44 protein-coding genes, 1 tRNA gene, 2 rRNA genes and 4 pseudogenes (1 of these 51 running past the window's edge) are annotated in these 57,671 nt (G+C 71.7%); 36 read left to right on the top strand and 15 right to left on the bottom strand.

Annotated features, from left to right (window positions below; translation table 11 throughout):
* The 3 genes from E6R18_RS03850 to E6R18_RS03860 form a co-directional block, all read left to right on the top strand.
* Positions 1 to 104: ribosomal RNA gene (locus E6R18_RS03850) — 23S ribosomal RNA — on the top strand; the annotation flags it as partial.
* Between the two features lie 79 nt (positions 105 to 183).
* Positions 184 to 300: ribosomal RNA gene (rrf, locus tag E6R18_RS03855) — 5S ribosomal RNA — on the top strand.
* A gap of 181 nt (positions 301 to 481) precedes the next feature.
* A tRNA-Thr gene (locus tag E6R18_RS03860) sits at positions 482 to 554 on the top strand.
* Between the two features lie 61 nt (positions 555 to 615).
* Here the strand turns inward: E6R18_RS03860 and E6R18_RS03865 are convergent.
* Positions 616 to 3,231: a SpoIIE family protein phosphatase gene (locus E6R18_RS03865; protein ID WP_136315412.1), complete on the bottom strand. Its 2,616-nt coding sequence runs from the start codon at positions 3,229 to 3,231 to the stop codon at positions 616 to 618.
* A 412-nt stretch (positions 3,232 to 3,643) separates the two neighbouring features.
* Between E6R18_RS03865 and E6R18_RS03870 the strand changes: the two genes are divergently transcribed.
* From E6R18_RS03870 to E6R18_RS03920, 11 genes are all read left to right on the top strand, one after another.
* A complete protein-coding gene (locus E6R18_RS03870; RefSeq protein WP_206308209.1) occupies positions 3,644 to 9,121 on the top strand; it encodes a HAMP domain-containing protein in 5,478 nt (1,825 codons plus the stop codon).
* Between the two features lie 244 nt (positions 9,122 to 9,365).
* The gene (locus E6R18_RS03875; protein WP_136315413.1) at positions 9,366 to 10,043 is read left to right on the top strand and encodes a response regulator; all 678 of its coding nucleotides are present in this window, start codon (positions 9,366 to 9,368) and stop codon (positions 10,041 to 10,043) included.
* Between the two features lie 225 nt (positions 10,044 to 10,268).
* Entirely contained in the window at positions 10,269 to 13,046 is a 2,778-nt protein-coding gene (locus E6R18_RS03880; RefSeq protein WP_136315414.1) for a DNA translocase FtsK, read from the top strand.
* Positions 13,047 to 13,249: 203 nt separating this feature from the next.
* On the top strand, positions 13,250 to 14,050 hold the full coding sequence (locus tag E6R18_RS03885) for a helix-turn-helix domain-containing protein (protein WP_136315415.1): 801 nt from the start codon (positions 13,250 to 13,252) through the stop codon (positions 14,048 to 14,050).
* 134 nt (positions 14,051 to 14,184) lie between these two features.
* Positions 14,185 to 15,663: a 30S ribosomal protein S12 methylthiotransferase RimO gene (rimO, locus tag E6R18_RS03890; protein ID WP_136315416.1), complete on the top strand. Its 1,479-nt coding sequence runs from the start codon at positions 14,185 to 14,187 to the stop codon at positions 15,661 to 15,663.
* Positions 15,660 to 16,412 (top strand): CDP-diacylglycerol--glycerol-3-phosphate 3-phosphatidyltransferase, encoded by a 753-nt coding sequence (pgsA, locus tag E6R18_RS03895; RefSeq protein ID WP_136315417.1) that lies wholly within the window; start codon positions 15,660 to 15,662, stop codon positions 16,410 to 16,412. Before rimO ends, pgsA begins: the two co-directional genes overlap by 4 nt.
* Positions 16,409 to 16,918, top strand: a complete 510-nt coding sequence (locus E6R18_RS03900) for a nicotinamide-nucleotide amidohydrolase family protein (protein ID WP_136315418.1) — start codon at positions 16,409 to 16,411, stop codon at positions 16,916 to 16,918. The genes pgsA and E6R18_RS03900 overlap by 4 nt, the downstream gene beginning before the upstream one ends.
* Before the next feature lie 109 nt (positions 16,919 to 17,027).
* Positions 17,028 to 17,411: a helix-turn-helix transcriptional regulator gene (locus tag E6R18_RS03905; RefSeq protein ID WP_018105285.1), complete on the top strand. Its 384-nt coding sequence runs from the start codon at positions 17,028 to 17,030 to the stop codon at positions 17,409 to 17,411.
* A 323-nt stretch (positions 17,412 to 17,734) separates the two neighbouring features.
* On the top strand, positions 17,735 to 18,208 hold the full coding sequence (locus E6R18_RS03910; RefSeq protein WP_136315419.1) for a DNA starvation/stationary phase protection protein: 474 nt from the start codon (positions 17,735 to 17,737) through the stop codon (positions 18,206 to 18,208).
* A 59-nt stretch (positions 18,209 to 18,267) separates the two neighbouring features.
* The gene (locus E6R18_RS03915; protein ID WP_136315420.1) at positions 18,268 to 18,462 is read left to right on the top strand and encodes a CsbD family protein; all 195 of its coding nucleotides are present in this window, start codon (positions 18,268 to 18,270) and stop codon (positions 18,460 to 18,462) included.
* 298 nt (positions 18,463 to 18,760) lie between these two features.
* A complete protein-coding gene (locus tag E6R18_RS03920) occupies positions 18,761 to 19,024 on the top strand; it encodes a hypothetical protein (RefSeq protein WP_136315421.1) in 264 nt (87 codons plus the stop codon).
* Here E6R18_RS03920 and E6R18_RS03925 read toward each other — a convergent pair.
* Positions 19,017 to 19,847, bottom strand: a complete 831-nt coding sequence (locus E6R18_RS03925) for a DNA-formamidopyrimidine glycosylase family protein (protein WP_136315422.1) — start codon at positions 19,845 to 19,847, stop codon at positions 19,017 to 19,019. The genes E6R18_RS03920 and E6R18_RS03925 overlap by 8 nt on opposite strands.
* A gap of 60 nt (positions 19,848 to 19,907) precedes the next feature.
* Entirely contained in the window at positions 19,908 to 24,581 is a 4,674-nt protein-coding gene (locus tag E6R18_RS03930; protein ID WP_136315423.1) for a DEAD/DEAH box helicase, read from the bottom strand.
* Positions 24,582 to 24,680: 99 nt separating this feature from the next.
* Between E6R18_RS03930 and E6R18_RS34380 the strand changes: the two are divergent.
* The 5 genes and pseudogenes from E6R18_RS34380 to E6R18_RS03950 all read left to right on the top strand — a co-directional run.
* Positions 24,681 to 24,806 (top strand): annotated as a pseudogene (locus tag E6R18_RS34380) (AraC family transcriptional regulator); the annotation flags it as partial.
* A pseudogene (locus E6R18_RS03935) lies at positions 24,804 to 25,073 on the top strand (transposase); the annotation flags it as partial. The pseudogenes E6R18_RS34380 and E6R18_RS03935, both read left to right, overlap by 3 nt.
* A gap of 80 nt (positions 25,074 to 25,153) precedes the next feature.
* Positions 25,154 to 25,381 (top strand): annotated as a pseudogene (locus E6R18_RS03940) (helix-turn-helix domain-containing protein); the annotation flags it as partial.
* 10 nt (positions 25,382 to 25,391) lie between these two features.
* Entirely contained in the window at positions 25,392 to 26,195 is an 804-nt protein-coding gene (locus E6R18_RS03945; protein ID WP_136315425.1) for an AzlC family ABC transporter permease, read from the top strand.
* The gene (locus tag E6R18_RS03950) at positions 26,192 to 26,497 is read left to right on the top strand and encodes an AzlD domain-containing protein (RefSeq protein WP_136315426.1); all 306 of its coding nucleotides are present in this window, start codon (positions 26,192 to 26,194) and stop codon (positions 26,495 to 26,497) included. The genes E6R18_RS03945 and E6R18_RS03950 overlap by 4 nt, the downstream gene beginning before the upstream one ends.
* A gap of 92 nt (positions 26,498 to 26,589) precedes the next feature.
* Here the strand turns inward: E6R18_RS03950 and E6R18_RS03955 are convergent, their stop codons facing one another.
* Complete coding sequence (locus tag E6R18_RS03955) at positions 26,590 to 27,504, bottom strand: hypothetical protein (protein WP_136315427.1); 915 nt, start codon at positions 27,502 to 27,504, stop codon at positions 26,590 to 26,592.
* Positions 27,505 to 27,582: 78 nt separating this feature from the next.
* Between E6R18_RS03955 and E6R18_RS03960 the strand changes: the two genes are divergently transcribed.
* From E6R18_RS03960 to recX, 4 genes are all read left to right on the top strand, one after another.
* Positions 27,583 to 27,777, top strand: a complete 195-nt coding sequence (locus E6R18_RS03960) for a DUF3046 domain-containing protein (protein ID WP_136315428.1) — start codon at positions 27,583 to 27,585, stop codon at positions 27,775 to 27,777.
* A 184-nt stretch (positions 27,778 to 27,961) separates the two neighbouring features.
* Entirely contained in the window at positions 27,962 to 29,152 is a 1,191-nt protein-coding gene (locus E6R18_RS03965) for an AI-2E family transporter (RefSeq protein WP_136315566.1), read from the top strand.
* Positions 29,153 to 29,345: 193 nt separating this feature from the next.
* Entirely contained in the window at positions 29,346 to 30,473 is a 1,128-nt protein-coding gene (gene recA, locus E6R18_RS03970; RefSeq protein WP_136315429.1) for a recombinase RecA, read from the top strand.
* Between the two features lie 3 nt (positions 30,474 to 30,476).
* Positions 30,477 to 31,118 (top strand): recombination regulator RecX, encoded by a 642-nt coding sequence (gene recX / locus E6R18_RS03975; protein ID WP_136315430.1) that lies wholly within the window; start codon positions 30,477 to 30,479, stop codon positions 31,116 to 31,118.
* 178 nt (positions 31,119 to 31,296) lie between these two features.
* Here the strand turns inward: recX and E6R18_RS03980 are convergent, their stop codons facing one another.
* Positions 31,297 to 31,956, bottom strand: a complete 660-nt coding sequence (locus E6R18_RS03980) for a hypothetical protein (protein ID WP_136315431.1) — start codon at positions 31,954 to 31,956, stop codon at positions 31,297 to 31,299.
* Positions 31,957 to 32,215: 259 nt separating this feature from the next.
* Here E6R18_RS03980 and E6R18_RS03985 point away from each other — a divergent pair.
* Positions 32,216 to 33,257: pseudogene (locus E6R18_RS03985) on the top strand (ABC transporter permease); the annotation flags it as partial.
* A 30-nt stretch (positions 33,258 to 33,287) separates the two neighbouring features.
* Here E6R18_RS03985 and E6R18_RS03990 read toward each other — a convergent pair.
* The 7 genes from E6R18_RS03990 to E6R18_RS04020 all read right to left on the bottom strand — a co-directional run bounded on the left by E6R18_RS03990 (position 33,288) and on the right by E6R18_RS04020 (position 39,603).
* On the bottom strand, positions 33,288 to 33,701 hold the full coding sequence (locus E6R18_RS03990) for a rhodanese-like domain-containing protein (protein WP_136315432.1): 414 nt from the start codon (positions 33,699 to 33,701) through the stop codon (positions 33,288 to 33,290).
* Positions 33,698 to 34,213 carry a cysteine dioxygenase gene (locus E6R18_RS03995; protein ID WP_136315433.1) on the bottom strand — a complete coding sequence of 172 codons (516 nt, stop codon included), beginning with the start codon at positions 34,211 to 34,213 and terminating at the stop codon, positions 33,698 to 33,700. Before E6R18_RS03995 ends, E6R18_RS03990 begins: the two co-directional genes overlap by 4 nt.
* A gap of 226 nt (positions 34,214 to 34,439) precedes the next feature.
* A complete protein-coding gene (locus E6R18_RS04000) occupies positions 34,440 to 36,053 on the bottom strand; it encodes an FAD-dependent monooxygenase (RefSeq protein WP_136315434.1) in 1,614 nt (537 codons plus the stop codon).
* Positions 36,054 to 36,256: 203 nt separating this feature from the next.
* Positions 36,257 to 37,168, bottom strand: a complete 912-nt coding sequence (locus E6R18_RS04005; RefSeq protein WP_136315435.1) for an amino acid ABC transporter permease — start codon at positions 37,166 to 37,168, stop codon at positions 36,257 to 36,259.
* Positions 37,165 to 37,830 (bottom strand): amino acid ABC transporter permease, encoded by a 666-nt coding sequence (locus E6R18_RS04010; RefSeq protein ID WP_136315567.1) that lies wholly within the window; start codon positions 37,828 to 37,830, stop codon positions 37,165 to 37,167. The genes E6R18_RS04005 and E6R18_RS04010 overlap by 4 nt, the downstream gene beginning before the upstream one ends.
* A 75-nt stretch (positions 37,831 to 37,905) precedes the next feature.
* The gene (locus E6R18_RS04015) at positions 37,906 to 38,745 is read right to left on the bottom strand and encodes a glutamate ABC transporter substrate-binding protein (RefSeq protein ID WP_136315436.1); all 840 of its coding nucleotides are present in this window, start codon (positions 38,743 to 38,745) and stop codon (positions 37,906 to 37,908) included.
* A gap of 69 nt (positions 38,746 to 38,814) precedes the next feature.
* The gene (locus E6R18_RS04020) at positions 38,815 to 39,603 is read right to left on the bottom strand and encodes an amino acid ABC transporter ATP-binding protein (RefSeq protein WP_136315437.1); all 789 of its coding nucleotides are present in this window, start codon (positions 39,601 to 39,603) and stop codon (positions 38,815 to 38,817) included.
* Positions 39,604 to 39,924: 321 nt separating this feature from the next.
* On the opposite strand from E6R18_RS04020, the gene E6R18_RS04025 reads away from it, so the two are divergent.
* Positions 39,925 to 40,617, top strand: a complete 693-nt coding sequence (locus E6R18_RS04025; protein WP_136315438.1) for a response regulator transcription factor — start codon at positions 39,925 to 39,927, stop codon at positions 40,615 to 40,617.
* Positions 40,618 to 40,632: 15 nt separating this feature from the next.
* On the top strand, positions 40,633 to 42,027 hold the full coding sequence (locus tag E6R18_RS04030; protein WP_136315439.1) for a HAMP domain-containing sensor histidine kinase: 1,395 nt from the start codon (positions 40,633 to 40,635) through the stop codon (positions 42,025 to 42,027).
* A gap of 13 nt (positions 42,028 to 42,040) precedes the next feature.
* Here the strand turns inward: E6R18_RS04030 and E6R18_RS04035 are convergent, their stop codons facing one another.
* Complete coding sequence (locus tag E6R18_RS04035) at positions 42,041 to 43,039, bottom strand: TAXI family TRAP transporter solute-binding subunit (RefSeq protein WP_136315440.1); 999 nt, start codon at positions 43,037 to 43,039, stop codon at positions 42,041 to 42,043.
* A gap of 112 nt (positions 43,040 to 43,151) precedes the next feature.
* On the opposite strand from E6R18_RS04035, the gene miaB reads away from it, so the two are divergent.
* Positions 43,152 to 44,672, top strand: a complete 1,521-nt coding sequence (gene miaB, locus E6R18_RS04040) for a tRNA (N6-isopentenyl adenosine(37)-C2)-methylthiotransferase MiaB (RefSeq protein WP_206308210.1) — start codon at positions 43,152 to 43,154, stop codon at positions 44,670 to 44,672.
* Between the two features lie 56 nt (positions 44,673 to 44,728).
* Entirely contained in the window at positions 44,729 to 45,442 is a 714-nt protein-coding gene (locus tag E6R18_RS04045; RefSeq protein ID WP_136315441.1) for a class III extradiol dioxygenase subunit B-like domain-containing protein, read from the top strand.
* A gap of 73 nt (positions 45,443 to 45,515) precedes the next feature.
* Here the strand turns inward: E6R18_RS04045 and E6R18_RS04050 are convergent, their stop codons facing one another.
* Positions 45,516 to 45,767 carry an antitoxin gene (locus E6R18_RS04050; RefSeq protein WP_136315442.1) on the bottom strand — a complete coding sequence of 84 codons (252 nt, stop codon included), beginning with the start codon at positions 45,765 to 45,767 and terminating at the stop codon, positions 45,516 to 45,518.
* Between the two features lie 145 nt (positions 45,768 to 45,912).
* Between E6R18_RS04050 and miaA the strand changes: the two genes are divergently transcribed.
* The 6 genes from miaA to hflX all read left to right on the top strand — a co-directional run bounded on the left by miaA (position 45,913) and on the right by hflX (position 53,899).
* Positions 45,913 to 46,854, top strand: coding sequence for a tRNA (adenosine(37)-N6)-dimethylallyltransferase MiaA (miaA, locus tag E6R18_RS04055; protein ID WP_136315443.1), 942 nt, complete (start codon positions 45,913 to 45,915; stop codon positions 46,852 to 46,854).
* Positions 46,855 to 46,958: 104 nt separating this feature from the next.
* Positions 46,959 to 47,441: a hypothetical protein gene (locus E6R18_RS04060; RefSeq protein ID WP_136315444.1), complete on the top strand. Its 483-nt coding sequence runs from the start codon at positions 46,959 to 46,961 to the stop codon at positions 47,439 to 47,441.
* Between the two features lie 70 nt (positions 47,442 to 47,511).
* Positions 47,512 to 48,384 (top strand): diaminopimelate epimerase, encoded by an 873-nt coding sequence (dapF, locus tag E6R18_RS04065; RefSeq protein WP_136315445.1) that lies wholly within the window; start codon positions 47,512 to 47,514, stop codon positions 48,382 to 48,384.
* A 141-nt stretch (positions 48,385 to 48,525) separates the two neighbouring features.
* Entirely contained in the window at positions 48,526 to 50,670 is a 2,145-nt protein-coding gene (locus E6R18_RS04070; protein ID WP_136315446.1) for an HD domain-containing protein, read from the top strand.
* A 102-nt stretch (positions 50,671 to 50,772) separates the two neighbouring features.
* Entirely contained in the window at positions 50,773 to 52,236 is a 1,464-nt protein-coding gene (locus tag E6R18_RS04075; RefSeq protein WP_136315447.1) for a M1 family metallopeptidase, read from the top strand.
* Between the two features lie 142 nt (positions 52,237 to 52,378).
* Entirely contained in the window at positions 52,379 to 53,899 is a 1,521-nt protein-coding gene (gene hflX, locus E6R18_RS04080; protein ID WP_136315448.1) for a GTPase HflX, read from the top strand.
* A 107-nt stretch (positions 53,900 to 54,006) separates the two neighbouring features.
* Here the strand turns inward: hflX and E6R18_RS04085 are convergent, their stop codons facing one another.
* Entirely contained in the window at positions 54,007 to 55,233 is a 1,227-nt protein-coding gene (locus E6R18_RS04085; protein WP_240799582.1) for a hypothetical protein, read from the bottom strand.
* 330 nt (positions 55,234 to 55,563) lie between these two features.
* Between E6R18_RS04085 and E6R18_RS04090 the strand changes: the two genes are divergently transcribed.
* Entirely contained in the window at positions 55,564 to 56,943 is a 1,380-nt protein-coding gene (locus E6R18_RS04090; protein WP_136315450.1) for a diaminobutyrate--2-oxoglutarate transaminase family protein, read from the top strand.
* 28 nt (positions 56,944 to 56,971) lie between these two features.
* On the top strand, positions 56,972 to 57,671 hold the start of the coding sequence (locus E6R18_RS04095; protein WP_136315451.1) for an IucA/IucC family protein. Its footprint extends 1,214 nt past the window's final position; 700 of the gene's 1,914 nt are visible here — the first part of the coding sequence; it begins with the start codon at positions 56,972 to 56,974; the stop codon falls past the right edge of the window.

Genomic DNA, 57,671 nt, shown 5'->3' on the forward strand with positions numbered 1-57,671 from the left:
TGATTGGTTAAGGCTCCCAGTAGACGACTGGGTTGATAGGCCAGATGTGGAAGCCCGGTAACGGGTGGAGCTGACTGGTACTAATAGGCCGAGGGCTTGTCCTCAGTTGCTCGCGTCCACTGTGTTGGTTCTGAAATAACGAACGGCCGTGTTTTGATCCGGTGTTGGTTAATTTCATAGTGTTTCGGTGGTCATTGCGTTAGGGAAACGCCCGGTTACATTCCGAACCCGGAAGCTAAGCCTTTCAGCGCCGATGGTACTGCAGGGGGGACCCTGTGGGAGAGTAGGACGCCGCCGAACTCCTTTTAGGAAGAGCCCCGTGCCCTTGTGGCACGGGGCTCTTCTGCGTTTCCGGACCTCCTCGGCGCCTCTTGACCTCCGATAACCCTCGCGCCGGCCAGGTCAGGTGACGGTGTGCCAGGTGGTTTTGCGTACCCCTCGGATGAGGGTATGCTTTAGCTCGTTGCCGCAGGGCAGCAAGGCCCCAATAGCTCAGTCGGTAGAGCGTCTCCATGGTAAGGAGAAGGTCTGCGGTTCGATTCCGCATTGGGGCTCGGACAAACAAAAGGCCCCCGCCGCATGGCGGGGGCCTTTCATTTGTGCGGAGGGGGCGGCCTACGGGGCCGGGTGAGGCTCCGGGACGCGCATCGTCAGGATGGCCATGTCGTCCGACGGCGGGTCGGCGGCAAAGCGCTCGACGGCCCGGAGAATGCGTGCGGACACCGCCCCGGCCGTGAGCCCCGTGCAGTGGGCCAGCACATCCGCCAGGCCGTCGTCGCCGAGCATGCGCGTGCCCTCCCGGCGTTCCGTCACGCCGTCCGTGACGCACAGCAGCACGTCGCCCGGCTCCAGGGTCAGCGTCTGCTCGTACAGCTCCAGGTCCTCCAGGACGCCCAGCAGCGGCTGCGGGTCCGCCGCCGGCTCGACCGAGCCGTCCTGGCGCAGCCGCAGCGGCAACGGGTGACCGGCGCAGACGACCCTCAGGAGCGCACTGCCGTCCTCCTGCGGCCACAGCTCCCCGTAAAGAAGCGTGAGGAAGCGGCTGCGGGTCCCCTCGTCCAGGATGGCCGCGTTGAGCCGCTCCAGGACCGCGGGGCCGCCGAAGCCCTCCCGGGCCAGCAGGCGCAGCGCGTGGCGGGCCAGGCCCGTCACGGCCGCCGCCTCCGGCCCCGTACCGCAGACGTCGCCGATGGCGAAGCCGTAGGCGCCGTCCCGGATCGGGAAGACGTCGTAGAAGTCGCCGCCGACCTCGTTGCCCTCGCCGGCCGCGCGGTAGATGACGTCGACCTCCACGTTGGGGATGGCCGGCAGGCCCGGCGGCAGCAGGCTGCGCTGGAGGGACTGGCTGATCGCCGTGCGCTCCGAGTAGAGGCGGGCGTTGTCCAGGGCCAGGGCGGCCCGGCGGGACAGGTCCTCGGCCAGTTCCAGGATCTCCTGGCGGAAGTGGTCGTCGGACGGCTTGCCGAGCGTGAGCATGCCGATGACCCGGTTGCGGGCGACGAGCGGCAGGACCACCGTCTCCCCGCCCACCGCGGCCGCCGTGGCTAGCGTCGTACGGGTGCCGGAGTTCAGGCCGCCCGGGTCGCCGATGTCGATACTGCGCATCGACGTCCGCAGCGCTGCCTCGTGGGCGGCCTTCGAGGGCGCCGACCACACGCGGGCGCCCGGGGTGGGCACCGGCTCCGGCGGGTCGATCCGGGTGAGCAGGGCCTTGAGGCCGTCGATGAGGTCCTCGTCCTCGTGCAGCACGTAGGAGAGGTCCGGCTCCGACGACTGGTCGGCGATCGTGTAGACGGCGCACCACGTCGCCAGGGTCGGGACCGTCATCTGGGCCATCAGCGCCAGCGTCTGGTCCCGGTCCAGGGTGCCTGCCAGCAGGTCCGACGCCTCCACCAGGAAGGACAGGGAGCCGCGGCGCAGCCGCTCCAGCTCGCCCAGGCGCGCCGACTCGACCGCCAGCGCGATCCGGTCCGCGGCGAACTGGAGACGCAGCGCCTCCTCGTTCGAATACCGGCCGGCGGCCTCGGCGGCGACGCCCAGCGAGCCCGTGAGGCGTCCCTCGACCTTCAGCGGGACCGTGACCACCGAACGCATGCCGGTGTTGCCGAGCAGCGGCACGGCGCCCGGTACGGCGTCCAGGTCCTCGTGGACGGCGGGCATCCGCGCGGAGCCGTACCGTCCGGTGCCGGCCTCGACGGGGACGCGGGCGAAGCGCTGGCGGGCGGAGGGCAGGCCGGTCGTGGCCCGTACCTCCAGCTCGGTCTCGTCGTCCGTCGCCAGCAGCAGGAAGGCGGCGTCGGCATCGAGCATGTCGCGCGCCCGTTCGACGGTGCGCTGGAGCAGGCCGTCGAGGTCGTCGGGGGCGGGGGAGCCGATGAAGACCTCGAAGGGGTCCGTCTTGCGGCTCTCGGAAGCATCCGAGACCGGGGCTCGTACCGGGGACTGGAGGACCGCGCGCTCGTAGTCGCGCACCAGCAGGCAGACCGTCGAAGGCTCGCCCTGCGTATCGCGTACCCGCAGGTGGGAGCCGTAGACCGGAATGGTGCGGCCGTCGGCGCCCCGGATGCCGTAGCTGCCCTCCCAGCGGGAGAGGCGCAGGGCGTCCGCGATGCCCGTGTTGGTGCCCGGGGTCTGCGGCCAGGCCGTGAAGTCGGTGAGCTGCTTGCCGACGACCTGGTCCGCCGTGTACCCGAACAGGTACGCGGCGTCGTCGTTCCACGCGGCGACGGCGCCCGTGCTGTCGATCTGGACCACGGCGACCCTGACGCGTTCGTCGGTGACCGGGAGCAGACCGACGGGCAGCAGCGGGCCGGCGGAGCGGATGCCCACCGGGCGGTCGGGAAGATCGAGCTGGAACCAGACATGTTTGCGGGTGGGGGAGTATTCGACGCCCCACCGGGAAGCCAGCGCCGCGCACAGCAGCAGCCCGCGGCCGTTCTCGCTGTCGGAGCTGCCGAAGTTCAGCCCGGCCGACTGGAGCGGGACCTCCCGTTCCGGATAGTGGTCGGCGATCTCCACCCGGACGCCGTCTTCCGTACGCAGGCACAGCACATCGGCCGCCGTGCCCGCGTGGACCACCGCATTGGTGACGAGCTCGCTGGTCAGGACGACGGCGTCGTCCACGACGTCGGTGTATCCCCAGCCCTGGAGTGTGTCGCGGACAAAGGCACGGGCCGTTGCGACGGAGCGTGCCACCGGGTCGAAGGTGGCAGCCGCACGCGCCGTGATCACAGCACTCCCCATATGGTGTCTCGTCGCTTCCCCGAGTCCTGTGCCCGATTCTCGCCGCTTCGATTCGCCTGCCAGGCTAGACGCTCCCCGCACGCACCGGATACACGAGGGCCGACTTCGGACAGGCACGGGCGGGAACGGACCGGTGACCGACAAGGTCGGGCTTCCCCTGGGAGGGATGGGGGACAACCATGGGAGCTTGCACCCCGACCGGCCCCCGCCTGGTACGTTTCAACGATTTGACGTCCGCATGGTCACCCGTCGACGGTGGGCTGTGGCGGTGAGCCATGGAAGTTCTGGGCAAGCTCTCGGACGAGGTCCTAGCTAGATGGTCAACCCCTGCGGGAGGGACACGGTGGAGTCTGACGTGGCGGCGCGGGGATCAGGCACGCGCAGTAGAGGCGGACAGTCCGTGAAGAAGCAGCGCAATGGAACCGTCGAGGTCGACGCCGCGGCGCTGCACAGGCTGCTGGCCGGTCTGGTCGCCATGCGCGACGGGAACTTCCGCAGGCGGGTCACGGTCTCCGGCGAAGGCGTGATGGCGGAGCTCGCCGCGGTCTTCAACGAGGTCGCCGACCGCAATGTGCACCTCACGGGCGAGCTGGCGCGGGTGCGGCGCGTGGTGGGCCGCGAGGGCAAGCTCACCGAGCGGCTGGAGACGGGTGCCTGCGAGGGTTCCTGGGCGGCCGCCATCGACGCCTCCAACGAGCTGGTGGACGACCTCGCACGGCCGGTCTCCGAGGTCGGCCGGGTGCTGTCGGCGGTGGCCGACGGCGACCTCGAACAGCGGATGGAGCTGCGCTCCCACACGGCGGACGAGACGGTACGGCCGCTGCGCGGCGAATTCCTCAAGGTCGCCCGTACCGTCAACAACCTGGTCGATCAGCTGTCGGCGTTCACCGAGCAGGTGACGCGGGTCGCGGTCGAGGTGGGGACCGAGGGCAAGCTCGGCGGCCAGGCCCAGGTGCGCGGGATGTCCGGGTCGTGGAAGGACCTCACGGACTCCGTCAACACCATGGCGTACCGGCTGACCGCGCAGGTGCGCGACATCGCGCTGGTGACGACGGCGGTCGCCAAGGGCGACCTGTCGCGGAAGGTCACCGTCCATGTCGCCGGCGAGATGCTCCAGCTGAAGAACACCGTCAACACGATGGTCGACCAGCTGTCGTCGTTCTCCTCCGAGGTGACCCGCGTCGCCCGCGAGGTGGGCACCGAGGGCGAACTGGGCGGTCAGGCCACCGTGCCGGGCGTGGCCGGGGTGTGGAAGGACCTCACGGACTCCGTCAACACGATGGCCGGCAACCTCACCTCCCAGGTGCGCGGCATCGCGGAGGTGACGACTGCCGTCGCCAACGGTGACCTGTCGCAGAAGGTGCAGGTGAGCGCGCGCGGCGAGGTCGCCCAGCTCGCCGAGACGATCAACCAGATGACCGAGACGCTGCGCACCTTCGCGGACGAGGTCACCCGCGTGGCCAGCGAGGTCGGCGGCGAGGGCCTGCTCGGCGGGCAGGCGCAGGTGCCCGGCGCGGCCGGCACCTGGAAGGACCTCACCGACTCGGTGAACACGGTCTTCCGCAACCTGACGACGCAGGTGCGGGACATCGCCCAGGTGACCACGGCGGTGGCCAGCGGTGACATGACGCAGAAGGTCACCGTCAATGTGGCCGGCGAGATGCTGGAGCTGAAGAACACCGTCAACACGATGGTGGACCAGCTCCAGTCCTTCGGTTCGGAAGTGACCCGGGTGGCCCGGGAGGTCGGCGTCGAGGGCCGGCTCGGCGGGCAGGCCGAGGTGCCGGGCGCGGCGGGTACGTGGAAGGACCTCACGGACTCCGTGAACACGGCCTTCCGGAACCTGACCGGTCAGGTGCGGGACATCGCGCAGGTGACGACGGCGGTGGCCAACGGCGACCTGTCGCAGAAGGTCACCGTCGATGTCGCGGGCGAGATGCTGGAGCTGAAGAACACCGTCAACACGATGGTGGCGCAGCTCTCCTCGTTCGCCGACCAGGTGACGCGGATGGCTCGGGACGTGGGCACCGAGGGCCGCCTCGGCGGTCAGGCGCGCGTCGACGGCGTCTCCGGTACGTGGAAGGAGCTCACGGACTCCGTCAACTTCATGGCGGGCAACCTGACCTCCCAGGTGCGCCAGATCGCGCAGGTCACGACGGCGGTGGCGCGGGGTGACCTGTCGCAGAAGATCGACGTGGACGCGCGCGGCGAGATCCTGGAGCTGAAGAACACCATCAACACGATGGTCGACCAGCTCTCCGCCTTCGCGGACCAGGTGACCCGGGTGGCCCGCGAGGTGGGCACCGACGGGCGGCTCGGCGGCCAGGCGCAGGTCCCCGGCGTGGCGGGGGTGTGGCGGGATCTGACGGACTCCGTGAACGGCATGGCCGGCAACCTCACGGACCAGGTCCGCAGCATCGCGCAGGTCGCCACGGCGGTGGCGCGGGGCGACCTGTCGCAGAAGATCGACGTGGACGCCCGTGGCGAGATCCTGGAGCTGAAGAACACCCTCAACACGATGGTGGACCAGCTCTCGAACTTCGCCGAGCAGGTGACCCGGGTGGCCCGTGAGGTGGGTACGGAGGGCATGCTCGGCGGTCAGGCCGAGGTGCAGGGGGTGTCCGGTACGTGGAAGGACCTCACGCAGTCCGTCAACGGCATGGCCAACAACCTCACCCTCCAGGTGCGCAACATCGCCGAGGTGACGACGGCGGTCGCCAACGGTGACCTCTCCAAGAAGATCACGGTCGATGCCAAGGGCGAGATCCTCGAACTGGTGACGACGGTCAACACGATGGTCGACCAGCTGCTCAACTTCGCCGACGAGGTGACCAGGGTCGCCCGCGAGGTGGGCACCGAGGGCATCCTCGGCGGCCAGGCCCGGGTGCGCGGTGCGACGGGCATCTGGAAGGACCTCAGCGACAACGTCAACCTGATGGCCAACAACCTCACCAGCCAGGTGCGGAACATCTCCCGCGTCTCGTCGGCCGTCGCCAACGGCGACCTGACGAAGAAGGTCACCGTGGAGGCGCGCGGTGAGGTGGCCGAGCTGGCCGACACCGTCAACACGATGGTGACGACCCTGTCCTCCTTCGCGGACGAGGTGACCCGCGTCGCCCGCGAGGTGGGCACGGAGGGCGAGCTGGGCGGCCAGGCACGCGTCCCGGGCGTCTCGGGTACGTGGAAGGACCTGACCGAGTCGGTGAACTCGATGGCGTCCAATCTGACGGGCCAGGTGCGCCAGATCGCCACCGTCACCACCGCCATCGCCAAGGGCGACCTCACCAAGAAGATCGACATCGACGCGCGCGGTGAGATCCAGGAGCTCAAGAACACCATCAACACGATGGTCGACCAGCTGTCGTCGTTCGCCGAGCAGGTGACCCGGGTCGCCCGCGAGGTGGGCACCGAGGGCCAGCTCGGCGGCCAGGCGCGGGTGCGGGACGTGGACGGCACCTGGCGCGACCTCACCGAGTCGGTGAACGAGATGGCCGGGAACCTGACCCGTCAGGTGCGGGCCATCGCGGCCGTCGCCACGGCGGTGACCCGGGGTGATCTCAACCTCAAGATCGATGTGGACGCGGCGGGCGAGATCCAGGCCCTCCAGGACAACATCAACACCATGATCGCGAACCTGCGCGACACCACCGCCACCAACAAGGAGCAGGACTGGCTCAAGGGCAATCTCGCCCGGATCTCCGGTCTGATGCAGGGGCGGCGCGACCTGGACGACGTGGCCTCGCTGATCATGAGCGAGCTGACCCCGGTCGTGTCCGCGCAGCACGGCGCGTTCTTCCTGGCCACGCCCACCGGCGAGACCGACGCGCTGGGCGGCGAGGGCGAGGGGGCGTACGAGCTGCGCATGCGGGGCAGCTACGGCTACTCGGCGGGCTCCATGCCCACGTCCTTCCGGCCGGGGGAGACGCTCATCGGCACGGCCGCCGAGGAGAAGCGGACGATCCAGGTGGACAACGTGCCGCCGGGCTACCTGAAGATCTCCTCCGGGCTCGGCGAGGCGCCGCCCGCGCATGTGATCGTGCTGCCGGTGCTCTTCGAGGGCAAGGTGCTCGGTGTGATCGAACTGGCCTCGTTCCAGCCGTTCACGCACATTCAGCGGGACTTCCTCAACCAGCTCGCCGAAATGATCGCGACGAGCGTCAACACCATCAGCGTCAACACGACGACCGAGAAGCTGCTGGAGCAGTCCCAGGAGCTGACCGAGCAACTGCGCGACCGCTCGCAGGAATTGGAGAACCGGCAGAAGGCCCTCCAGGCGTCCAACGCCGAACTGGAGGAGAAGGCCGAGCTGCTGGCCCGGCAGAACCGCGACATCGAGGTCAAGAACACCGAGATCGAGGAGGCGCGGCAGGTCCTGGAGGAGCGCGCCGAACAGCTGGCCGTCTCGATGCGCTACAAGTCCGAGTTCCTGGCGAACATGTCGCACGAGCTGCGCACGCCGCTGAACTCGCTGCTCATCCTGGCCAAGTTGCTCGCGGACAACGCCGAGGGCAATCTCTCGCCGAAGCAGGTGGAATTCGCCGAGACGATCCACGGGGCCGGTTCGGACCTGCTCCAGCTGATCAACGACATCCTCGACCTGTCGAAGGTCGAGGCGGGCAAGATGGACGTCAGCCCGACCCGGATCGCCCTGGTGCAGCTGGTCGACTACGTGGAGGCGACGTTCAGGCCGCTCACCGCGGAAAAGGGGCTGGATTTCTCCGTTCGCGTGTCGCCGGAGCTGCCGGCCACGCTGCACACCGACGAGCAGCGGCTGCTCCAGGTGCTGCGCAACCTCCTCTCCAACGCGGTGAAGTTCACCGACAGCGGGGCCGTGGAGCTGGTGATCCGGCATGCGGGACAGGAGGTGCCGGACGCCATTCGCGAGCAGTTGCTGGAGGCCGGTTCGCTGCGGGACGCGGACAGCGACCTGATCGCCTTCTCGGTGACCGACACGGGCATCGGGATCGCGGCGAGCAAGATGCGGGTGATCTTCGAGGCGTTCAAGCAGGCGGACGGGACGACCAGCCGCAAGTACGGCGGTACGGGCCTCGGCCTCTCCATCAGCCGCGAGATCGCGCGGTTGCTGGGCGGGGAGATCCACGCGGCGAGCGAGCCGGGCCGTGGTTCGACGTTCACGCTGTACCTCCCGCTGCACCCGAGCGAACTCCCGCCGCAGGGCTACCCGCAGCTCGGCCCCGGGTCCGCCGAGGGCCAGACCGGCGCGGTGGAGGGCGGCCGGACGCCGGAGGCCGGACAGGTGTACGTGCCGGGCACCCCGGACGTCGCCCAGGCCGTGCCGAGGCCGGGCGCCGGGCAGCAGGAGCCCGGTGGCGCGGCGGGGCTGCTGAGGCGCCGTCGCAAGGCGCTGGGAGGCGGGCAGCAGCAGCCCGCGCTGCCGCCGCGCCCCGCCGCCCCCGCTCCGCAGCCGGCCCAGGCCCCGGGGCAGGAGTCGTGGACGCTCGGCGGGCAGGACGAGCCGGAGGCGCGCAGGACCTTCCGGTTCAGCGGCGAGAAGGTGCTGATCGTCGACGACGACATCCGTAACGTCTTCGCGCTCACCAGCGTGCTGGAGCAGCACGGGCTGACGGTTCTCTACGCCGAGAACGGGCGCGAGGGCATCGAAGTCCTGGAGCAGCACGACGATGTGACGGTCGTACTGATGGACATCATGATGCCGGAGATGGACGGCTACGCGACGACCTCGGCGATCCGCAGGATGCCGCAGTTCTCCGGTCTGCCGATCGTGGCGCTGACCGCGAAGGCGATGAAGGGCGACCGGGAGAAGGCGCTCGAGTCGGGTGCGTCGGACTATGTCACCAAGCCGGTCGACCCCGACCATCTGCTTTCGGTCATGGAGCAATGGATGCGCGGAGAGTGATCGTTGTTGAGCGAATCCATGATGATTTGTTGACTAGCTGTGTCCGAAGGAGTGTGGGGACGCGGATTACGGGGAACCTTCTGGTCTCCCGCCGCGTTTCCGGTGCGTGCACAGTGACATCGCGGTGACAGGGTGTGGTGACCGCCGGGGTGCGGTTACCATGACCGGCACAAGGACGGACGGCGTAAGGGAGTCGTCCCCCGGGGCGGCGCCCGGTGCGATTCCGGGGCGAGGAGGACGGGCCATGGTGCAGAAGGCCAAGATCCTCCTGGTCGATGACCGGCCGGAGAATCTGCTGGCGCTGGAGGCCATCCTCTCTGCGCTCGATCAGACACTGGTACGGGCATCGTCAGGGGAGGAGGCGCTCAAAGCGCTGCTCACGGACGACTTCGCGGTCATTCTGCTGGACGTCCAGATGCCAGGCATGGACGGTTTTGAAACCGCCGCGCACATCAAGCGACGGGAGCGGACCCGGGACATCCCGATCATCTTCCTGACCGCGATCAACCACGGCCCGCACCACACCTTCCGGGGTTACGCGGCCGGCGCGGTGGACTACATCTCGAAGCCGTTCGACCCGTGGGTGCTGCGGGCCAAGGTCTCGGTTTTCGTCGAGCTGTACATGAAGAACTGCCAGCTGAGGGAGCAGGCGGCGCTGCTGCGGCTCCAGCTGGAGGGCAGTGGCAACGCGAGCGCCCCGCAGGAGAAGGAGCCCGCAGGGCTGCTGGCCGAGCTCTCCGCGCGGCTCGCGGCCGTCGAGGAGCAGGCGGAGGCGCTGTCCAAGCAGTTGGACGACGAGTCGGCGGACGCCGGAGCGGTGGCCACGGCCGCCCACCTCGAACGCAAACTGACCGGTCTGCGCCGGGCGCTGGACGCCCTGGAGCCGGGCACCGGCGGCGCTTCGGCGCCCGTTCCCTCGTAACGGCGGTGCGGCGCACCCGTTCCCTCGTAACGGCGGTGCGGCGCACCCGCCTTGCGGGCACGGCCCCTTGGGGCGGGTGAGGGGACAACCGGCCGGCGGCCACGGGCGTTCGACGCCCGTGCGCCGGTGAGGGCGCGTCAGTTCGCGGCCACCGTAGGACGACACGGACGGGTGAACCTGTACGCGCACGTGTTCACCGGCGTGCACACCGGTAACCTCGGCCCCATGGCCTCACGTACGTCCGGCAAGGGTTCCCAGGGCACGGCGGGCACCGCGAAGCGCGTCGGCGGTGGCCCGGGCCCGGCGAAGAAAGCCGCGCCCGCCAAGAAGACCGCAGCCAAGAAGACCGCTCCCGCGAAGAAGGCGCCCGTAAAGAAGGCGGCGGCCAAGAAGGCCGCCCCGCCGCCGGCGCCGTCCCCCACCAACGGGGTGTACCGGCTGGCGCGGGCCGTCTGGCTCGGCGCGGCCCACGGCGTCGGCGCGATGTTCCGCGGCATAGGGCGCGGCGCCAAGGGGCTCGACCCCGCCCACCGCAAGGACGGCGTCGCGCTGCTGCTGCTCGGCCTCGCGCTGATCGTCGCGGCGGGCACCTGGTCGAACCTGCGCGGTCCCGTGGGCGACCTCGTGGAGATGCTCGTGACCGGCGCCTTCGGCCGGCTCGACCTGCTCGTGCCGATACTGCTGGGTGCCATCGCCGTGCGGCTGATCCTCTATCCGGAGAAGCCCGAGGCCAACGGCCGCATCGTCATCGGCCTCTCGGCCCTGGTCATCGGCGTGCTCGGCCAGGTCCACATCGCCTGCGGCTCGCCCGGGCGCGACGAGGGCACCGAGGCCATGCAGGACGCCGGCGGGCTCATCGGCTGGGCCGCGTCCAAGCCGCTGATCTTCGCCATGGGCGAGGTGCTGGCCGTCCCCCTGCTCCTGCTGCTCACCGTCTTCGGCCTGCTGGTCGTCACGGCCACGCCGGTGAACGCCATCCCGCAGCGGCTGCGGCTGCTCGGCGTCAAGCTGGGAATCATCGAGCCGGCCCCCGACCCCGAGGCGCAGGGGGAGGGCGACGACGAACGGTACGACGAGCAGTGGCGCGAGGCACTGCCCGCCCGCTCGCGCCGCTCCCCGGCGCGCCGCACCGAGGCGTCCGAGGAGTACGACCCGGACCTGGCGGAGACCGAGGCGCTCACCAAGCGCCGCAGGCCGCGCAGGGCCTCGGTGCAGCCCGCGATGAACCGGCCCATGGACGCGGTGGACGTGGCGGCCGCCGCTGCCGCCGCGCTCGACGGGGCCGTGCTCAACGGCATGCCGCCCTCGCCGGTCGTCGCCGATCTGACCCAGGGCGTCTCGGTGGACCGCGAGCGTGCGGGCACGCCGGTGCCGGGCGCCAGGGAGGCGGAGCCGGTCAAGAGGCCCGCCGGGAAGCCGGCCGAGTCCGCCCCGGCCGGTGGCGTACCCGATCTGACCAAGCCGGTCCCCGACCGCTCCGCGTCGCAGCCGCTGCCCGCCCGCGCCGAACAGCTCCAGCTCTCCGGCGACATCACCTACGCGCTGCCCTCGCTCGACCTGCTGGAGCGCGGTGGGCCCGGCAAGACGCGCAGCGCCGCCAACGACGCGATCGTCGCCTCGCTGACCAACGTCTTCACCGAGTTCAAGGTCGACGCCGCCGTCACCGGCTTCACCCGGGGGCCGACGGTGACGCGGTACGAGGTGGAGCTCGGCCCGGCCGTGAAGGTCGAGCGGATCACCGCGCTCGCCAAGAACATCGCGTACGCCGTCGCCAGCCCCGACGTCCGCATCATCTCGCCGATCCCGGGGAAGTCCGCGGTCGGCATCGAGATCCCGAACTCGGACCGCGAGATGGTCAACCTCGGCGACGTGCTGCGGCTCGCGGACGCGGCGGAGGACGACCACCCGATGCTGGTCGCGCTCGGCAAGAACGTCGAGGGCGGCTACGAGATGGCCAACCTCGCGAAGATGCCGCACGTCCTGGTGGCCGGTGCGACCGGTTCCGGTAAGTCCTCCTGCATCAACTGCCTGATCACCTCGGTCATGGTGCGGGCGACGCCGGAGGACGTCCGGATGGTCCTGGTCGACCCGAAGCGCGTCGAGCTGACCGCGTACGAGGGCATCCCGCACCTGATCACGCCGATCATCACCAACCCCAAGAAGGCCGCCGAGGCCCTCCAGTGGGTCGTACGGGAGATGGATCTGCGCTACGACGACCTCGCGGCGTTCGGCTACCGGCACATCGACGACTTCAACCACGCGGTGCGCACCGGCAAGCTCAAGACGCCCGAGGGCAGCGAACGGGAGCTCTCGCCGTACCCGTATCTGCTGGTGATCGTGGACGAGCTGGCCGACCTGATGATGGTCGCCCCGCGCGACGTCGAGGACTCGATCGTCCGCATCACCCAGCTGGCCCGCGCCGCCGGTATCCACCTGGTCCTCGCCACACAGCGCCCCTCGGTGGACGTCGTCACCGGTCTGATCAAGGCGAACGTGCCCTCCCGGCTCGCCTTCGCCACCTCCTCGCTCGCCGACAGCCGCGTCATCCTGGACCAGCCCGGCGCGGAGAAGCTCATCGGAAAGGGTGACGGGCTGTTCCTGCCGATGGGGGCGAACAAGCCGACCCGTATGCAGGGCGCCTTCGTCACCGAGGACGAGGTCGCGGCGGTGGTCCAGCACTGCAAGGACCAGATGGCCCCCGTCTTCCGCGACGACGTGGTGGTCGGCACCAAGCAGAAGAAGGAGATCGACGAGGACATCGGCGACGACCTGGACCTGCTGTGCCAGGCCGCCGAGCTGGTCGTCTCCACCCAGTTCGGGTCGACCTCGATGCTCCAGCGCAAGCTGCGCGTCGGCTTCGCCAAGGCCGGCCGGCTGATGGACCTGATGGAGTCGCGCAACATCGTCGGGCCGAGCGAGGGCTCCAAGGCCCGCGACGTCCTCGTGAAACCCGACGAGCTCGACGGGGTGTTGGCACAGATCCGTGGGGAAACCGCCTCGTAAGGGTTTCCCGGGCAACCGTTTCGCCGGGTCACACGTCAAGGTGAGGGGAGGGACAGAGAACGTCCTTCCCCGGGGCGGCCCGGCGAATCCGGCTCTGTTCGAATCTGATGGCGTACAAAGTCCTCCCGCCCGGTTGCCCCTCCCTTTCGTACCCCCCCTAGACTGAACACCCAGCAGGTGGCTCACGCTCGAAAGGCGCCCCCGTGTCCATCGGCAACTCCCCCGAAGACGACCGGCCTTCGATCGGTCGAGTGCTTCAGCAGGCTCGTCTCGCCGCAGGTCTCACGGTCGAAGAGGTCAGCACGTCCACCCGGGTGCGCATCCCCATCGTGCACGCGGTCGAGCAGGACGACTTCTCCCGCTGCGGCGGCGACGTGTACGCCCGCGGCCACATCCGGACGCTGGCGCGTGCGGTCGGCGCCGATCCGGAACCCCTGGTCACGCAGTACGACGCCGAGCACGGCGGCCGTCCCGCGCCCACTCCGGCGGCCCCGCTGTTCGAGGCCGAGCGCATCCGTTCCGAACCCCGCCGGCCCAACTGGACGGCGGCCATGGTCGCGGCGATCGTCGCCGTGATCGGCTTCGTCGGCTTCACCTTCCTCAAGGGCGGTGACGAACCCTCGACCGCCGGCCGTGTCGCCGAGGGTCCGACGTCCGACAAGATCGCCCCGAAGCCCTCCACCAGCAAGCCCGCCGACCCCAAGCCGGCGCCCTCCGACAGCGCAATCGCCGCGGCGCCCCAGGACAAGGTCACGGTCAAGCTCAGCGCCACCCAGGGCAAGAGCTGGATCTCGGCCAAGGACCACAACGGCCGCTCCCTCTTCGACGGAACGCTTCAGCAGGGCCAGTCGAAGACCTTCCAGGACAAGGAGCGCGTCGACCTCGTCCTCGGCAACGCCGGATCGATCGAGCTGTTCGTCAACGGCAAGAAGGTCGAGGACCAGTTCCAGCCCGGACAGGTCGAGCGGCTCTCGTACACCAAGGGCGACCCCGAGGTCGGCTGAGCGGCCACCCCGGAAACACTGCGGCGCGGCGAGCGCCCGGCCACCGTGCCGGGCGCTCGCCGTCTTCGTCACTCCCTGTAACGGCCCAACCCTGCGCGGCGGGGCCAGTGCCGGGACAAAGTAGTCTTGAGTCCATGCCCGAACGCCGTACCGTCGCCCTTGTCACTCTTGGCTGCGCCCGTAACGAGGTGGACTCGGAGGAGCTCGCAGGCCGCTTGGCAGCGGACGGCTGGGAGCTCGTCGAGAACGCCTCCGATGCCGATGTCGCCGTGGTCAACACCTGTGGGTTCGTCGAAGCCGCCAAGAAGGACTCCGTCGATGCCCTGCTCGAAGCCAATGATCTGAAGGACCACGGCCGCACCCAGGCCGTCGTCGCCGTCGGCTGCATGGCCGAGCGCTACGGCAAGGACCTCGCCGAGGCCCTGCCCGAGGCGGACGGAGTCCTCGGTTTCGACGACTACACCGACATCTCCGACCGCCTCCAGACCATCCTCAGCGGCGGCATCCACGCCTCCCACACCCCCCGCGACCGCCGCAAGCTGCTCCCGATCAGCCCGGCCGAACGGCAGGACGCCGCGGTCGCGCTGCCCGGCCACGCGCAGGAGGCCGCCCCGGCCCCCGCCGACCTCCCGGAGGGCGTCGCCCCGGTCTCCGGGCCGCGCGCGCCCCTGCGCCGGCGGCTGGGCACCAGCCCCGTCGCCTCGGTCAAGCTGGCCTCCGGCTGCGACCGCCGGTGCTCCTTCTGCGCCATCCCGTCCTTCCGCGGCTCCTTCATCTCCCGGCGCCCCTCGGACGTGCTGGGCGAGACCCGCTGGCTGGCCGAGCAGGGCGTCAAGGAGGTCATGCTCGTCTCCGAGAACAACACCTCGTACGGCAAGGACCTCGGTGACATCCGTCTCCTGGAGACGCTGCTGCCCGAACTCGCGGACGTCGACGGCATCGAGCGCATCCGGGTCAGCTATCTGCAGCCCGCCGAGATGCGGCCCGGCCTGATCGACGTCCTCACCTCGACGCCCAAGGTCGCGCCCTACTTCGACCTGTCCTTCCAGCACTCCGCGCCCGGCGTGCTGCGGGCGATGCGCCGCTTCGGCGACACCGACCGCTTCCTGGAGCTGCTGGACACCATCCGGAGCAAGGCGCCGCAGGCGGGGGCCCGCTCCAACTTCATCGTGGGCTTCCCCGGCGAGACCGAGGACGACCTCGCGGAGCTGGAACGGTTCCTCACCGGCGCGCGCCTCGACGCGATCGGCGTCTTCGGCTACTCCGACGAGGAGGGCACCGAAGCGGTCGGCTACGAGAACAAGCTGGACGCCGACGTCATCGCGGAGCGCCTCGCGCACATCTCGCAGCTCGCCGAGGAACTGACCTCGCAGCGGGCCGAGGAGCGCATGGGGGAATCGCTCCAGGTGCTGGTCGAGTCCGTGGAACCCACCGAGGAAGAGCCGCGCGCCGTCGGGCGCGCCGCGCACCAGGCGCCCGAAACGGACGGCCAGGTGCTCTTCACCACACGCGAGGGCCTTGTCCCGGGCCGTATGGTCGAGGCAAAGGTGGTGGGCACCGAAGGCGTGGACCTGATCGCCGAGTGCAGTGAGCTTGTGGAGGTAGCCAGATGACCGGAGTCCCGGCATCCGCGGCGGGCGGCTCCGGCTCGACGCCGGTCCGCGGCGGAAAGCTGGGCGCCGCTGCGGTCGATCAGGCCAGTCTGTGGAACATCGCCAACCTTCTGACGATGGCCCGGCTCGTGCTCGTCCCCGGCTTCGTGGTGCTGCTGCTCCACAACGGCGGCTACGACCCGGCCTGGCGCTCCTTCGCCTGGGCCGCCTTCGCCATCGCCATGATCACCGACCTGTTCGACGGGCACCTGGCCCGTACGTACAACCTGGTCACCGATTTCGGGAAGATCGCCGACCCGATAGCGGACAAGGCGATCATGGGTGCGGCGCTGGTCTGCCTGTCGTATCTCGGCGACCTGCCGTGGTGGGTCACGGGTGTGATCCTCTTCCGCGAGATCGGCATCACGCTGATGCGGTTCTGGGTGATCCGGCACGGCGTCATTCCGGCCAGTCGCGGCGGCAAGATGAAGACGCTGGCGCAGGGCACGGCGGTCGGGATGTACGTGCTGGCCCTGACCGGGCCGCTGGCCACCCTGCGCTTCTGGGTGATGGCGGTGGCCGTCGTGCTGACGGTCGTCACCGGTCTCGACTACGTCCGCCAGGCCGTGGTGCTGCGGCGCCAGGGGCTTGCGGCGGAGCGTGCGGCCGAGGGGCCGCAGGGCGCTGCCGAGGGCGCCGAGCCGGTCGCCGGAGCGGCCGGGGCCCGTGGTGCGGCGGAGGCCCGTGGCGCGGCGGAGGCCGAGCGGTGACCGCCGCGGGGCGGGTGCTGCGGCTGCTGGTGGCGCGGGGGGAGACCCTGGCCGTCGCGGAGTCGCTGACCGGCGGCCTGGTCGCGGCCGAACTGACATCCGTGCCCGGTGCCTCACAGGCATTCCGCGGGTCCGTCACGGCTTACGCGACCCCCCTCAAGAGTGAAGTCCTGGGGGTGGACGCGGCCCTTCTCGCGGAGCGCGGGGCGGTGGACGCCGAGGTCGCGCGCCAGATGGCAGCAGGCGCACGCCGGGTTCTGGGCGCAGACTGGGGAGTGGCGACCACCGGAGTCGCCGGCCCCGAGCCGCAGGACGGACAGCCCGTAGGAACCGTCTTCGTCGCGGTCAGCGGCCCGCGGGGCACCGGGAAAGTGGCCGCACTGCGGTTGAACGGCGACCGGGCGGACATCCGTAAAGAGAGCGTACGAAGTGCGCTCGACCTGCTCTCGGGCGAACTCCATGAGAATGCGAGCGCACAGGATACGGAAGAGAACGGGGGGAATTGATGTTTGCAGCCCTGAGTGAACACGACATCGCTCCCCGCACGGCCGCAGCGCTAGGCGGTACGGTGGGGCGTGAAGGATGCGGCTACGCGGTCCGAGGAGGGAGCCACCGATGATTCTGCTCCGTCGCCTGCTGGGTGACGTGCTGCGTCGGCAGCGCCAGCGCCAAGGCCGTACTCTGCGCGAAGTCTCCTCGTCCGCCCGAGTTTCGCTCGGCTATCTCTCCGAGGTGGAGCGGGGGCAGAAGGAGGCATCCTCCGAACTGCTCTCCGCCATTTGCGACGCGCTTGACGTACGGATGTCCGAGCTCATGCGTGAAGTGAGCGATGAGCTGTCCCTGGCTGAACTGGCCGAGTCGGCAGCGGCCAGCGATCCGGTACCAGTACCGGTGCGCCCCATGCTCAACTCCGTCTCCGTTACTTCGGTGGCGGGTGTACCGACGGGGCGGGTGACCATCAAGGCGCCCGCGGAAGCGGTGGACGTCGTCGCCGCCTGATCCGTACGGTTCGGTGTGAAGCCGGAGCCCCGGTTCTCCCCCCTGGTGGGGAGGGCCGGGGCTTCTGTGCGTGGTGGGGAGGGCCGGGACTTCTGTGTGCCCGGGGGGTGTCGGGCGGGCCCGCCCGGTGCGGTCTCCGGGGCCGGCCCGCGCGGACTTTCGCCTGGTGCGTGTCAGCGGGGCGATGGGGGGCAGATGCCTGGATGAGACCGAGGAACAATCCGGTGCGATCCCGTACAGAGACTTTCCTCGAATGACCGTTTTGCTTCGTTTGTGCCATCGTGGTGGTGCTGAACGGAACGGATTCCAGATCGGAGACGTGCATGTCTGTGGTGAAGAGCCCGCTGTCCAAGACCGACCTCAAGACTGTCGGGGATGCGCTCCAGGGGGCGCTGGTGGACCTCGTCGACCTGTCTCTGGTGGCCAAGCAGGTCCACTGGAACGTGGTCGGGCCGCGCTTCAGGTCCGTGCATCTCCAGCTCGACGATGTCGTCGACACCGCCCGCCAGCACTCCGACACGGTCGCCGAACGGGCTTCCGCGCTCGGCGTCAACCCGGATGGGCGAGCCGCCACGATCGCCAAGAGCACGGCCATCCAGTCCGGCTCGTCCGAGGGCTGGATCAAGGACGTGGACGCGGTCAAGACCCTGATCGACGCCCTCGGCGTGGTCATCGGGCGGATGCGGGAGCGGATCGAGGCGACCGAGACCCCCGACCCGGTCAGCCAGGACATTCTGATCTCGCTGACCGCCGACCTCGAAAAGCACGCGTGGATGTTCCAGGCCGAGAACGCCTGACCCGAGCGGATGCCGCGGTGCCTCAGGGCACCGATTCTCTCCAATGGAGGAAGTAACTCATGAACGACGAAGGCGCGAAGGACAAGATCACCGGCAAGGCGAAGGAAGCCATGGGCAAGATGACCGGCGACCGTCGCAAGGAGGCCGAGGGCAAGACGGACCAGGCGAAGGGCAAGGCCAAGGGAGCCGTGGGCGATGCCCGCGACCGGGCGGACGGCGTCAAGGACTCGCTGGCCGACGACGACAAGGACTGACCCGTCCGAACAGAGCCCCCACCGTGCGCGGTGGGGGCTCTGCTTTGAGAGGGCTCTGTGCGGGTCGTCGGTCAGTGGGTGCGGGCCGTTGGTCAATGGGTGTGGGTGTGGGTGTGGGTGTGGGTGTGGGTGTGGTGTGGGTGTGATGCGTGTGCGGACGCGGGCGCGGGGCTTTCGTTCGGGAGCCGCCCGGCGGGACCGCGGTGGTGCGCGCCCGCCCCGCGCGCGCCGGTGGTGCACCGGTGCGCTCTCGCCCTGCGTGAGAATGCCGGACTAGGTTCGGCCGGAGGAGGCAGCCATGGTACGGCGATGGGTGCCGGCGCTCGTTCTCTGCGGTGTGTGGTGGTGGGCCGTGCTGCGGCTGGTCCTGGAGCCGGCGCACGCCGGGGTAGTCGAGGGAGCGGTGGCGGCGGGCGGATGGGGGCTGAGCCTCCTGCCGGTGCACGTGGCCGCGACCGCCAGGCCCATGGGCGTTTTCGACGCCGGAACGGGTCTGCTGCGGCGCGGTAGGGCATGGGCGCGCAGGGCCGGGCGGTCCTGGCGCCGGAGGCTGGTCAGGTAGGGGTCGGGCCGGTCTGGCAGCGGGGACACCAGTAGGCGGGCCGGCCGTCCTGCTCGGCCGCGCGGATCGGCGTCCCGCAGCGCAGGCAGGGGCGGCGCGTCCGGCCGTAGACCCAGAGGTTCTCACTCGGGCGGCGGGCATGGGGTGCCGTGTCCGTGGCGGTACGGGGGCGGGCGCCGACGGTCGTGACACGGCTCGGGCGGTCGCGGTTGGCGTCGAGGAGCTGCCGGGCCGTGGAGACCAGGAGGGCGGCCGTCTGGGCGGGCAGCTCGCCGATGGGGAGCCAGGGAGTGGCGCGGGCCAGGAAGCAGAGCTCGGCCTTGTAGATGTTCCCGATGCCGGCCAGGTTGCGCTGGTCGAGCAGGGCCTCGCCGAGGGGGCGGGCGGGGTCGCTGAGCAGATTGCGCAGCGCCGTGTCGGCGTCCCAGTCCGGGCCCAGCAGGTCGGGGCCGAGATGGCCGACCGCCTGCTCCTCGTCCCGGGTGCGCAGCAGCTCCAGGACCGGGAGGCGGTAGCCGACGGCGGTGTGCGCCTCGTTGCCCAGGACGGCCCGGATCTGGTGGCCCGGGCCGCCGCGCCAGCGCTCGCCGGGGGCGTAGACGCGCCAGGCCCCGTCCATCCGCAGATGGCTGTGCAGGGTGAGGCCGCCCTCGATGCGGGTCAGCAGGTGCTTGCCCCGCGCGGAGCAGTCCAGGACGGCCCGTCCGGTGAGGTCGGCGGTGGCGAATCGGGGGACGCGCAGGTCCGACGTGGTGAGGACGCGGCCGGCGAGCGCGCTGTGCAGCCGTTTCGCGGTCTGCAGGACGGTGTCTCCTTCGGGCATGCCTCCATGATGCGTGGGTGATTGCCCGGTGGGCGCCCCTGAGCCCTCGGCCGACCCGGGTTACGTGGCGCGGAGGCGCAGTCCCCTCGGGGTGGCGAGGAAGCCGGCCGCCTCCAGCGTGCGGCCCAGGGGTGAGGTGAGGGACGAGGCGCCGTTGGTGCGCTCGACGGTCACCGTGCCGAGGGCGCCGGCGCGGGCGGCCGAGGCCAGCGCGCCGGCCGCCGCCCGGAGCGCCGGGTCCTCCGGGTCGGTCGGCCAGGCCAGCAGGGTCTTGCCGCCGCGCTCCATGTACAGCGTCAGCTCGCCGTCGACCAGGACGACGAGCGAGCCCGCCTTGCGGCCCGGTTTGTGCCCGGCCCCGTCCGGCGGCTCCGGCCAGGGCAGGGCCGCGCCATAGGCATTGGCCGGGTCGGCCGCCGCCAGGACGAGGGCGCGGGGGTCGGCGCCGGGCTCCGTACGGTCGCGGGCGGTGGAGACCGCGCGGAGCCGGTCGACCGCGCCGTCCATCGCGAACTGAGCGGCCCCCAGCCCCTCCACGACATAGCCGCGGCGCGCCTGCCCGTTGTCCTCGAAGGCCGACAGCACCCGGTACGCCGCCGAGAAGCCGCCCTCGACGCCCTCCGCCTGGACCGCGCCGCGCGTGACCACCCCGTGCCGGTCCAGCAGGGTGCGGGCGAGGGCGTGGGCCCGGTGCGTGGGGTCGGGCTCGGCGGCTGGCAGCAGGGACCAGCGGCCGGAGACCGTGGGCGGGCCGGTGCGTGAGGTGGGGCGCGCCGCGGCCGTGAGGGTGCCGTAGCGGCCGCGCGGGACGCTGCGGCGGGCGCGGTGCGCGGTCGACCCCGCCGTGCGGCCCGAGCCCAGGAGGGAGCGCAGCGGCGCCAGGGTGTCGTTGGTGAGCCGGCCCGACCAGACGAGGTCCCACACGGCGTCCGCCAGCTGCGGGTCGGTGCAGTCCGGGTGGGTGGTGGCGCGGACCTGGTCGGCGATCTGGCGGAAGAAGAGGCCGTACCCGCCGCCGAGCGCGGTCAGCACGGACTCGTGCAGTGCGCTCAGTTCGAGGGGGCGGGGGGCAGGCAGGAGGAGGGGTGCGCTGTCGGCCAGGTAGAGGGAGAGCCAGCCGTCCTTGCCGGGCAGGGCTCCCGCCCCCGCCCACACCACCTCGCCTGTGGTGGTCAGCTCGTCCAGGAGCGCGGGCGAATAGCCGGTGACGCGGCTGGGAAGGACGAGCCGCTCCAGCGCGGAGGCGGGCACGGGCGCGCCCTGCAATTGCTCGATGGCGCGGGCCAGGCCGTCGATGCCGCGCAGGCTGTTGCCGCCGAGGTGCTGCCACTGGGGCAGGAACCCGGCGAGGGCGGCGGGCGGGACCGGCTCCAGCTCATGCCGGAGCGCGGCCAGCGAGCGGCGCCGCAGCCGCCGCAGCACCGTGGCGTCGCACCACTCCTGGCCGATGCCGGCGGGGTGGAACTCGCCCTGGACGATCCGGCCCGAGGCCGCGAGCCGTTGCAGCGCTCCGTCGGTGACGGCCGTGCCGAGGCCGAACCGGGCGGCGGCCGCGGTGGAGGTGAACGGGCCGTGCGTACGGGCGTAGCGCGCGAGGAGGTCGCCGAGGGGGTCCTTCACCGGTTCGGTGAAAGCCTCCGGGACGCCGACCGGGAGCGCCGTGCCCAGGGCGTCGCGCAGCCGGCCCGCGTCCTCGACCGCCGCCCAGTGGCCCGCGCCGGCGATCCGGACCCGGATGGCCCGGCGGGCCGACTCCAGCTCCCCGGCCCAGGCCGGTTCGGCCCCGCGCTCGGCCAGCTCCTCGTCGGTGAGCGGGCCGAGGACCCGCAGCAGGTCCGCGACGCCCTCGACGTCCTTGACCCGGCGGTCGTCCGCCAGCCACTGGAGCTCCCGCTCCAGCTCCGTCAGGACGTCGGCGTCGAGCAGCTCGCGCAGCTCGGCCCGGCCCAGCAGCTCGGCCAGCAGCCGGGAGTCGAGGGAGAGCGCGGCGGCGCGCCGCTCGGCGAGCGGTGAATCGCCCTCGTACAGGAACTGGGCGACATACCCGAACAGGAGTGAGCGGGCGAACGGCGAGGGCTCCGGTGTGGTGACCTCGACGAGACGGATGCGCCGGGCCTCCAGATCGCCCATCACCTCCGTGAGCCCCGGAACGTCGAAGACGTCCTGGAGGCACTCGCGGACCGCTTCGAGCACGATGGGGAAGGAACCGAACTCGGAGGCGACCTGGAGCAGCTGCGCGGCCCGCTGGCGCTGCTGCCAGAGCGGGGTGCGCTTGCCGGGGCTGCGGCGGGGCAGCAGCAGCGCCCGGGCCGCGCACTCGCGGAACCGTGAGGCGAACAGGGCGGAACCGCCGACCTGGTCGGTGACGATCTGCGCGATCTCGCCCTTGTCGAAGGCGACGTCGGCGGCGCCGACCGGGGGCTGGTCGCTGTCGAAGGCGGCGTTGGCCGGGGCGAGCGGTGCGGCTGTCAGGCCGGAGTCCTGGACCGGGTTCTGCGCTGGGTCGAAGTCGAGGAGGTCGAGGCCCATCATGTCGGCGTCGGGCAGCCTCAGCACGATGCCGTCGTCGGCGTGCATGACCTGCGCGTCCATGCCGTACCGCTCGGCGAGGCGGGCGCTGAGCGCCAGCGCCCACGGGGCGTGCACCTGGGCGCCGAACGGGGAGTGCACGACGACGCGCCAGTCGCCCAGCTCGTCGCGGAAGCGCTCCACCAGGATCGTCCGGTCGTCCGGCACATGGCCGCAGGCCCGGCGCTGCTCGTCCAGATACGCCAGGACGTTGTCCACGGCCCAGGTGTCCAGGCCCGCGGCGAGCAGGCGGTCGCGCGCGTCCTGCGGGGACAGCCCGCCGAGCTCGCGCAGGAAGGCCCCCAGGGCGCGGCCCAGCTCCAGGGGGCGGCCCAGCTGGTCGCCCTTCCAGAAGGGCAGCCGTCCGGGGACGCCGGGCGCGGGCGAGACGAGGACCCGGTCGCGGGTGATGTCCTCGATCCGCCAGGAGGTGGTGCCCAGCGTGAAGACATCGCCGACCCGGGACTCGTAGACCATCTCCTCGTCCAGCTCCCCGACCCGGCCGCCGCCCTTCTTGGGGTCGGCGCCGGCGAGGAAGACCCCGAACAACCCCCGGTCGGGAATGGTCCCGCCGGACGTGACCGCGAGGCGCTGGGCGCCGGGCCGGCCCGTGACCGTACCGGCGACGCGGTCCCAGACGACGCGCGGGCGCAGCTCCGCGAAGGCGTCGGACGGATAGCGGCCCGCGAGCATGTCGAGCACCGCGGTGAACGCCGACTCGGGGAGCGAGGCGAAGGGGGCGGCCCGCCGGACCACCGCGAGCAGGTCGTCCACCTGCCAGCTGTCCAGGGCGACCATCGCGACCAGCTGCTGGGCCAGCACGTCCAGCGGATTGGACGGGACGCGCAGCGCCTCGATGGAGCCCGTGCGCATCCGCTCGGTGACCACGGCCGCCTGCACCAGGTCGCCGCGGTACTTCGGGAAGACGACACCGGTGGAGACCGCGCCCACCTGGTGGCCGGCGCGGCCGACCCGTTGCAGCCCGGAGGCGACCGAAGGCGGCGACTCGACCTGGATCACCAGGTCGACCGCGCCCATGTCGATGCCCAGCTCCAGACTGGACGTGGCGACCACCGCGGGCAGCCGGCCCGCCTTGAGGTCCTCCTCGACCTGGGCCCGCTGCTCCTTGGAGACCGACCCGTGGTGGGCCCGGGCGAGCAGGGCGGGAGCGCCCTTGGCCGCGCCGGACTCCGCCATGATCTCCGCGGGGGAGTGGGCTTCCGGCATGGTCTCGCCGGTGGCCCGCTCGTACGCGATCTCGTTGAGCCGGTTGCACAGGCGCTCAGCGAGGCGGCGGGAGTTGGCGAAGACGATGGTGGAGCGGTGCGCCTGGACGAGATCGGCGATCCGCTCCTCCACATGCGGCCAGATCGACGGCTTCTCGGCCTGCCCGGAGGAGTCGTCGGTGGCGGGGGAGCCGCCGAGCTCGCCCAGGTCCTCGACCGGCACGACCACCGAAAGGTCGAACCGCTTGCTGGACGGCGGCTGGACGATCTCCACCTTGCGTCGCGGGGAGAGGAAGCGCGCCACCTCGTCGACCGGCCGGACCGTGGCCGAGAGCCCGATCCGCCGGGCCGGCCGCGGCAGCAGCTCGTCCAGGCGCTCCAGCGACACGGCGAGGTGGGCGCCCCGCTTGGTGCCCGCCACCGCGTGCACCTCGTCCAGGATCACCGTCTCGATGCCGGACAGGGCCTCCCGGGCGGAGGACGTCAGCATCAGGAAGAGCGACTCGGGGGTCGTGATCAGGATGTCCGGCGGCCGGGTCGCCATCGAGCGGCGCTCGGCGGCCGGGGTGTCGCCCGATCTGATGCCCACCCGGACCTCGGGCTCGGGCAGCCCCTGGCGCACCGACTCCTGGCGGATGCCGGTCAGCGGCGAGCGGAGGTTGCGCTCCACGTCGACCGCGAGCGCCTTGAGGGGCGACACGTACAGCACGCGGCAGCGCTTCTTCGCCTCGGCGGGCGGCGGGACGGCGGCGAGCCGGTCCAGCGCGGCGAGGAAGGCGGCCAGCGTCTTGCCCGAGCCGGTCGGCGCGACGACCAGCACGTCCGACCCCTCGCCGATCGCCCGCCAGGCGCCTTCCTGCGCGGCGGTCGGCGCGCTGAAGGCCCCCGTGAACCAACTGCGGGTCGCGGGGGAGAAGGAATCGAGTGCGGAGCCGGTCATGTCCCCATCGTGCACCCCGCCACTGACAACGGCCGTGGCAACCGCTGAGCGGGCCGCCGCACCCGCAGCGGTGGCGCCGCGAGCTGCGAGAATCCGAGCATGGCAGGAGCACAGCAACCGGCGGAGTGGGCGAGGCACTGGAGTTACGCGGAGCTGCCCGGCCTCGACCTGCTGCGCGCCCGCTACATCCGCCACACCTTCCCGCGCTACAGCCACGAGGGCTGGGCCTTCGCCCAGCTCGGACAGTTCGTGGAGTACAAGGCGCGCCGCGCCGCAGTGCCCGTCCTGTTCGTCGATCCCGCCTACACCTCCCGCACGTGCGCGGAGTGCGGGCACACAGACAAGCTGAACCGTGTCTCTCAGGGACGGTTCGCATGCCGGTCGTGCGGATTCGTTGATCACGCCGACCGCAATGGCTCCCGCAACGTCCGCGCGCGAGCGCTGGAGTTGTGGCGAAGCGGGGCGGAGTCACGCGCCCCTGGACCCGCTTAGGGTGCTGGACGGAGGAGCCCACCCGGCAGCCAGCCGGGCTCTACCTCCAAGCCTGGCCCTTCAGGGCCGGGTAGTTGACGAAGCAGTACGGCATGCCCTCGCACACCTGGCTCACCGACGCCCGGGTGCGCCGCGCGCGCCGGATGCTCGACGCGGGTACGGCTCCGGTGGTCGCGGCCATCGAGGTCGGCTTCACCGACCAGCCGCATCTCAATCGTCACTTCACCCGGATCGTGGGGGTACCACCCGGCGCCTACCAGCGTGAACGCGCAAGAACGTACAAGACCGGTCCCGAACAGTCCCGGTAGCGTGCCAGGCGTGGCAGACCAGACAGCACCCCTTCGCACCACCGCCGAACCGGCCGGCGGCAGCACGCTCGCCGCCGGGACCAAACCGGACGCCGCCGTCGTCCGGGACGCCCTCGGCGTCGGCATCGCCGTCGGCCTCTCCGGCTTCGCCTTCGGCGTCACCTCGGCGGGCTCGGGCCTGAGCCTGCTCCAGACGTGTGCGCTCAGCCTGCTCGTCTTCACCGGCGCCTCCCAGTTCGCCCTGGTCGGTGCGCTCGCCGCGGGCGGCAACCCGTACACCGCGGCCGCCGGCGCCTTCTTCCTGGGCGTACGCAACGCCTTCTACGGCTTGCGCCTGTCACAGCTCCTCGCCCTGCCGCGCGCCCTGCGCCCGCTCGCCGCCCAGTGGGTCATCGACGAGACGACCGCCGTGACGCTGCCCCAGCCCACCCGGAGGGCCGCGCGGATCGGTTTCACCGTGACCGGGCTCACCCTCTACGTGCTGTGGAACCTGACCACCCTGCTGGGCGCCCTGGGGGCCGAGGCGCTCGGCGACACCGACGCCTGGGGGCTGGACGCGGCGAGCCCCGCCGTGTTCCTCGCGCTGCTCGCCCCGATGCTGAAGTCCACGACCGAGCGCGTCACCGCGGGGCTCGCCGTTCTGCTCGCACTCGGCCTGCTGCCGGTGCTGCCGGCGGGGGTGCCCGTGCTGCTGTCCGCGCTCGCCGCGCCCGCCGTCCTGTTCCTGATGGGGCGCGCCAAGGGCACCGGCACCGCGGCGGGAACGGCCGAGGCGAAGGACGCGGGCCCGGCCCGCGCGGAGGAGGAGCGATGAACGTCTGGATCGCCATCGCGCTGACCGCGGTCGGCTGCTACCTCGCCAAACTGCTCGGCCTCCTGGTGCCCGCGGGCGCCCTGGAGCGCCCTCTCGTCCAGCGGCTCGCCGCGCTGCTGCCGGTGGCTCTGCTGGCCGCCCTCACCGCCCAGCAGACCTTCGGCGACGGACAGCACCTGGCGCTGGACGCCAGGGGCGCGGGGCTCGCGGCGGCGGCGCTCGCCCTCGTCCTGCGCGCTCCCTTCCTGGTCGTCGTGGGCGCGGCCGTCGCCGTCACCGCGGGCGTGCGCGCGCTGGGTTAGCTCCTGACGGGGGAGACGCAGGAGGCGCGTGTAAGGGGCACGGCCCATTGCACCGTGCCCCTTACACCTGCGCCCTTCGCGGCACCCCGACCTCAGTCCAGGCCGCGCCCATGCGCCCGCAGGGTCTGCAGCGCCCTGAGCGTCACCAGGGGCCGCCCCTCCAGCGCCGTCCCCGGCGCCCACTGCCGCCAGGTCACCGGCCAGCCGCCGTCCGCCTCCTGGGCGGCCGCGAGATGGTCCAGCGAGCGGTCCATCTCCGCGTCGGTGAACCATCGTCCGGCGAGCGATTCGGGTGTACGGGCGTAGTCGTACGGGAAGTGCTGCTCGCCCGGTGCGTACCCGGCCGCCACCGGATACTCCGCGCGCCGCTCCGGATCGAGCACGGCCAGCCGCTGGTCGCGCACCAGCCGCCCCAGCCGTTCGGCGGCGGCCTCGGCCCTGGCCCGGTCCGGCACCCCGTCGAGGAAGGCGACCGCGGCCTCGATCTCGTACGGATGCGAGACGTCCAGGGCGTCGACGGCCGCCCAGCAGAAGTCGGTGGCCCGGAAGAGCCAGGCGTGCCACACCGCGTTGCGGTGCAGCAGCCCGACGACCGGGCCGGTGGCCAGCAGCTCGGCCGGCGGGTCGTCGACGATCGGGATGAAGGGGGCAGCCGGATAGCCGCGCTGCGAGGGAAGCAGGGCCGGCAGGGCCCCCTCCTTGGTCGATACCTCGGTCAGATACCGGCAGATGCGCTCCACCCGGGGACCGTCGCAGCGGCCGATGGAGTCGAGGACGTTCAGCGCATGGGCGGTGTGCAGCGGCTGACTGACGGGGCCGCGCAGATCGGGTTCGAGCGCGTGGCCGTAACCGCCGTCCTCATTGGCGTAGGCGGCGAGGGCCGTCTCCACGGCGTCCGCACCTCCCGCTAAGAATTGATGGGCGAACCGCCGCTGTTCGAGGACACGGGCCGTGAGCCAGATGAACTGCTCGGCGCGGTCGAGGGGACTTGTTCCAGTTCCAGCCATGGACCCGACCGTAGGGCGTCGGGCGCCCTCGCAGGGCCGGGCGGCCTTCCGCACCCCCTGGAGCGGGATACTGAGGGCATGCGGTTGACGATTTTCTGGGAACGGATGGCGGACCACTTCGGCGCGGCCTACGCGGACTCCTTCGCACGCGACCACGTGATGGCCGAGCTCGGCGGACGCACGGTGCAGCAGGCGCTGGCGGCGGGCTGGGAGGCCAAGGACGTCTGGCGCGGTGTCTGCGCGGCGGTGGGCATCCCCGCGGACAAGCGCTGACACCCGTGCGCCGCGGTGCGGCGAGGGGCCGGGCTTCCGGGGCGCGCGACGGGTTGTCGTACGCGTAGGCGAGACTGGCACCGTGGCACCGACAGACGAGACCGCTCAGATCCAGCCTCCCCGCACGCCGCCCGTTCCGCCGGCCGCGCCACCGGCCCCGCCGTCCGGCGCCGGCCCGGCCCGCATGCCCGCCTGGCTGCCGCGCGCCATGGTGCTCGCGCTGGCGCTGTACGCCTGCTTCCGGCTCGGCAGCTGGGCGTTCGACCAGCTCATCGGCCTGCTGATCAACGTGCTGATCTCCTTCTTCCTGGCGCTCGCCGTCGAGCCCGCGGTGAGCCGGATGTCGGCCGGCGGCATGCGCCGGGGCTTCGCCACCTTCCTGGTCTTCCTCGTCGTGCTGATCGCCGGTGCCGGATTCGTCTTCCTGCTCGGGTCGATGCTCGCGGGCCAGATCGTCGACATGGTGGCGGACTTCCCGAAGTACCTCGACTCGGTGATCAACTGGGTCAACCAGACCTTCCACACGGAGCTCTCACGGGTCCAGGTCCAGGACAGCCTGCTGCACTCCGACTGGCTGCAGAAGTACGTCCAGAACAGCGCGACCGGCGTGCTCGACGTGTCCACCACGGTCCTCGGGGGTCTCTTCCGGCTGCTGACGATCTTCCTGTTCTCCTTCTACTTCGCGGCAGACGGCCCCAGGCTGCGCCGCGCGCTGTGCTCCGTACTGCCGCCCGCCCGCCAGGCCGAGGTGCTGCGGGCCTGGGAGATCGCGGTCGGCAAGACCGGCGGTTATCTCTACTCGCGCGGTCTGATGGCGCTCATCTCGGCAGTCGCGCACTACATCCCGCTGATGGTCCTCGGAGTGCCGTACGCGCCGGCGCTCGCGATCTGGGTCGGACTCGTCTCCCAGTTCATCCCCACGATCGGCACCTATCTCGCGGGCGCCCTGCCGATGCTGATCGCGTTCACCGTCGATCCCTGGTACGCGGTCTGGGTCCTCGGGTTCGTCGTGGTGTACCAGCAGTTCGAGAACTATGTGCTGCAGCCGAAACTGACCGCCAAGACGGTCGACATCCACCCCGCGGTGGCGTTCGGCTCGGTCATCGCCGGTACGGCGCTGATGGGTGCCGTCGGCGCGCTGATCGCCATCCCGGCCGTGGCCACGCTCCAGGCATTCCTGGGCGCCTACGTGAAGCGGTACGACGTCACGGACGACCCGCGCGTCCACGGCGGCCGCCCCGGGGTACGGGGCGAACCGCTCTGGACGCGCCTGCGGCGGCTGGTCACCGCCCCCGCGAGCGGCGGCCGGGAGCCGGACGGTGGGGAGCCGGAGGATCCGCAGGGGCCGGAGGGGCGCACCGGGCCGGGTGTCTGAGGGCCGGGGCCCGGCGGCGTGGTGCGCTTGACACTAAAATCGAACATCCATTCTCATGGGATTCCGGCCGGGTTTTCCCGGGCCCGACCGTGGAGTTGTCCACAGGCCGGGAGGACGTCGAGGCCCATTGTCAGTGGCAGGGGTTAGCGTCTTTGACGTGAAGCGATCGACTCAAGCAAATCGGGTGGAACCCATGGCAGGAACCGACCGCGAGAAGGCGCTGGACGCCGCACTCGCACAGATTGAACGGCAATTCGGCAAGGGCGCGGTGATGCGCCTCGGCGAGCGGCCGAACGAGCCCATCGAGGTGATCCCCACCGGGTCCACCGCACTCGACGTCGCGCTCGGCGTCGGCGGTCTGCCGCGCGGCCGCGTGGTGGAGGTGTACGGACCGGAGTCCTCCGGTAAGACGACGCTGACGCTGCACGCCGTGGCGAACGCGCAGAAGCTCGGCGGCTCGGTGGCCTTCATCGACGCGGAGCACGCCCTCGACCCCGAGTACGCCAAGAAGCTCGGCGTCGACATCGACAACCTCATCCTGTCCCAGCCGGACAACGGTGAGCAGGCCCTTGAGATCGTCGACATGCTGGTCCGCTCGGGCGCTCTCGACCTGATCGTCATCGACTCCGTCGCGGCCCTCGTGCCGCGCGCGGAGATCGAGGGCGAGATGGGCGACTCGCACGTGGGTCTCCAGGCCCGTCTGATGAGCCAGGCGCTCCGGAAGATCACCAGCGCGCTCAACCAGTCCAAGACCACCGCGATCTTCATCAACCAGCTCCGCGAGAAGATCGGTGTGATGTTCGGCTCGCCGGAGACCACCACCGGTGGCCGCGCGCTCAAGTTCTACGCCTCGGTGCGCCTCGACATCCGCCGGATCGAGACGCTCAAGGACGGCACCGACGCGGTCGGCAACCGCACCCGCGTCAAGGTCGTGAAGAACAAGGTCGCGCCGCCCTTCAAGCAGGCCGAGTTCGACATCCTCTACGGCCAGGGCATCAGCCGCGAGGGCGGCCTGATCGACATGGGCGTGGAGCACGGCTTCGTCCGCAAGGCCGGCGCCTGGTACACGTACGAGGGCGATCAGCTCGGCCAGGGCAAGGAGAACGCCCGCAACTTCCTCAAGGACAACCCCGACCTCGCCAACGAGATCGAGAAGAAGATCCTGGTGAAGCTGGGCGTCGGGGTCCAGCCCGAGGAAGCATCCGCCGAGTCCGGTGCGGACGCGGCAGGCGCGGCGGCCCCGGCCGACGCGGTCGCGAAGCCGGCGGCAGCCCCGGCCGGCAAGACCAAGCCGGCCAAGGCGGCCGCAGCCAAGAGCTAGACCGTGACGCGTCGTACGCAGTGGCCGGACAGCGCCGCCGACCCCGGCGCGGGCTCCGGATTCGGTGAGGGGGCGGGGCGCCGTTCCCGCTCCCGGTCCAGTGACAGCGGTTCCCCCTCCTCGTCGAGGGCCGAGAAGGGGGAACCGCGCGACCCCGTCGAGCAGGCACGCAACATCTGCCTGCGGCTGCTCACCGGCACACCGCGCACCCGCAAGCAGCTCGCGGACGCCCTGCGCAAGCGGGAGATTCCGGACGAGGCAGCCGAGGAGGTGCTGTCCCGCTTCGAGGACGTCGGGCTGATCGACGACGCCGCGTTCGCCGACGCCTGGGTGGAGTCCCGGCACCACGGCCGAGGTCTCGCCCGCCGCGCGCTCGTCCGTGAGCTGCGGACCAAGGGCGTGGACGCCACGGTGATCGACGAAGCGGTCGGGCAGCTCGACTCCGAGCAGGAGGAGGAGACCGCGCGGGAGCTGGTCGCCCGCAAGCTGCGGTCCACCCGGGGGCTGGACCGCGACAAACGACTGCGCCGCCTCGCGGGCATGCTCGCCCGCAAGGGGTACGGCGAGGGGATGGCCCTGCGCGTGGTGCGCCGGGCGTTGGAGGAAGAGGGGGAGGACACGGAGGGGCTGGACGAGCCGTTCTGACGGGCCCCAGCGGAGTGGCCGGCCCCAGCGGAGTGGCCGGGCCCAGCGGAGTGGCCGACCGCCGGGGAGCGGCCGGCTCACCGCCCGGTTGCCACGGGGGCAGCCGTCGCGGGAGCAGCCGTCGCGGGAGCAACCGTCACAGGGCGTTCGTCACAGGGCGTTCGTCACGAGGCAGCCGTCACTGGCCGGCGCGGGTCGCGCGGCTGATGGTGGCGTCGAGCAGGGCGAGGGCGTCGGCGGCGGTGCGGCCCGGGTAGCGGTTCCACGGGCCGATCAGCCCGGTCCAGCCCTGGGAGCGCAGCTCGGCGATCAGCCAGGCGCCGGCCCGGTCGACCGTGTCCGCCGAGCCGTAGCCCAGGCGGTGCGCGGTGAGCATGGCACCGCAGACGCAGCGTGCGCCGCGGGCGTTGCGGAGCCGGTAGGGGGTGTTCTGCCAGCCCCATTCGGTGAGGATCTGCCGGGCGTGGGCGAGGTGGACGGACGGCCGTACCTCGGGCTGTCCGATGCGCCGCCACGCGTGGAGCCGGTCGGGCAGCATCGCACCGATCCGGCCGGGGAGCGGACGTTCACGGGGTGCGGCGGGGGGCAGGGCGCGGACCGTGTCGGCGATCAGCTGGTCCACCGGCACGGAGAGCAGAGCGCGCCAGTCGGCAGGTGGCTCCGACACGTCCCGCGGGCCGGTGGGGGAGCCCGGGGGCGGGGAGCCGGGGTCGGGAGCGCGGACGGGGTCGGGGGCGGTGAGGTCCCAGCCGGTGACGATCTGCTGCCAGGCGTCCGTGTCGTGGAGGCGCGCGGCCTGGGCGTCGAGTTCCTCGGGGGTGAGGGCGGTGGTCGGCATCGGTGCGTGCTCCCCGTCGTAGCGGTCCGGCGCCGCAGCGGTCCGGTGTCCTGGCGGTCCGGCGGTGCGCGCCGGTGAGGCGACTGTCCGTCCGGTGACCGGATCGCTCCACCGGAGCGATGCCATACGGGTGTGTCGCGGCGCATCCGGTCGAGGGGAGCGCCCGTGGCCGGGGTGCGTACGGGGCCAACCCCCGTACGAAGACACCGGAGTGCTTCAGTGCACAGGTATCTGTGCGCAGAGCAGTGTGTGACGCATCTCCGTCGTCACCCCGCTCACCCTGCTCGTCGGCATGACCTGCACGGTTCTCTTCCTCCAGCCGACCATCAGTGACGCCGCCCGGATCCAGGCCAGGGAGGGCACCCGCGCCACCCGGGTGCTCGGCGCGCAGGGCCCCGGTGGTCCGTCGGCGGCCACCGAGGCCGTCCGGGCGACGCCCGGTGTCACCGCCGCCACGGAGGTGGTCCGCACCACCGTGCGGGTCGGGCTGGAGAAGTACCCCGCGCAGGGCGTGACCGGGGCGGGCCTCACCCGTACCTGGGGCCCGGGCGTGACGAGCGGTTCGCTCGCCGCGTTCGCCGCGGACGAGCGGTCCGCGGCGATCAGCGAACTCGCCGCCGACCGCCTCGGCCTCCACCCCGGAAGCCCGCTTGCACTGCACCTCGGCGACGGCACCCCCGCCACCCTCACCGACGCCGCCGTCTACCGCAGCGGACTCGGCTTCGGCGACCTGACCCTGCCGCACGACCTGGTCGCCCGGCACATGGACAACCCCCTGGCCGCGACGGTCCTGGTGGCCGGGGAGGTGTCAGGCCGGGCCCTGTCCGCGGCCGTGGCGAAGTTCCCCGGCGTCACGGTCGTCGCCCCGGCCGTCGCGGACCGGCTCCAGGCCGGCCGCGAGCAGCAGAACGCCGAGGTCAACCTCCTCGCCATGGCGCTGGTCCTCGCCTCCGCCGCCATCGCCGTCGTCAACACGCTCGCCATGTCGGTGTCCGAGCGGTTCAGGGAGTTCGCACTCCTGCGGCTGGCCGGCGCCACCCGCCGCCAGGTGCTGCGGATGCTCCGTACCGAGACCCTGTCGGTCCTGATCGTCGCCACCGCGCTCGGCACCGGCATCGCGCTCGCCGTCCTGACCGCCTTCAGCATCGGGATGACGGGCAGCGCGGCGCCCGGCCTCCTCCCGCTGGTGTACGGGACCGTGGTGGGCGCCGCCGCCCTGCTCGCGCCCTGATCGCCACCGCTCTGCCCGGCAGGCTGGCGCTGCGGGCCCCCGCCCAGTGGACGTGGCCACCAGTCAGTGACGGAGAGGGGGCGGCGGGCCGGCCCCACCCTCATACCTCGACCGGCAGCCCCGCCGCGCGCCACGCCTGGAAGCCGCCCACCAGGTCCGTCGCCCGGTGGAGACCGAGCCGGTGCAGGGACTCGACGGCCAGGCTCGACGCGTAGCCCTCGTTGCAGATCACGACCACCCGCAGGCCGTGGCTCACGGCCTGCGGGGCGCGATGGCTACCCCGCGGGTCGAGCCGCCACTCCAGCTCGTTGCGTTCGACGACCAGCGCCCCCGGGATCAGCCCGTCCCGCTCGCGCAGTGCCGCGTAACGGATGTCCACGAGCAGGGCGCCCTCGGAGGCCGCCGTCCACGCCTCCTGTGCGTCGAGCCGTACGTAACCGGCCCTGATCCGCTCCAGCAGCTCGTCGATTCCGGCCGGGCCGCTCTCGTCGCCCTCGTGCCGTCCCTGGCTCACTGCCAGTCCTCCGGGCGCTCGGTCTGCTCCAGGCGGAGCACGGCCCCGGTGCGGCTGTAGCGCCGGATCTGCGGCAGCGGGGGGTAGTACGCGTGGACGGAGACGGCGTGCTCGGTGGCGGACTCGTTCAGCACCTCGTGGACGTGGTGCCGGCCGAAGGCCCTGCCCCGGCCCGGAGTCAGCTCCCGGGTGCGGTCGATGTCCTCGGCCAGCTCCAGGGTCTTCCAGCCGTCGGTGGGCAGCCGGGCGGCGAGGGAGTGCTCCCTGAGCGTGCCGGCCGCGGTGAGGAAGGCGCCGATCGAGTCGGCGTGGTCGTGCCAGCCGGTGCCGGTGCCCGGCGGCCAGCCGATGAGCCACGCCTCGCTGCCGCCGGGCCCGTCGAGCCTGACCCACGTCCGGCCCTCGGGGTCGAGGGGGAGGGAGGCGATGAGGGCGGTGTCCTCGGCGGTGCGGCGGACGAAGTCGAGCAGTTCCGCCGCGGTCGGGGCCGGAGCGGACGTGCGCACGGGCACGGAAAGGGGAGAGGGGGAAGCAGAGGCAGACACGGGGACCGTCCTGGAAGTTCGCGCGGACACCCCGCCGCACGGCACAGCGCGCGGCGAAGGCAGGAGAAGGCGATTCAGCAGGACGGGCGACACACGCAGCCCGCATAGCGGAGCAGGTCCATATGGACCCTCCGCCACAGGCGCACATCGGTGTCGGTCATGACCGGGAGTACACCATGTGGGCCTGCGGGCGTCAATTGACGTCGGCGGTGCGGTCGGAGCGAACCGACGTCCGGGTCGCGCCGCCGCGCGCCGCGTCCGCCGCCGCGAAGAGCTCCGCGGGCCGTACCCCGCCGAACGACTCCACGAGATGGCCGTCCGGCCTGACCAGCAGAACCGTGTGCGCGGAGGCCCCCGGATAGCTCTCGGTCACCAGCAGCTCCGCCTTCACCGGCAAGGCCGCGACGGCCTCCACCAGCCGGGGCATCACTCCGGCGCGCATCCAATGCCGCCGGTCCCACACCCCGGTTCCCGGCGCCACCAGCACCACCAGCAGATGCCCCTGGCCCAGCCGCTCCCGCAGCCGCACCGGGGTGCCGTCGGGCGCGGTGACCCGTACATCGGCCACCGGCGCACCGGGGGGCGTACCGACAGAGGCGTGCGCCTCCGCGCGCGGGGGCGCAAGGGGGGACAGGGAGTAGGAGGGGGGCGCACCGAGGGGGCCGCAGCCCAGATGCGCGTCCGCGAGCAGCGCGTCGTGCCCCCGTGCGCTCCCCGGGACCAGGGTCCGCAGCCCCCCGCCGCCCCGCAGTATCGGCAGCGACTGGTCGGCGGCGCGCAGCCGCGAGGCGACGGCGGCCCGGCGTTCGGCCTGGTAGCTGTCGAGGAGCACGTCGGACGCGCCGTGGTGCCAGGCCAGGGCCAGCTTCCAGGCCAGGTTCTCCGCGTCCCGCAGCCCCTCGTCGAGCCCCTGCGTGCCCAGGGCGCCCAGCAGATGGGCGGCGTCCCCGGCCAGGAAGGCCCGCTTCACCCGCCACCTGCGGGCCAGCCGGTGGTGGAGCGTGTAGACCCCGGTGTCCAGCAGCTCGTACGGGGGAGTCTCGCCGCACCAGCCCGCCAGGGTGTCCCGGACCCGGGTGACGAGGGCGTCCGGCGTGACCAGTTCGCCGCGCGCGGGCAGCAGCCAGTCCAGCCGCCACACGTCGTCGGGCAGCGGCCGCGCGGTGACCTCGGCACCCCCGGTGCGCCACGGCGGCGACCGGTGCAGCACGGCCTCGCCGGGCCAGGGCAGCTCGGTGCGCAGCGCCGCCACGGCGTGCCGTTCCACCGCCGTACGGCCGGGGAACCGGATGTCGAGGAGCTTGCGTACGGTGGAGCGGGCCCCGTCGCAGCCCACCAGGTAACTCCCGCGCCACCAGGTCGAACCCGGCTCCCTGGTGTGCACGGTGACCCCGGCCGTGTCCTGCTCCAGCGTGTCGATCCGGCCGAGCTTGGCGCTCTGCACCAGCTCCTGCGCGGCCACCGCGTCACGCAGCCCCCGTACCAGCGCGTGCTGCGGCACATGGACGGGTGCGGCCGGCGCGTCGCCGCCGGGCACGGGCTCACCGAGCGGCAGCTCGCGTACCAGCTGCTTGCGCCGCACCGACCGCCAGCCGGACCAGCGCAGCCCCTCGTCGTGCAGCGTCTTGCAGCCGAGCCGCTCCAGAAAGGCCGCGGTGTCCTCCCGCAGCACGACCGTGCGCGCGGGGCGGGTCTCGTCCTTGCCGGGGTCCTCGTCCAGGAGCACGCACGGCACGCTCTGCGCGGCGAGGGCGAGTGAGAGCGCCAGGCCGACCGGCCCGGCACCCACGATGATCACCGGGTCCACGGCGCGTCCCCCGTCAGGAGTCCGGTGAAACGGAACAGAAGGTGCGCGGGCGTCGAAGGGGATGCGGCGGCACAGGGGGCTCGGTGGGCGATCACAGAACGTATGCAACCTACTGCCGGTGCTTGCGTCAAGCGACGCCGGAACGCGGCGAGGGGCGGTGGCAGGGGCGCCACCGCCCCTCGCGGGCGTCCTACGACGAGCTGTCAGACGGCGCGTCCGTCATCCGTGTTGAGCGCCGGCGCACCGATCGTCTCCAGATCGCCCCCCGGGCCCGTGCCGACCACCGCCCCCGTGCTCTTCTTCGCGCGCCGGAGCCGCTTCTCCAGCCAGCTCGCGAAGGAGGTCAGGGCGAAGTTCAGCGCCAGGTAGATCACCGCGATGATGGTGAAGCACGCGATGGTGTTGGCCCCGTAGTTCGCCGCCATCGGCCGGACCGACGCCAGCAGCTCCGGGAAGCTGAGCACCGCGCCACCGAGGGCGGTGTCCTTCACGATCACCACGAGCTGGCTGACGATCGCGGGCAGCATGGCGGTGACGGCCTGCGGCAGCAGCACGAACACCATCGTCTGGCCCTTGCGCATGCCGATCGCCTTGGCCGCGTCCGTCTGCCCGCGCGGCAGCGTCAGGATGCCCGCCCGCACGATCTCGGCGAGCACCGAGGCGTTGTAGAGCACCAGGCCCGTCACCACGGCGTACAGCAGACGGGTGTCCGGGTCGAGTTCGGTGTACTCGGAGTACGCCTGGTTCGCGATGACCATCAGGAGCAGTACGGGAATGGCGCGGAAGAACTCCACGACCACCCCGCCCGGGACCCGCACCCACCGATGGTCCGAGAGCCGGCCGATGCCGAACAGCGCGCCCAGCGGCAGAGCGATGATCAAAGCGAAGAACGCCGCCTTGATCGTGTTCTGGAAGCCCGGCCAGATGAAGGCATCCCAGGGCTGGGAGCTGGTGAAGAACGGCTTCCACTTGGTCCAGTCGAGCTGGTGCTTCTCGGCGAGGCCGTCGTACACCCACCACAGCACCGCCGCGGCGGCCAGGACGAAAAGGACCGTGTAGAGGATGTTGCGCCGCTTGGCGCGGGGCCCCTGGGCGTCGTAGAGGACGGAGCTCATCGCTTCACCGCCACCTTCTTGCTCACCCAGCCGAGGATGAGACCGGTCGGGAGGGTCAGGATGACGAAGCCGAGGGCGAAGACGCCCGAGATCAGCAGCAGCTGAGCCTCGTTCTCGATCATTTCCTTCATGAGGTACGAGGCTTCGGCCACACCGATCGCCGAAGCGACGGTGGTGTTCTTCGTCAGCGCGATGAGCACGTTGGACAGCGGGTTGACCACCGAACGGAACGCCTGCGGGAGGATGATCAGCCGCAGGACCTGAGTGAAGCTGAGGCCGAGCGCCCGTGCCGCCTCGGCCTGGCCGACCGGCACCGTGTTGATGCCCGAGCGCAGGGCCTCGCACACGAACGACGCGGTGTAGACGATGAAGGCGAGCACCGCGAGCCGGAAGTTGATGCCCTTGATGTCGGTGCCGCCGAGGGCGATGCCGAGCGTCGAGTACAGGCCCAGCGAGGCGAACATGATGATCACGGTCAGCGGAATGTTCCGCACCACGTTCACATAGCCGGTCGCGAAACCGCGCATCAGGGGGACCGGGCTGACCTTCATGCCGGCCAGCAGCGTTCCCCATATGAGGGAGCCGAGGGCGGAGTAGACGGTGAGTTTCACCGTCACCCAGAAGGCCCCCAGCAGGTCGTAACCATCAAGAAAGTCGAACACGATCTCCCGTGCTTCCACGTGTAGGAGGGCGCGGCGCGCCGCCGTTCAGCGGCGGCGCGCCCGGTCAGCCCTGCTTCACTTGACGACGTCGCCGATCTTCGGGGCGGGCTCGTTCTTGTAGTTCGCGGGGCCGAAGTTGGTCTCCACGGCCTTGTCCCATGCCCCGTCCTTGACCATCTTGGTCAGCGCGTCGTTGATCTTCTTCTTGAGGTCGGCGTCGCCCTTCTTCAGGCCGATGCCGTAGTTCTCGTTGGTCATCTTGAAGCCGGCCAGCTTGAACTTGCCCTTGTTGGCGTCCTGCGCGGCGTAGCCGGCCAGGATGTCGTCGTCCGTGGTGAGCGCGTCGACGACCTTGTTCTCCAGGCCGGTCAGGCACTCGGAGTAGCCGCCGTACTCCTGGAGCTGCGCCTTCGGGGCCAGCTTGTCGTGGATGTTCTGCGCCGAGGTCGAGCCGGTGACCGAGCAGAGCTTCTTGTTGTTCAGGTCCTCGGGCGACTTGATCGAGTTGTCGTCCGCGCGGATCAGGATGTCCTGGTGGGCGAGGAGGTACGGACCGGCGAAGTCGACTTTCTGCAGGCGCTCGTCGTTGATCGAGTAGGAGGCGACGATGAACTTCACGTCACCGCGCGAGATGGCCGTCTCGCGGTCGGCGCTCTTGGTCTCCTTGAACTCGATGTTCTTGGCGTCGTAGCCGAGTTCCTTGGCGACGTACGTGGCGACGTCGACGTCGAAGCCGGTGTACTTGCCGTCCGGGGTCTTCAGACCCAGACCCGGCTGGTCGATCTTGATGCCGATCGTGATCTTCTTGCCGCCCGACCCGGACGCGTCGTCCTTGTCGTCGGAGCCGCAGGCGGTGGCGGTCAGGGCGAGGGCGAGCACGGCGGCCGAGGCGGCGGTGACCTTACGAAGCTGCATGGTGAAATTCCCTAGAGTTGACGCGATGTGAGTGATCAGCAGATACGGAAGCCGGTGCTGAAGGCTCCATCAGTGGTGAAGGATCTTCGACAGGAAGTCCTTGGCCCGGTCACTGCGCGGGTTGCTGAAGAACTGGTCGGGCGTGGCCTCTTCGACGATCTTTCCGTCCGCCATGAAGACGACCCGGTTGGCCGCGGAGCGGGCGAAGCCCATCTCGTGGGTGACGACGACCATCGTCATGCCCTCGCGGGCGAGCTGCTGCATGACCTCCAGCACCTCGTTGATCATCTCCGGGTCGAGCGCCGAGGTCGGCTCGTCGAAGAGCATGACCTTCGGGTCCATCGCCAGGGCCCGGGCGATCGCCACACGCTGCTGCTGGCCGCCGGAGAGCTGGGAGGGGTACTTGTCGGCCTGGGTTCCGACGCCCACCCGGTCGAGCAGCGAACGCGCCTTGTCCTCGGCCGCCTTCTTGTCCGTCTTGCGGACCTTCAGCTGGCCGAGCATCACGTTCTCGAGGACCGTCTTGTGGGCGAAGAGGTTGAACGACTGGAAGACCATGCCGACATCGGCACGCAGCCGGGCCAGCTCCTTGCCCTCCTCGGGCAGCGGCTTCCCGTCGATCGAGATCGCGCCCGAGTCGATCGTCTCCAAGCGGTTGATCGTGCGGCACAGCGTGGACTTGCCGGACCCGGACGGCCCGATGACGACCACGACCTCGCCGCGGGCGATCGTCAGGTCGATGTCCTGGAGCACATGCAGCGCGCCGAAGTGCTTGTTGACGTTGCTCAGCACAACCAGATCGCCGCCGGGCGCGGGTGCAGCGTCCTCGGCGCCCTTGGTCACTGAAACTCCGCTCATCGGCTTCTTGCTCCGTCCTCCTCGGTTGGGAAGGACCCTAGTGACGCAGTGCTACGAACGTCATTACATCTGAGCGGAAATTGAGCATAACGATCCGGCGGCAACCGGACACTCCGCGTGAACGGGACGTCACGCCGGTCACACCGGCCGTACCGGGTGCATAACGGAAACCCGCATACAACGGACAAGCACTTGACTGTCCACCCGCGATCGGCGTGGATTCCCTGGTACACCCCTACGTGAAACGCCCCGGAACGGGGAAGTGACCGGGGGCGGACACGACCGTACGAACACACGCGAACCACACGCCAGAGGGGGGCCATGAGACTGCTGCTCGTCGAGGACGACAACCACGTCGCCGCCGCCCTGTCCGCGATCCTCGCCCGGCACGGCTTCCAGGTGGTCCACGCCCGCAGCGGCGACGAGGCCCTGCAAGCACTCCTGCCCACCGAAACGGAACCCTTCGGCGTCGTCCTCCTCGACCTCGGGCTGCCCGACCAGGACGGCTACGAGGTGTGCGGCAGGATCCGCAAGCGCAGTTCCGTACCGGTGATCATGGTGACCGCCCGCGCCGACGTACGCTCCCGGATCCACGGGCTCAACCTCGGCGCCGACGACTACGTGACCAAGCCGTACGACACCGGCGAGCTGCTGGCCCGTATCCACGCCGTCAGCCGGCGCAAGGCGAGCAACGAGGACACCGTCCCCACGCCCGCCGCCGCACTGCGCCTGGGGCACGTGCACATCGAGCTGCCGACCCGCCGGGTCAGCGTCGACGGGTGCGAAGTGCAGCTGACCCGCAAGGAGTTCGATCTGCTCGCCCTGCTCGCCCAGCGGCCCGGCGTGGTCTTCCGCCGCGAGCAGATCATCAGCGAGGTGTGGCGGACCAGCTGGGAGGGAACGGGGCGCACGCTGGAGGTGCACGTCGCCTCGCTGCGTTCCAAACTGCGGCTGCCCGCCCTGATCGAGACGGTGCGCGGGGTCGGCTACCGCCTCGTCTCCCCGTCCGCGTAGAGGCGTATACCCCCGGTGCGTACCCGGCTGCTCCCGCTGCTCATCGTTCTGATGGCGAGTGTCCTGCTCGCGCTCGGCTTCCCGCTGGCCGTCAGCGTGGCCGCGGCCGAGCAGCAGCGCGTCGTGATCGACCGCATCGACGACACGGCACGCTTCGCCGCGCTCGCCCAGTTCATCACCGAGCGCACCCGCGGCTACGACGAACGGCGCCGCACGCTCCAGACGGAGCTGGAGACGTACAACTCGGTGTACGGCATCCGGGCCGGAGTCTTCTACCGCGACGACTCCGCCATGGTGAAGGCCCCGGACACCTGGCGGCTCCCGGTCGAGGGCGAGGGGCGCGCCGCGTTCAGCGAGGCGCTGCTCGGCCGCCGCAGCCACGACCCGCCGCAGGTCTGGCCCTGGCAGGACGGCCGCGTGATCGTCGCCTCGCCCGTCGTGCGGGACGGCGACGTGATCGCGGTCGTCGTCCTCGACTCGCCCACCGGCGAGATGCGCGCCGACACGATGCGCGGCTGGCTGCTGATCGCGGCGGGCGAGGTGGTCGCGATGCTGGTGGCCGTCGGCGCCGCGATCCGTCTCACCGGCTGGGTCCTGCTGCCGGTCAAGACGCTGGACGCGGCCGCCCACGACATCGCCAGCGGCCGGATGCGGTCCCGGGTCGCGGCTTCCGGCGGGCCCCCGGAACTCAGGCGGCTGGCCCGTTCGTTCAACGAGATGGCCGACAACGTCGAGGACGTGCTGGAGCAGCAGCGCGCCTTCGTCGCCGACGCCTCCCACCAGTTGCGCAACCCGCTGGCCGCGCTGCTGCTGCGCATCGAGCTCCTCGCCCTCGAACTCCCCGAGGGCAACGAGGAGATCGCCTCCGTGCGCACCGAGGGCCGGCGCCTCGGGCAGGTCCTCGACGACCTGCTCGACCTCGCGCTCGCCGAGCACGCGGAGACCGACCTCCAGCTCACGGACATCGGCGCGCTCACGGCCGAACGGGTCGCGTCCTGGCGGCCGGTGGCCGAGGAGAAGGCGGTACGGCTCCGGGCCGACGGGCCGCCCGCCGTCACGGCGTGGGCCGATCCCATCGCCCTGTCCAGCGCCCTCGACGCCATCATCGACAACGCCCTCAAGTTCACGCCCGCCGACGAGGAGGTCGGCGTCACCGTCGCCGCCGGCAGCCAGTACGTCACGGTCGTCGTCGCGGACAGCGGCCCCGGCCTCACCGAGCAGGAGCTGGAGCGGGTCGGCGACCGCTTCTGGCGCAGCTCCCAGCACCAGAACATCCAGGGCTCCGGCCTCGGTCTGTCCATCTCCCAGGCCCTCCTGGCGGCGGGCGGCGGCTCCCTCTCGTTCGCGCGCAAGGAGCCGAAGGGGCTGAGCGTCACGGTCTCGGTGCCGCGCCACGACCCGAAGGGCTGAAGCCGCGCGCGCCCTACGGCTTGACCGAGCGGTAGTAGCGCTTGGCGCCCTCGTGCAGCGGGAGCGGGTCGGTGTAGATGGCCGTGCGCAGATCCACCAGCTGCGCCGCGTGCACCTCGCGTCCGATGCGGTCGCGGCTGTCGATCACGGTCCGGGTGAACGCCTCCGTCATCGCCGCGTCGGTGCGGTCCGTGGTGACCAGCACATTGGCGACCGCCACCGTGGGGACGGCCTGGCCCTGCTGCGCGTCGCGGTAGGCGTCGGCGGGCATCACGGCCGAGCGGTAGTAGCGGGTGGAGCCGCCCGCCGCCTGGAGCTGCTTGATGAGCGGTTCCTCCAGCGGGACCAGCCGGATCGGGAACCGCTCCGACAGATCGGCCACCGCCGTGGTCGGCAGCCCGCCGGACCAGAAGAACGCGTCGAGCTTCCCCTCCTCCAGCAGCTTCGGCATGGTGTCGATGCCCACCGGCAGGGGCGTCACGTCGTTGACGGGGTCCAGACCGGCGGCCGTCATCAGCCGGTCGGCGACCAACTTCACGCCGGACCCCGGCTGCCCCACCGCGACCTTCCTGCCCCGCAGGTCCGCCACGCTCCGGATGTCCGAGTCCCGCTTCACGATCAGCTGTATGTAGTCGTCGTACAGCCGGACACAGCCGCGCAGCCGCTGGTAGCCGGGCTTGCGGGCACGCAGGTAGGTGGCGACGGCGTCGGTGGTGGCGATGGTGAAGTCCGCCTCGCCCGCCGCGACCCTGGCGAGGTTCTGCTGCGAGCCCTCGCTCGTCTGGAGCTTTATCGACACATGGGGCAGATCCGTGGCCAGGGCCCCCTTCAGCCGCTCCCCGTAACGCTGGTAGACACCGCTGCGCACCCCGGTGGAGAACGACAGCGTGCCGGTCGGCGCCGGGTCCCGGAGGGGCAGCAGCCACCAGAGCAGCAGCCCGAGCACGACGACGAGGGCGGCGCCCGCCCGCAGGGAGCGGCGCCGGCCGATTCGGGACAGGGCCGGGAGCATGGCGGCGATCCTGCCAGGTGATTCCCGGCCCTGGCCAGGGGCGCCGTCGGATCACCCGGCCCCGCACACCGCCCGAGGCAGAGGGGGTCCGGGCAGCGCCTACCCTTGTCGCATGAGCAGCGGCAACCGGAGCGAAGCAGTGGACGTCAGAAAAAGCTATGAGGTGCGCACCTACGGGTGCCAGATGAACGTCCACGACTCCGAGCGCTTGTCGGGGCTCCTGGAGGACGCCGGATACGTCCGCGCGCCCGAGGGCTCCGACGGCGACGCCGACGTCGTCGTCTTCAACACCTGCGCGGTACGCGAGAACGCCGACAACAAGCTCTACGGCAACCTCGGCCGGCTCGCCCCGATGAAGACGAAGCGCCCCGGGATGCAGATCGCGGTCGGCGGCTGCCTCGCCCAGAAGGACCGCGACACCATCGTCCAGCGCGCGCCCTGGGTCGACGTCGTCTTCGGCACGCACAACATCGGCAAGCTGCCCGTGCTGCTGGAGCGTGCCCGGGTCCAGGAGGAGGCGCAGATCGAGATCGCCGAATCCCTGGAGGCATTCCCCTCGACGCTCCCCACCCGCCGCGAGTCCGCGTACGCCGCGTGGGTCTCCATCTCCGTGGGCTGCAACAACACCTGCACCTTCTGCATCGTCCCCGCCCTGCGCGGGAAGGAGAAGGACCGCCGCACCGGCGACATCCTCGCCGAGATCGAGGCCCTGGTCGCCGAGGGCGTCTCCGAGATCACCCTGCTCGGCCAGAACGTCAACGCGTACGGCTCCGACATCGGCGACCGCGAGGCGTTCTCCAAGCTGCTGCGCGCCTGCGGGCGGATCGAGGGCCTGGAGCGCGTCCGCTTCACCTCGCCGCACCCGCGCGACTTCACCGACGACGTCATCGCCGCCATGGCCGAGACGCCGAACGTGATGCCGCAGCTGCACATGCCGATGCAGTCCGGTTCCGACAAGGTCCTCAAGGCGATGCGCCGCTCCTACCGGCAGGAACGCTTCCTCGGCATCATCGAGAAGGTGCGCGCCGCGATGCCCGACGCCGCGATCTCCACCGACATCATCGTCGGCTTCCCCGGCGAGACCGAGGAGGACTTCGAGCAGACCATGCACGCGGTGCGCGAGGCCCGTTTCGCGAGTGCCTTCACCTTCCAGTACTCCAAGCGCCCCGGCACGCCCGCCGCCGACATGGACGGGCAGATCCCCAAGGAGGTCGTCCAGGAGCGGTACATGCGCCTGTCCGCCCTCCAGGAGGAGATTTCCTGGTCGGAGAACAAGAAGCAGGTCGGCCGCACCCTGGAGGTCATGGTCGCCGAGGGCGAGGGCCGCAAGGACGGCGCCACCCACCGGCTGTCCGGCCGCGCCCCCGACAACCGCCTCGTCCACTTCACCAAGCCGGACCAGGACGTGCGCCCCGGCGACGTGGTGACCGTCGAGATCAGCTACGCCGCCCCGCACCACCTGCTCGCCGAGGGCGCCCCCGTCGCCGTGCGCAGGACCCGTTCGGGCGACGCCTGGGAGAAGCGCAACGCGGCCCCGGCCGCCCAGCCCGCCGGCGTCATGCTGGGCCTGCCCGGCATCGGCGCCCCGGCACCCCTGCCCGCGACGGCGGCCCCGGGCTGCGGCTGCGACTGACCCCGGCCGGGACCGCCCGGTCCGGGCGGGGGAGGGTGCGCAGTACGCTGCCGACCATGCTTGTCGCCGCCGCTGTCTGCCCCTGCCCGCCGCTGCTCGTCCCCGATGTCGCCGCCGGTGCCGCGCCCGAGCTGGATGCCGCCAGAACCGCGTGCACCGACGCCCTGGGGGTGCTCGCGGCCTCCCGGCCCGACCTGCTGGTCGTGATCGGCCCGGCGGAGCCCGCCGGACGCGGCACCCACCCGGAGGGTGCCACCGGCGGCTTCCGCGAGTTCGGCGTCGACCTGGACGTACGGCTCGGCCGGGACCGGGGCGCACCGGCCACCCGCCCGCTCCCGCCCTCGCTCGCGGTGGGCGCCTGGCTGCTGGCCCGCACCGGATGGGCCGACGCCCCCGTCGAGGGGCTGGGCGTGGGCGAACCGCTGGAGACCGCGCGCTGCACGGAGACCGGGCGGGAGCTGGCCCGCCGGGCGGACCGGGTCGCGCTGCTGGTGATGGGCGACGGCAGCGCCTGCCGCACCTTGAAGGCCCCGGGCTACCTGGACGAACGCGCCGCCGACTTCGACGCGGCCGCCGCACGCGCCCTGGGCGCCGCCGACCCGGGGGCGCTCGCCGCGCTCGACGAGACACTCGCGTACGAACTCAAGGCCGCGGGCCGCGCGCCCTGGCAGGTGCTCGCCGGGGCGGCCGAGGGCGCGGGCCTGGCCGGCCGGCTGCTGTACGACGACGCGCCCTACGGGGTGGGCTACCTGGTCGCCGCCTGGTCCTGAACGCTCACATGGGGCGAGGGCCCAGGAGCGGCATTGCTCCTGGGCCCTCGCCCCATGTCCTGCCGGGCCCCCGTCAGGCAGCCGGGGGCGGCGTGCTGCCGCCCGCGCCGTGGCCGTCCTTGTTCGACAGCTTCTCCACCGCGTCCTTGGCCTTCTGCGTGCCGGTCACGATCTTGTCGCTGTACTTGCCCTTGGTCTTCTCGTCCACCGTCCGCGCGGCCTTGTCGAGGCCCTGGTCGATCTTGTCCCCGTGCTGCTGCGCGAGGTCGCTGACCTTCTCCTTCGCCGGGGCCAGCTTCGCCTTCACACTGTCCATGAAGCCCATCGGACACCTTCTCCGCTCGGGAACTGTGAGAAATAACCCATATGTACAACCACTGTACGGGGAAGATCGCCCCGCCGTGTCACCTTCCCCGCCCGAGCTTCCCTCATTCGGGACCCGGGACGCGGGTTTGGGAGAGACTGGGGCGGTGACAAGCTCAGCTCCCCCCGCACCGCGGGTCATCGCCGTCGTCGGTCCCACCGCAGCAGGAAAGTCCGATCTGGGGGTGCACCTCGCCCAGCGGCTCGACGGCGAAGTGATCAACGCGGACTCCATGCAGCTCTACCGGGGCATGGACATCGGCACCGCCAAGCTGACGCTCGCCGAGCGCGACGGGGTCCCGCACCGGCTGCTGGACATCTGGGACGTCACCGAGACCGCCAGCGTCGCCGAGTACCAGCGCCTCGCCCGTGCCGAGATCGACCGGCTGCTCGCCGAGGGCCGCACCCCCGTCCTGGTGGGCGGCTCCGGCCTGTACGTGAAGGGCGCGATCGACGCCCTGGAGTTCCCCGGAACGGACCCCGGCGTCCGGGCCGCGCTGGAGGCGGAGCTGGCCGAGCACGGCTCCGGGGCTCTGCACGCGCGGCTCGCCGCCGCCGACCCCGAGGCCGGCCGCGCGATCCTGCCGAGCAACGGCCGCCGCATCGTCCGCGCCCTGGAGGTCATCGAGATCACCGGCAAGCCCTTCACCGCCAACCTCCCCGGCGACGACCCGGTCTACGACGCCCTCCAGATCGGCGTCGACGTGGCCCGCCCCGAACTCGACGAGCGCATCGCCCTGCGCGTCGACCGGATGTGGGAGGCGGGGCTCGTGGACGAGGTGCGCGCCCTGGAGGCCCAGGGGCTGCGCGAAGGGCGCACCGCCTCCCGCGCGCTCGGCTACCAGCAGGTGCTCGCCGCACTCGCCGGGGAATGCACCGACGACCAGGCGCGCGCCGAGACCGTGCGCGCCACCAAGCGCTTCGCGCGCCGCCAGGACTCCTGGTTCCGCCGCGACCCGCGCGTCCAGTGGCTGAGCGGTGCGGTGGAGGACCGCGGGGAACTCCCGGGCCGGGCGCTGGCGTTGGTCGAACGGACGGTTACAGCCTGATCACGTGATGGCATCGGGACGCTCCGCCCGTCATTTCGGCGACCCCGGGCGTGCCATCATCGAGCATCGATCGACTGGAGTCCGAGTTGGGAGGGCGCGTGGCGATGGAGGCCGGCCCTCGCGACACGGAACAAGACGCACCGGAGCAGGACGCACCGGAACGAGACGCACCGGAGCAGGACGCACCGGGCACGCAGCACGGGGCAGGGAGCCTGAGCCCGGACGGGCCCGACGAGCTCGACGTGGCCCCCGAGGTCGAGGTCGAGCTGCGCCCCGCCCGCCGGCTGCGCATCTGGCAGCTCGCACCCATCGTCATGCTCGCCGCCGTGGGCTCGCTGATGTTCGCGTTCCCGCTCGCCTTCGAGTTCGGCGACGGCGGCGCGGTCGTCGCCATGCTGGGCCTGCTGATCAGCTGCTGTGCCGCGGGCTGGTCCATGATGGCCGCCCGCCGCGTCGGGCACACCTGGCCCGGACTGCCGTCCCGGGGCTCCTCCCAGCGCCCCGACTGGCGCGTGGTCGCGCTGTACGCCGGGGTCTGCGCCGCACTGGTCGCGCTCGCCGTCTGGCGCGTGGCGCGCCTGCGCTGACGGGCCGGGCGGCGCCGTGCCGGGCGGGCGGGATTCCCGCGCTGTCGGCGCCGCCTCGTACAGTTGTCCCGTGACCACCTCGCAGATCGCCTTCCTCAAGGGCCACGGCACCGAGAACGACTTCGTGATCGTGCCCGACGCGGACAACGCCGTCGCCCTGCCCGCCTCCGTCGTCGCCCGGCTCTGCGACCGCCGGGCGGGCATCGGCGGCGACGGACTGCTGCACGTCGTGCGCTCCGCCGCGCACCCCGAGGCGCGGGCCATGGCGCAGGACGCCGAGTGGTTCATGGACTACCGCAACGCCGACGGCTCCGTCGCCGAGATGTGCGGCAACGGCGTGCGGGTCTTCGCGCGCTACCTCCAGCGCGCCGGCCTCGTGGAGGAGGGCGACCTCGCGGTCGCCACCCGCGGCGGCGTGAAGAAGGTCCACCTCGCCAAGAACGGCGACGTCACCGTCGCCATGGGCCGCGCCCTGCTCCCCGCCGAGGGCGTCACCGTCCGCGTCGGCGGCCGCGACTGGGAGGCCCGCAACGTCAACATGGGCAACCCGCACGCGGTGGCCTTCGTCGACGACCTGGCGCACGCCGGGGACCTCCTCACCGAGCCGTCCTTCGCCCCGGCCGCCGTCTACCCAGACGGGGTCAACATCGAGTTCGTCGTGGACCGCGGCCCCCGCCACGTCGCGATGAGGGTCCACGAGCGCGGCTCCGGCGAGACCCGCTCCTGCGGCACCGGCGCCTGCGCGGTGGCCGTCGCGGCGGCCCGCCGGGACGCGGCGGACCCGGCGGCGACCGGCGAGCCGGTCACGTACACCGTCGACCTGCCCGGCGGCAGCCTGGTCATCACCGAGCACCCGGACGGCGAGATCGAGATGACCGGACCGGCCGTCATCGTCGCCGAGGGCAAGATCGATCCGGCCTGGCTCGAAACGCTGAACGGGTAGCGCTTCGCTCGAATGGGTGATCCGTTTCACGCTGGGCGAGAGCCGGACTCCGCCACGTGGTGGGCTCGGTAGCATCAAGCACCGGCCCGGAGGCGCGTCCGCACCTCCCCACCGCCGGTCGACGTTCGCCGGAGGTGCCCCATGAGTGCAGAGGCCACCAACCCAGGTGCTCCCATCCGCAGGCGGGGCCGTCCCCGGATCGACCTCCGCAGGCTCGGCAGGGCCGCCGTGCTCGGCCCCGTCTCCCGCGACCGCCTCCCCGACGCCCTCGCGCACGTCGCCGAGGCGCACCGCGCCCACCACCCCGACGCCGATCTCGCCGTCCTGCAGCGCGCCTACCTCCTCGCCGAGACCTCGCACCGCGGCCAGACGCGCAAGAGCGGCGAGCCCTACATCACCCACCCGCTGGCGGTCACCCTCATCCTCGCCCAGCTCGGCGCCGAGACCACCACGCTGACCGCCTCCCTCCTCCACGACACCGTCGAGGACACGGAAGTGACCCTCGATCAGGTGCGGGAGCAGTTCGGCGAGGAGGTCTGCTACCTCGTCGACGGCGTCACCAAACTCGAAAAGGTCGACTACGGGGCCGCCGCCGAACCCGAGACCTTCCGCAAGATGCTGGTCGCCACCGGGGACGACGTCCGCGTCATGTCGATCAAACTCGCCGACCGGCTGCACAACATGCGCACCCTCGGCGTGATGCGCCCCGAGAAACAGGCGAGGATCGCCCACGTCACCCGCGACGTACTGATCCCCCTCGCCGAACGGCTCGGCGTCCAGGCGCTCAAGACCGAGCTGGAGGACCTGGCCTTCGCCATCCTCCACCCCGAGGAGTACGCCCGCACCAGCGCCGTGATCGCCGCGGCGGCGGACGGACCGGACCCCCTCACCGCCATCGCGGGCAACGTGGCCTCGGTGCTGCGGGAGGCCGGCATCTCCTCCGAGGTCCTCGTCAGACCCCGCCACTTCGTCTCCGTCCACCGCGTCCGCGTCAAACGCGGCGAACTGCGCGGCAGCGACTTCGGGCGGGTCCTGGTGCTCGTCGGGGAGGACGCCGACTGCTACGCCGTCCTCGGTGAGCTGCACACCTGTTTCACGCCCGTGATCTCCGAGTTCAAGGACTTCATCGCCGCCCCCAAGTTCAACCTCTACCAGTCGCTGCACACCGCTGTGGTGGGCCCGGACGGCGAGGTCGCCGAGGTCCTCATCCGCACCCACCGGATGCACAAGGTCGCCGAGGCCGGCGTCATCGCGCTCGGCAATCCGTACGCGGCGGACGGCACCGCACAGCCCGCCGAACCGGCCGACGGCGAAAGCCCCGACGCCGAGGCCCCAGACGGCGAACGGGCCGACCCCACCCGCCCCGGCTGGCTCTCCCGCCTCCTCCAGTGGCAGCAGTCCGCACCCGACCCCGACACCTTCTGGACCTCCCTGCGCGCCGACCTCGCCCAGGACCGCGAGATCACCGTCTTCTGCACGGACGGCGGCACCCTCGGCCTGCCCGCCGGGGCCAGCTGCGTCGACGCGGCCTACGCCCAGCACGGCGACGCGGCACACACCTGCATCGGCGCCCGGGTGAACGGCCGGCTCGCCACGCTCAGCACCGTGCTGAAGGACGGCGACACCGTGCAGCCGCTGCTCGCCGAGGACGCGGTGTCCGGCCCCTCGCCCGACTGGCTGGACCACGCGCGTACGCCCGCCGCCCGCATCGCCATCACCGGCTGGCTCGACGCCCACCCGCAGGCGGCGGAGGCCGTACAACCGGGCCTGCCGGCGGGCCGCGAGCCGCAGTCCGCCCCGCCCTTCGGGCCCGGGGCCCGCAGGGCCCGCACCGCGAGCGCCGTGGTCGACCAGCCGGACGCGGCGGTACGGCTCGCGGGCTGCTGCACCCCCGTGCCCCCCGACGAGGTCACCGGCTTCACCGTGCGCGGCGGGGCCGCCGTCACCGTGCACCGGCTGCGGTGTCCCGCGGTGGCCCGGATGGAGGCCGTCGGCCGGGCGCAGGTCGCGGTCAGCTGGGGCGAGGAGCAGGCGTGCCGGGTGACGCTGGTCGCCGAGTCCTTCGGGCGGCCCCGGCTGCTGGCCGACCTCACCGAGGCGATCGCCGGCGCCGACGCGGCGGTCATCTCGGCCACCGTGGAACCCCCGAGCGAACAGCGCGTACGGCACACCTACACGCTGCGGCTGCCGGACGCGGCGGGACTGCCCGCGCTGATGCGCGCCATGCGGGAGGTGCCAGGCGTGTACGACGTCTCGCGCGCCCAGCACCCGGCCGGAGCGCTCTGACCGCGCCGGACACCCGCGCGCCGGGCCCGGCCGCCGCTCTCATTCGGGTGGCGCGGCGCGCGCCGCCCCCGGCGGGCGGGGCCGCGCTGGTAGCCGTAGTCCATGCCGTTCCTCTCCCGCCGTCTGCGGGCCACCCTGCTGGCCACCGCATCGGCCGCGCTCGTCGCCGCCACCCTGCCCGCCCCGGTGCCCCTCGGCATCGGGGACCCGCTCTTCCCGCACCTGGGCAACCCCGGGTACGACGTACTCGCCTACGACATCGGCCTCACCTACAACGGCCACAACAACGAGCCGCTGTCCGCCGTCACCACCATCGACGCCCGGACGACCGAGGCCCTGGACCGGATCAACCTCGACTTCACCCGGGGCACCGTCCGGTCCGTCGCCGTCAACGGCCTGCGCGCGGACTTCGAGGTCGCGGACGAGGACCTGATCGTGCGGCCGGCGGGCCGCATCCCGGCCGGCATCCCCCTGCGCATCACCGTCCGCCACACCAGCGACCCCTCCGGCGAACGGGACAGCGGCGGCTGGGTGCGGACCGCCGACGGGCTCGCCATGGCCAACCAGGCGGACGCCGGGCACCGGGTATTCCCGAGCAACGACCACCCTGCGGACAAGGCGTACTTCACCTTCCGGATCACCGCCCCGCGCGCTCTCACGGTGGTGGCCAACGGCCTGCCCGCCGGCCGCACCCGCCACGGGGACACCACCACCTGGACGTACCGCACCGAGCACCCCATGGCCACCGAACTGGCCCAGGTCGGCATCGGCCGCTCGGCCGTCGTCCGGCGGACCGGGCCGCACGGGCTGCCCGTGCGCGACGTCGTACCGGCGGCCGACCGGGAGCGGCTGGAACCCTGGCTGGAGAAGACCCCCGGACAGCTCGCCTGGATGGAACAGCAGGTCGGCCGGTACCCCTTCGAGAACTACGGGGTGCTCATCGCCGACACCGACACCGGCTTCGAGCTGGAGACCCAGACCCTCTCCCTGTTCGAACGGCGCCTGTTCACCGACCCGCGCTTCCCCGAGTGGTACGTCGACTCGGTCATGGTCCACGAGCTGGCCCACCAGTGGTTCGGCGACAGCGTCTCCCCGCAGACCTGGTCCGACCTCTGGCTGAACGAGGGGCACGCCAGCTGGTACGAGGCGCGCTACGCCGAGGACCACGCCGGCAAGCCGCTGGAGGAGCGCATGCGGAACGCCTACACCTGGTCGGACACCTGGCGCGCCGCCGGAGGCCCGCCCGCCCGGCCCGCGGCCCCGGCGGCCGGCGGGAAGATCAGCCTGTTCCGGCCGGTGGTCTACGACGGCAGCGCGCTCGTCCTGTACGCCCTGCGCCAGGAGATCGGCCGGGACGCCTTCGGCACGCTGGAGCGGCGCTGGGTGCGCGGGCACCGCGACTCCAACGCGGCCACGGCCGACTTCGTCCGGCTCGCCTCCCATGCCGCCGGACGCGACCTGACCGCGTTCTTCGACGGCTGGCTGTACGGCGCGAAGACGCCGCCCATGCCCGGGCACCCCGACTGGCACAGCACCGCACCGGCGGTGAAGCGAGGACAGCGGTAAACCCGGGTGACGGCCCGCGCGGACCGTGCCACTATCGACGGGTCGCCGCGGCGGCCGGAGCGGAGGATTTCCCGGACGGGAATCATCCGCGGAGGTCACGCGTTGTGACTGATGCAACCACTCCTATCGACGTAAGGATCCAATGACCTCCTCTTCTTCCCTTCCCCAGGACGCGCAGAACGCGCCGAGTGCCACGGAGAACGCGACCGAGAGCCTCACCGAGGGCCTGCGGGCCGACGCCCTGATGGAAGAGGACGTCGCCTGGAGCCACGAGATCGACGGAGCGCGGGACGGCGACCAGCTGGACCGCTCGGAGCGTGCCGCCCTGCGGCGCGTGGCCGGACTCTCCACCGAGCTCGAAGACGTCACCGAGGTCGAGTACCGGCAGCTGCGCCTGGAGCGCGTGGTGCTCGTCGGTGTCTGGACCTCGGGCACCGTGCAGGACGCGGAGACCTCGCTCGCCGAGCTGGCGGCGCTCGCCGAGACGGCGGGAGCCCTGGTGCTCGACGCCGTCTTCCAGCGCCGCGACAAGCCCGACCCGGCCACGTACATCGGTTCCGGCAAGGCGCTTGAGCTGCGCGACATCGTCCTCGAAACCGGGGCCGACACCGTCGTCTGCGACGGTGAGCTCAGCCCCGGCCAGCTCATCCACCTCGAAGACGTCGTCAAGGTCAAGGTGGTCGACCGGACCGCCCTGATCCTGGACATCTTCGCCCAGCACGCCAAGTCCCGCGAGGGCAAGGCGCAGGTCTCGCTGGCACAGATGCAGTACATGCTGCCGAGGCTGCGCGGCTGGGGTCAGTCGCTCTCCCGTCAGATGGGCGGCGGCGGTTCCAGCGGCGGTGGCGGCATGGCGACCCGCGGTCCCGGTGAGACCAAGATCGAGACCGACCGGCGCCGCATCCGCGAGAAGATGGCGAAGATGCGCCGGGAGATCGCGGAGATGAAGACCGGCCGCGACCTCAAGCGCCAGGAGCGCCGGCGCAACAAGGTGCCTTCGGTCGCCATCGCCGGCTACACCAACGCGGGCAAGTCCTCCCTGCTCAACCGCCTGACCGGCGCGGGTGTGCTCGTGGAGAACGCCCTGTTCGCCACCCTCGACCCGACCGTGCGCCGGGCCGAGACGCCGACCGGCCGGGTCTACACGCTGGCCGACACCGTCGGGTTCGTACGGCACCTGCCGCACCACCTGGTCGAGGCGTTCCGCTCCACCATGGAGGAGGTCGGCGAGTCCGATCTCATCCTGCACGTGGTGGACGGCTCGCATCCGGTGCCCGAGGAGCAGCTCGCCGCGGTGCGCGAGGTGATCCGTGAGGTCGGCGCGACGGACGTGCGCGAGATCGTCGTGGTCAACAAGGCGGACGCGGCGGACCCCCTGGTCCTCCAGCGCCTCCTGCGCAACGAGAAGCACGCCATCGCGGTGTCGGCGCGCACCGGCGCCGGGATCGACGAGCTGCTCGCGCTCATCGACACCGAGCTGCCGCGGCCGTCGGTCGAGATCGAGGCGCTCGTGCCGTACATCCAGGGCGGACTCGTCTCCCGGGTGCACGCCGAGGGCGAGGTGATCTCCGAGGAGCACACGTCGGAGGGCACGCTGCTCAAGGCGCGGGTGCACGAGGAGCTGGCCGCGGAGCTCGCGGTGTTCGTCCCCGCGGTGCACTGACCGAGCCGCACCGGAAGTACCGAAGGCCCGTTCCCCCACGAGGGAACGGGCCTTCGGCCGTGTGCGCCGCTACCGGGCGCCGTACTTCCCGCGGCGCGGACCCGCCGCTACTCGCCCGCGTACTTCCTGCTGACCGATTCGTAGACGCCCTTGGCCTCCTTGCCGAGGCGCGGTCCGGCCAGCCAGCCGGCCGTCACCGGGCCGATGGAGGTGTTCGAGACCAGCGCGGGCTTGCCGTCCTGGCCGGTGGCGACCCAGCCGCCGCCGGAGGAACCGCCGGTCATCGAGCAGCCGATGCGGTACATCGTCGGGTCGCCCTGGGCGAGCGAGAGACGGCCGGGCTTGTCCTTGCACTGGAACATCGTCTGGCCGTCGTACGGGGCCGCCGCCGGGAAGCCGGTCGCCGTCATGTCGGCGATCTTCGGCACGGCCGGGGCGTTGAACTCGACCGGCAGGGCCGAACCGACCGTCTCCTCCAGGGACTTGCCGCCCGCGCCCTCCTCGGGCGTGACGTGCAGCACGGCGAAGTCGTACGAGGCGCCCAGGCCACCGACCGACGCGCCCTGGTCGATCCACTGCTGCGAGGTCTGCGCCCAGCTGCCCCACCAGATGCCGTAGGGGGCGACCTTCTCCTTGGGCGGGTTGTCGCGCAGTTCGGCGGTCGACAGACCGCTGTCGTTGTACGAGGGGACGAAGGCGATGTTGCGGTACCAGCCGCCCTTCTTGCCCGCGTGCACGCAGTGGCCGGCCGTCCACACCATGTTGGACTTGCCGGGGTGCGCCGGGTCCTTCACCACGGTCGCCGAGCAGACCATCGAGCCCTCGGGGCCGTCGAAGAACAGCTTCCCGGACTCGGCGGCGTTGTCGTGGTACGGCGTCTTCACGCCCACGGCCCGGACCGGCGCGGGCGTCGGGTCCGTCACGCCCTCGTCGCCCGAGATGTCGTTGTCGACCGGCTTCTGCGGGGGCTTGTCGGCGTCCCGCATGCGGTCCGGGTCCCAGAGGCCCGCGATGATCGGGTTGACGAAGTCCTTGGCCTCACGCAGCCACTTGTCCTTGTCCCAGTTCTTCCACTCGCCGTTCTTCCACTGGTCCAGGTCGATCCCGTGCTCCTTGAGCCGGTCCTTCAGATCGTCCGGGATCGTGATCTTGTCGTCCGTCTGACCGGCGGAGCTGCTGCTCGGCGCGGTGCTCGCGTCGTCCTCGGACGGCCCGCAGGCGGTGGCCGTGAGCGCGAGAACGGCGGCGACCGCGGCGGTGGCGAGCACGGGTGAGGAGGTGAGACGGGCACTTCCCCTGCGGCGTGCGGTGTTTCCTGGTCGAACGAGACGCATCTGCTGATCCCCCTGGGACTTCGTAACTCAACGCTTCTGTACTGCACTTGTGCACGGCGCGCCGCAGAGCGCACCGAACGGGCAGGGCGCACCGCGGCCTTCGGGAGGTGACCCGGAGCCCCGGCGCGGCCCCCCACTATGCCGGTGGTGCCGCGGACGCTGCGCGGCAGGGTTGCGCTCCGCAAGGATCTTCGGATTTACCCGTGATCCTCCGCCCCCTTCGTCGTTGGTACGTACGGGGGCACGGAGACAGCGTTCACCCTCGCAGGCCGTCCTTGCGGAATCGTACTGACGTGCAACGCAACTGTTACAGCGGGAGGATCAAGAGCCGTGGCCGTGACCGAACCAGCTCCGGCACCACCCCTTGCCGCCCACGAAGGCATCCTGCGCCGCCAGTCACTGCGTGAATCGGCCGCCCGCACCTACGCGAGGTCGCTGCCGATCGTGCCGGTGCGGGCCCGGGGCCTGACCATCGAGGGCGCGGACGGGCGGCGGTACCTCGACTGCCTGTCCGGAGCGGGGACGTTGGCGCTCGGCCACAACCACCCGGTCGTCCTGGAGGCGATCAAGAAGGTCATCGACTCGGGCGCCCCGCTGCACGTGCTCGACCTGGCGACCCCCGTGAAGGACGCCTTCACCACGGAGCTGTTCGCCACCCTGCCCGGGCGGTTCGCCGACGACGCCCGGATCCAGTTCTGCGGACCGGCCGGTACGGACGCGGTCGAGGCGGCGTTCAAACTGGTCCGCGCCGCCACCGGCCGCAGCGGCCTGCTGGCCTTCACCGGCGCCTACCACGGCATGACGGCGGGCGCCCTCGCCGCGTCCGGCGGCGCCGAGGACGTACGGGTGACCAGGCTCCCCTTCCCGCAGGACTACCGCTGCCCCTTCGGCATCGGCGGCGAGGCCGGGGCGCGGACCGCCGCGCACTGGACCGAGAGCGTGCTGGACGACCCCAAGAGCGGGACGCCCGCCCCTGCGGGCATGATCCTCGAACCGGTCCAGGGCGAGGGCGGGGTCAACCCCGCGCCCGACGGCTGGATGCGCCGGATGCGGGAGATCACCGAGGACCGCTCCATCCCGCTGATCGCGGACGAGGTGCAGACCGGCGTCGGCCGGACCGGCGCCTTCTGGGCCGTCGAGCACAGCGGGGTCGTGCCCGACGTCATGGTGCTGTCCAAGGCCATCGGCGGCTCCCTCCCGCTCGCCGTGATCGTCTACCGCTCCGAGCTCGACACCTGGCAGCCCGGCGCCCACGCCGGCACCTTCCGCGGTAACCAGCTGGCCATGGCGGCAGGCACCGCCACCCTCGCCTACGTCCGGGAGAACGGGCTCGCGGAACGGGCCGGGGCCCTAGGCGACCGGATGCTGGCGAGCCTGCGCTCGCTCGCCGCCGACCACCCGTGCATCGGCGATGTCCGGGGGCGGGGCCTGATGATCGGCGTGGAGCTCGTCGACCCCGAGACCCGGCCGCTCGGCACCGGCACCGAGGCACCGCCCGACCCGGTCCTCGCCGTCGCCGTCCAGCAGGAATGCCTGCGCCGCGGCCTCATCGTCGAACTCGGCGGCCGGCACTCCACCGTCGTACGCCTGCTCCCGCCCCTCACGCTCACCGACGAACAGGCAACCGCGGTCGTGGACCGCCTTGCCGATGCCCTGGCAGCCGCGGAGCGCTCACCGCACCGCCGGACGCCGACCGGATCGATCCGCTGACCACGGACACCAGCACAGGAAGACCGCCGTGAACCCCACCCCCGCGCCCGAAGCCGACGGCCCTCCCCCCAGCCACCTCCCCGAGGCCGCCGCCCCCGGCCAACTCGCCGTCGAGGCGACGACCGTGCCGCGCCAGAAGGAGACGCCGCACGAACTGTGGCACGCGTCGAAGCCCGCTTCCCCGACCCCGGCCGCCGCACACCCGGGCGATCCCGCCCCCGCCGCCGACCCGCTGGACCACCCCGATCCGCTCCGCGCCGCCGACGCGGCGGGCATCGAGAACCTGCTGCGCTGCTGGGTGCGTGAGAGCGACCTGCCCCCTCCGGCGGGGGAGACCCTGCGCATCCCGCTCCCCGCGAGCGGCACCGCCCTGCTCGTCCCCGTCCTGCACTGGTCCGCCACCGGCTGGCACCGCTTCGGACCGCCCGCCCTGGAGCAGGCCCCCGTCGGCGCACCCACCGCCGACGCCGTCACCGTGGCCGCCCTGCTCGGCCGGGAGGCCGACCACAACGAGGGCGCCGACATGGTCGCCCGGGTCGCCGACTCCGTACGGCGCACCGCCGCGTTCATCACGGCGCGGCGCAGCCGTCCCGGCGCCCCCGACGAGGCGGACCTCTTCCTCACCGCCGAGCAGTCACTCCTGCTCGGCCACCCGCTGCATCCCTCGCCCAAGAGCAGGGAAGGGCTGACCGACACCGAGACACGGCTCTACTCACCCGAGCTGCACG

This window comes from Streptomyces sp. A1277, from assembly GCF_004795015.1.
GTDB lineage: Bacteria > Actinomycetota > Actinomycetes > Streptomycetales > Streptomycetaceae > Streptomyces.

What these genes read in the sequence shown, in the direction of transcription:
- E6R18_RS03875 (WP_136315413.1), top strand. Translation starts at nt 9,366, where the DNA reads ATGGTGCAGAAGGCCAAGATCCTCCTGGTCGATGACCGGCCGGAGAAT.
- E6R18_RS03880 (WP_136315414.1), top strand. Translation starts at nt 10,269, where the DNA reads ATGGCCTCACGTACGTCCGGCAAGGGTTCCCAGGGCACGGCGGGCACC.
- rimO (WP_136315416.1), top strand. Translation starts at nt 14,185, where the DNA reads ATGCCCGAACGCCGTACCGTCGCCCTTGTCACTCTTGGCTGCGCCCGT.
- pgsA (WP_136315417.1), top strand. Translation starts at nt 15,660, where the DNA reads ATGACCGGAGTCCCGGCATCCGCGGCGGGCGGCTCCGGCTCGACGCCG.
- E6R18_RS03905 (WP_018105285.1), top strand. Translation starts at nt 17,028, where the DNA reads ATGATTCTGCTCCGTCGCCTGCTGGGTGACGTGCTGCGTCGGCAGCGC.
- E6R18_RS03910 (WP_136315419.1), top strand. Translation starts at nt 17,735, where the DNA reads ATGTCTGTGGTGAAGAGCCCGCTGTCCAAGACCGACCTCAAGACTGTC.
- E6R18_RS03915 (WP_136315420.1), top strand. Translation starts at nt 18,268, where the DNA reads ATGAACGACGAAGGCGCGAAGGACAAGATCACCGGCAAGGCGAAGGAA.
- E6R18_RS03920 (WP_136315421.1), top strand. Translation starts at nt 18,761, where the DNA reads ATGGTACGGCGATGGGTGCCGGCGCTCGTTCTCTGCGGTGTGTGGTGG.
- E6R18_RS03925 (WP_136315422.1), bottom strand. Translation starts at nt 19,847, where the DNA reads ATGCCCGAAGGAGACACCGTCCTGCAGACCGCGAAACGGCTGCACAGC.
- E6R18_RS03930 (WP_136315423.1), bottom strand. Translation starts at nt 24,581, where the DNA reads ATGACCGGCTCCGCACTCGATTCCTTCTCCCCCGCGACCCGCAGTTGG.
- E6R18_RS03950 (WP_136315426.1), top strand. Translation starts at nt 26,192, where the DNA reads ATGAACGTCTGGATCGCCATCGCGCTGACCGCGGTCGGCTGCTACCTC.
- E6R18_RS03955 (WP_136315427.1), bottom strand. Translation starts at nt 27,504, where the DNA reads ATGGCTGGAACTGGAACAAGTCCCCTCGACCGCGCCGAGCAGTTCATC.
- E6R18_RS03960 (WP_136315428.1), top strand. Translation starts at nt 27,583, where the DNA reads ATGCGGTTGACGATTTTCTGGGAACGGATGGCGGACCACTTCGGCGCG.
- E6R18_RS03965 (WP_136315566.1), top strand. Translation starts at nt 27,962, where the DNA reads ATGCCCGCCTGGCTGCCGCGCGCCATGGTGCTCGCGCTGGCGCTGTAC.
- recA (WP_136315429.1), top strand. Translation starts at nt 29,346, where the DNA reads ATGGCAGGAACCGACCGCGAGAAGGCGCTGGACGCCGCACTCGCACAG.
- E6R18_RS03980 (WP_136315431.1), bottom strand. Translation starts at nt 31,956, where the DNA reads ATGCCGACCACCGCCCTCACCCCCGAGGAACTCGACGCCCAGGCCGCG.
- E6R18_RS04005 (WP_136315435.1), bottom strand. Translation starts at nt 37,168, where the DNA reads ATGAGCTCCGTCCTCTACGACGCCCAGGGGCCCCGCGCCAAGCGGCGC.
- E6R18_RS04015 (WP_136315436.1), bottom strand. Translation starts at nt 38,745, where the DNA reads ATGCAGCTTCGTAAGGTCACCGCCGCCTCGGCCGCCGTGCTCGCCCTC.
- E6R18_RS04020 (WP_136315437.1), bottom strand. Translation starts at nt 39,603, where the DNA reads ATGAGCGGAGTTTCAGTGACCAAGGGCGCCGAGGACGCTGCACCCGCG.
- E6R18_RS04025 (WP_136315438.1), top strand. Translation starts at nt 39,925, where the DNA reads ATGAGACTGCTGCTCGTCGAGGACGACAACCACGTCGCCGCCGCCCTG.
- E6R18_RS04035 (WP_136315440.1), bottom strand. Translation starts at nt 43,039, where the DNA reads ATGCTCCCGGCCCTGTCCCGAATCGGCCGGCGCCGCTCCCTGCGGGCG.
- miaB (WP_206308210.1), top strand. Translation starts at nt 43,152, where the DNA reads ATGAGCAGCGGCAACCGGAGCGAAGCAGTGGACGTCAGAAAAAGCTAT.
- E6R18_RS04045 (WP_136315441.1), top strand. Translation starts at nt 44,729, where the DNA reads ATGCTTGTCGCCGCCGCTGTCTGCCCCTGCCCGCCGCTGCTCGTCCCC.
- E6R18_RS04050 (WP_136315442.1), bottom strand. Translation starts at nt 45,767, where the DNA reads ATGGGCTTCATGGACAGTGTGAAGGCGAAGCTGGCCCCGGCGAAGGAG.
- E6R18_RS04060 (WP_136315444.1), top strand. Translation starts at nt 46,959, where the DNA reads ATGGAGGCCGGCCCTCGCGACACGGAACAAGACGCACCGGAGCAGGAC.
- E6R18_RS04070 (WP_136315446.1), top strand. Translation starts at nt 48,526, where the DNA reads ATGAGTGCAGAGGCCACCAACCCAGGTGCTCCCATCCGCAGGCGGGGC.
- E6R18_RS04075 (WP_136315447.1), top strand. Translation starts at nt 50,773, where the DNA reads ATGCCGTTCCTCTCCCGCCGTCTGCGGGCCACCCTGCTGGCCACCGCA.
- hflX (WP_136315448.1), top strand. Translation starts at nt 52,379, where the DNA reads ATGACCTCCTCTTCTTCCCTTCCCCAGGACGCGCAGAACGCGCCGAGT.
- E6R18_RS04085 (WP_240799582.1), bottom strand. Translation starts at nt 55,233, where the DNA reads ATGCGTCTCGTTCGACCAGGAAACACCGCACGCCGCAGGGGAAGTGCC.